The organism is Campylobacter sp. CH246 (genome assembly GCF_004378835.1).
Lineage (GTDB): Bacteria > Campylobacterota > Campylobacteria > Campylobacterales > Campylobacteraceae > Campylobacter_D > Campylobacter_D jejuni.
Genome location: NZ_RYYA01000002.1, coordinates 172,711 through 230,381 on the forward strand (window position 1 = coordinate 172,711; position 57,671 = coordinate 230,381).

The 57,671-nt window shown below is 30.8% G+C and carries 55 protein-coding genes, 1 other RNA gene and 2 pseudogenes (2 of these 58 only partly in view); 11 read left to right on the forward strand and 47 right to left on the reverse strand.

What is annotated here, in order from left to right:
• From ELQ06_RS02525 to efp, 5 genes are all read right to left on the reverse strand, one after another.
• Window positions 1-1,283 carry the 5' portion of an SLC13 family permease gene (locus ELQ06_RS02525; RefSeq protein WP_079263919.1) on the reverse strand. Its footprint begins 10 nt before the window's first position, so only the first 1,283 of its 1,293 coding nucleotides appear in the window; its start codon is at window positions 1,281-1,283; the stop codon falls past the left edge of the window.
• A gap of 117 nt (window positions 1,284-1,400) precedes the next feature.
• Window positions 1,401-2,405, reverse strand: a complete 1,005-nt coding sequence (locus tag ELQ06_RS02530; protein ID WP_002877604.1) for a DUF2891 domain-containing protein — start codon at window positions 2,403-2,405, stop codon at window positions 1,401-1,403.
• Between the two features lie 9 nt (window positions 2,406-2,414).
• Entirely contained in the window at window positions 2,415-3,368 is a 954-nt protein-coding gene (locus ELQ06_RS02535; protein WP_002858607.1) for a DUF979 domain-containing protein, read from the reverse strand.
• The gene (locus tag ELQ06_RS02540) at window positions 3,355-4,047 is read right to left on the reverse strand and encodes a DUF969 domain-containing protein (RefSeq protein WP_002877610.1); all 693 of its coding nucleotides are present in this window, start codon (window positions 4,045-4,047) and stop codon (window positions 3,355-3,357) included. Before ELQ06_RS02540 ends, ELQ06_RS02535 begins: the two co-directional genes overlap by 14 nt.
• 160 nt (window positions 4,048-4,207) lie before the next feature.
• The gene (gene efp, locus ELQ06_RS02545) at window positions 4,208-4,777 is read right to left on the reverse strand and encodes an elongation factor P (protein ID WP_002855210.1); all 570 of its coding nucleotides are present in this window, start codon (window positions 4,775-4,777) and stop codon (window positions 4,208-4,210) included.
• Window positions 4,778-4,890: 113 nt separating this feature from the next.
• Here efp and rnpB point away from each other — a divergent pair.
• Window positions 4,891-5,211: RNase P RNA component class A (gene rnpB, locus ELQ06_RS02550), an RNA gene on the forward strand.
• Here rnpB and ELQ06_RS02555 read toward each other — a convergent pair.
• The 21 genes from ELQ06_RS02555 to ELQ06_RS02655 form a co-directional block, all read right to left on the reverse strand.
• Window positions 5,209-5,484: a hypothetical protein gene (locus ELQ06_RS02555; RefSeq protein WP_002854794.1), complete on the reverse strand. Its 276-nt coding sequence runs from the start codon at window positions 5,482-5,484 to the stop codon at window positions 5,209-5,211. The genes rnpB and ELQ06_RS02555 overlap by 3 nt on opposite strands.
• The gene (gene fliS / locus ELQ06_RS02560) at window positions 5,465-5,851 is read right to left on the reverse strand and encodes a flagellar export chaperone FliS (protein WP_002776169.1); all 387 of its coding nucleotides are present in this window, start codon (window positions 5,849-5,851) and stop codon (window positions 5,465-5,467) included. Before fliS ends, ELQ06_RS02555 begins: the two co-directional genes overlap by 20 nt.
• Window positions 5,852-5,863: 12 nt before the next feature.
• Complete coding sequence (gene fliD, locus ELQ06_RS02565) at window positions 5,864-7,795, reverse strand: flagellar filament capping protein FliD (RefSeq protein WP_052797800.1); 1,932 nt, start codon at window positions 7,793-7,795, stop codon at window positions 5,864-5,866.
• 2 nt (window positions 7,796-7,797) lie between these two features.
• Window positions 7,798-8,163 (reverse strand): FlaG family protein, encoded by a 366-nt coding sequence (locus tag ELQ06_RS02570; protein WP_002858519.1) that lies wholly within the window; start codon window positions 8,161-8,163, stop codon window positions 7,798-7,800.
• A 156-nt stretch (window positions 8,164-8,319) separates the two neighbouring features.
• On the reverse strand, window positions 8,320-10,122 hold the full coding sequence (locus tag ELQ06_RS02575; RefSeq protein ID WP_052781948.1) for a menaquinone biosynthesis decarboxylase: 1,803 nt from the start codon (window positions 10,120-10,122) through the stop codon (window positions 8,320-8,322).
• Complete coding sequence (gene hemC, locus ELQ06_RS02580) at window positions 10,119-11,042, reverse strand: hydroxymethylbilane synthase (protein WP_052797801.1); 924 nt, start codon at window positions 11,040-11,042, stop codon at window positions 10,119-10,121. The genes ELQ06_RS02575 and hemC overlap by 4 nt, the downstream gene beginning before the upstream one ends.
• Window positions 11,039-11,428: an FxsA family membrane protein gene (gene fxsA, locus ELQ06_RS02585; RefSeq protein ID WP_052797802.1), complete on the reverse strand. Its 390-nt coding sequence runs from the start codon at window positions 11,426-11,428 to the stop codon at window positions 11,039-11,041. The genes hemC and fxsA overlap by 4 nt, the downstream gene beginning before the upstream one ends.
• Window positions 11,425-13,134 carry a proline--tRNA ligase gene (locus ELQ06_RS02590; protein ID WP_079460100.1) on the reverse strand — a complete coding sequence of 570 codons (1,710 nt, stop codon included), beginning with the start codon at window positions 13,132-13,134 and terminating at the stop codon, window positions 11,425-11,427. Before ELQ06_RS02590 ends, fxsA begins: the two co-directional genes overlap by 4 nt.
• Window positions 13,118-14,416, reverse strand: coding sequence for a glutamyl-tRNA reductase (gene hemA / locus ELQ06_RS02595; RefSeq protein WP_052797803.1), 1,299 nt, complete (start codon window positions 14,414-14,416; stop codon window positions 13,118-13,120). The genes ELQ06_RS02590 and hemA overlap by 17 nt, the downstream gene beginning before the upstream one ends.
• Window positions 14,416-15,309, reverse strand: coding sequence for a hexaprenyl-diphosphate synthase (locus ELQ06_RS02600; protein WP_052776077.1), 894 nt, complete (start codon window positions 15,307-15,309; stop codon window positions 14,416-14,418). Before ELQ06_RS02600 ends, hemA begins: the two co-directional genes overlap by 1 nt.
• Before the next feature lie 13 nt (window positions 15,310-15,322).
• A complete protein-coding gene (locus tag ELQ06_RS02605; RefSeq protein WP_052797804.1) occupies window positions 15,323-15,859 on the reverse strand; it encodes an exporting protein in 537 nt (178 codons plus the stop codon).
• Window positions 15,860-15,861: 2 nt separating this feature from the next.
• A complete protein-coding gene (locus ELQ06_RS02610) occupies window positions 15,862-16,125 on the reverse strand; it encodes a DUF2018 family protein (protein ID WP_002854834.1) in 264 nt (87 codons plus the stop codon).
• 138 nt (window positions 16,126-16,263) lie between these two features.
• Window positions 16,264-16,821 carry a 2-oxoacid:acceptor oxidoreductase family protein gene (locus tag ELQ06_RS02615; protein ID WP_002812564.1) on the reverse strand — a complete coding sequence of 186 codons (558 nt, stop codon included), beginning with the start codon at window positions 16,819-16,821 and terminating at the stop codon, window positions 16,264-16,266.
• Complete coding sequence (locus ELQ06_RS02620; RefSeq protein ID WP_002854895.1) at window positions 16,818-17,663, reverse strand: 2-oxoglutarate ferredoxin oxidoreductase subunit beta; 846 nt, start codon at window positions 17,661-17,663, stop codon at window positions 16,818-16,820. The genes ELQ06_RS02615 and ELQ06_RS02620 overlap by 4 nt, the downstream gene beginning before the upstream one ends.
• Entirely contained in the window at window positions 17,664-18,788 is a 1,125-nt protein-coding gene (locus tag ELQ06_RS02625; protein WP_002858560.1) for a 2-oxoglutarate synthase subunit alpha, read from the reverse strand.
• 8 nt (window positions 18,789-18,796) lie between these two features.
• The gene (locus ELQ06_RS02630; RefSeq protein WP_052797805.1) at window positions 18,797-19,108 is read right to left on the reverse strand and encodes a 4Fe-4S binding protein; all 312 of its coding nucleotides are present in this window, start codon (window positions 19,106-19,108) and stop codon (window positions 18,797-18,799) included.
• Window positions 19,109-19,121: 13 nt separating this feature from the next.
• Window positions 19,122-19,991, reverse strand: a complete 870-nt coding sequence (sucD, locus tag ELQ06_RS02635) for a succinate--CoA ligase subunit alpha (protein ID WP_002855278.1) — start codon at window positions 19,989-19,991, stop codon at window positions 19,122-19,124.
• A 9-nt stretch (window positions 19,992-20,000) separates the two neighbouring features.
• A complete protein-coding gene (gene sucC, locus ELQ06_RS02640; RefSeq protein WP_052794097.1) occupies window positions 20,001-21,164 on the reverse strand; it encodes an ADP-forming succinate--CoA ligase subunit beta in 1,164 nt (387 codons plus the stop codon).
• Window positions 21,165-22,067: a malate dehydrogenase gene (locus tag ELQ06_RS02645; protein WP_044261288.1), complete on the reverse strand. Its 903-nt coding sequence runs from the start codon at window positions 22,065-22,067 to the stop codon at window positions 21,165-21,167.
• Entirely contained in the window at window positions 22,064-24,268 is a 2,205-nt protein-coding gene (locus tag ELQ06_RS02650) for an NADP-dependent isocitrate dehydrogenase (RefSeq protein WP_052782035.1), read from the reverse strand. Before ELQ06_RS02650 ends, ELQ06_RS02645 begins: the two co-directional genes overlap by 4 nt.
• 116 nt (window positions 24,269-24,384) lie before the next feature.
• Window positions 24,385-26,955 (reverse strand): DUF3971 domain-containing protein, encoded by a 2,571-nt coding sequence (locus ELQ06_RS02655; RefSeq protein ID WP_052781945.1) that lies wholly within the window; start codon window positions 26,953-26,955, stop codon window positions 24,385-24,387.
• On the opposite strand from ELQ06_RS02655, the gene mltG reads away from it, so the two are divergent.
• The 5 genes from mltG (at window position 26,870) to ELQ06_RS02680 (ending at window position 31,005) form a co-directional block, all read left to right on the forward strand.
• Complete coding sequence (gene mltG, locus ELQ06_RS02660) at window positions 26,870-27,871, forward strand: endolytic transglycosylase MltG (RefSeq protein ID WP_002859067.1); 1,002 nt, start codon at window positions 26,870-26,872, stop codon at window positions 27,869-27,871. The two genes, ELQ06_RS02655 and mltG, sit on opposite strands and share 86 nt — an antisense overlap.
• 80 nt (window positions 27,872-27,951) lie before the next feature.
• Window positions 27,952-28,383 (forward strand): flagellar basal body rod protein FlgB, encoded by a 432-nt coding sequence (gene flgB / locus ELQ06_RS02665; RefSeq protein ID WP_002859066.1) that lies wholly within the window; start codon window positions 27,952-27,954, stop codon window positions 28,381-28,383.
• Window positions 28,384-28,392: 9 nt separating this feature from the next.
• A complete protein-coding gene (flgC, locus tag ELQ06_RS02670; protein WP_052781944.1) occupies window positions 28,393-28,887 on the forward strand; it encodes a flagellar basal body rod protein FlgC in 495 nt (164 codons plus the stop codon).
• Window positions 28,888-28,893: 6 nt separating this feature from the next.
• Window positions 28,894-29,190, forward strand: a complete 297-nt coding sequence (fliE, locus tag ELQ06_RS02675) for a flagellar hook-basal body complex protein FliE (RefSeq protein WP_002856884.1) — start codon at window positions 28,894-28,896, stop codon at window positions 29,188-29,190.
• Window positions 29,191-29,196: 6 nt separating this feature from the next.
• Window positions 29,197-31,005 (forward strand): penicillin-binding protein 2, encoded by a 1,809-nt coding sequence (locus ELQ06_RS02680; protein ID WP_052781943.1) that lies wholly within the window; start codon window positions 29,197-29,199, stop codon window positions 31,003-31,005.
• Here the strand turns inward: ELQ06_RS02680 and ELQ06_RS02685 are convergent.
• From ELQ06_RS02685 to ELQ06_RS02735, 11 genes and pseudogenes are all read right to left on the reverse strand, one after another.
• Window positions 31,002-32,721, reverse strand: a pseudogene (locus tag ELQ06_RS02685) (Na/Pi cotransporter family protein). The gene ELQ06_RS02680 and the pseudogene ELQ06_RS02685 sit on opposite strands and share 4 nt — an antisense overlap.
• A gap of 54 nt (window positions 32,722-32,775) precedes the next feature.
• Window positions 32,776-33,210: a hypothetical protein gene (locus ELQ06_RS02690; protein ID WP_002858595.1), complete on the reverse strand. Its 435-nt coding sequence runs from the start codon at window positions 33,208-33,210 to the stop codon at window positions 32,776-32,778.
• Window positions 33,210-33,527, reverse strand: coding sequence for a rhodanese-like domain-containing protein (locus ELQ06_RS02695; RefSeq protein WP_052797806.1), 318 nt, complete (start codon window positions 33,525-33,527; stop codon window positions 33,210-33,212). Before ELQ06_RS02695 ends, ELQ06_RS02690 begins: the two co-directional genes overlap by 1 nt.
• Entirely contained in the window at window positions 33,524-35,350 is a 1,827-nt protein-coding gene (gene htpG / locus ELQ06_RS02700; protein ID WP_052797807.1) for a molecular chaperone HtpG, read from the reverse strand. The genes ELQ06_RS02695 and htpG overlap by 4 nt, the downstream gene beginning before the upstream one ends.
• A 71-nt stretch (window positions 35,351-35,421) precedes the next feature.
• Window positions 35,422-35,790, reverse strand: coding sequence for a fluoride efflux transporter CrcB (crcB, locus tag ELQ06_RS02705; protein WP_002872635.1), 369 nt, complete (start codon window positions 35,788-35,790; stop codon window positions 35,422-35,424).
• Window positions 35,784-36,476 (reverse strand): lysophospholipid acyltransferase family protein, encoded by a 693-nt coding sequence (locus ELQ06_RS02710; RefSeq protein ID WP_002872634.1) that lies wholly within the window; start codon window positions 36,474-36,476, stop codon window positions 35,784-35,786. Before ELQ06_RS02710 ends, crcB begins: the two co-directional genes overlap by 7 nt.
• Window positions 36,457-37,653: an SH3 domain-containing protein gene (locus tag ELQ06_RS02715; RefSeq protein WP_052797808.1), complete on the reverse strand. Its 1,197-nt coding sequence runs from the start codon at window positions 37,651-37,653 to the stop codon at window positions 36,457-36,459. The genes ELQ06_RS02710 and ELQ06_RS02715 overlap by 20 nt, the downstream gene beginning before the upstream one ends.
• Window positions 37,625-38,297 (reverse strand): annotated as a pseudogene (purQ, locus tag ELQ06_RS02720) (phosphoribosylformylglycinamidine synthase I). The gene ELQ06_RS02715 and the pseudogene purQ overlap by 29 nt, the downstream one beginning before the upstream one ends.
• A gap of 1 nt (window position 38,298) precedes the next feature.
• Entirely contained in the window at window positions 38,299-38,544 is a 246-nt protein-coding gene (gene purS, locus ELQ06_RS02725) for a phosphoribosylformylglycinamidine synthase subunit PurS (protein WP_002872631.1), read from the reverse strand.
• An 8-nt stretch (window positions 38,545-38,552) separates the two neighbouring features.
• Window positions 38,553-39,263, reverse strand: a complete 711-nt coding sequence (purC, locus tag ELQ06_RS02730) for a phosphoribosylaminoimidazolesuccinocarboxamide synthase (RefSeq protein ID WP_052797809.1) — start codon at window positions 39,261-39,263, stop codon at window positions 38,553-38,555.
• Window position 39,264: 1 nt separating this feature from the next.
• Window positions 39,265-40,599, reverse strand: coding sequence for a S41 family peptidase (locus ELQ06_RS02735; protein ID WP_002892332.1), 1,335 nt, complete (start codon window positions 40,597-40,599; stop codon window positions 39,265-39,267).
• Between the two features lie 117 nt (window positions 40,600-40,716).
• Here ELQ06_RS02735 and ELQ06_RS02740 point away from each other — a divergent pair, with 117 nt between their 5' ends.
• Window positions 40,717-41,007: a metal-sensing transcriptional repressor gene (locus tag ELQ06_RS02740; RefSeq protein ID WP_002892330.1), complete on the forward strand. Its 291-nt coding sequence runs from the start codon at window positions 40,717-40,719 to the stop codon at window positions 41,005-41,007.
• Window positions 41,008-41,117: 110 nt separating this feature from the next.
• Entirely contained in the window at window positions 41,118-43,691 is a 2,574-nt protein-coding gene (locus ELQ06_RS02745) for an AAA family ATPase (protein WP_052797810.1), read from the forward strand.
• 28 nt (window positions 43,692-43,719) lie between these two features.
• Here the strand turns inward: ELQ06_RS02745 and ELQ06_RS02750 are convergent, their stop codons facing one another.
• Genes ELQ06_RS02750 through alaS form a run of 3 tightly spaced genes read right to left on the reverse strand, consistent with a single transcriptional unit; the run spans window position 43,720 to window position 48,727 of the window.
• Window positions 43,720-45,651 (reverse strand): penicillin-binding protein 1A, encoded by a 1,932-nt coding sequence (locus tag ELQ06_RS02750; RefSeq protein WP_052794102.1) that lies wholly within the window; start codon window positions 45,649-45,651, stop codon window positions 43,720-43,722.
• Window positions 45,648-46,199, reverse strand: coding sequence for a septum formation inhibitor Maf (maf, locus tag ELQ06_RS02755; protein WP_052794103.1), 552 nt, complete (start codon window positions 46,197-46,199; stop codon window positions 45,648-45,650). The genes ELQ06_RS02750 and maf overlap by 4 nt, the downstream gene beginning before the upstream one ends.
• On the reverse strand, window positions 46,199-48,727 hold the full coding sequence (alaS, locus tag ELQ06_RS02760; protein WP_052794104.1) for an alanine--tRNA ligase: 2,529 nt from the start codon (window positions 48,725-48,727) through the stop codon (window positions 46,199-46,201). The genes maf and alaS overlap by 1 nt, the downstream gene beginning before the upstream one ends.
• 114 nt (window positions 48,728-48,841) lie before the next feature.
• On the opposite strand from alaS, the gene ELQ06_RS02765 reads away from it, so the two are divergent.
• Genes ELQ06_RS02765 through hemH form a run of 3 tightly spaced genes read left to right on the forward strand, consistent with a single transcriptional unit; the run spans window position 48,842 to window position 51,694 of the window.
• Window positions 48,842-49,915: a DegT/DnrJ/EryC1/StrS aminotransferase family protein gene (locus tag ELQ06_RS02765; RefSeq protein ID WP_052797811.1), complete on the forward strand. Its 1,074-nt coding sequence runs from the start codon at window positions 48,842-48,844 to the stop codon at window positions 49,913-49,915.
• A 4-nt stretch (window positions 49,916-49,919) separates the two neighbouring features.
• A complete protein-coding gene (locus tag ELQ06_RS02770) occupies window positions 49,920-50,786 on the forward strand; it encodes a Gfo/Idh/MocA family oxidoreductase (protein WP_002859910.1) in 867 nt (288 codons plus the stop codon).
• Complete coding sequence (hemH, locus tag ELQ06_RS02775; protein ID WP_002859048.1) at window positions 50,783-51,694, forward strand: ferrochelatase; 912 nt, start codon at window positions 50,783-50,785, stop codon at window positions 51,692-51,694. The genes ELQ06_RS02770 and hemH overlap by 4 nt, the downstream gene beginning before the upstream one ends.
• Before the next feature lie 59 nt (window positions 51,695-51,753).
• Here the strand turns inward: hemH and ELQ06_RS02780 are convergent, their stop codons facing one another.
• From ELQ06_RS02780 to ELQ06_RS02810, 7 genes are all read right to left on the reverse strand, one after another.
• Window positions 51,754-52,989, reverse strand: coding sequence for an ammonium transporter (locus tag ELQ06_RS02780; RefSeq protein WP_052797812.1), 1,236 nt, complete (start codon window positions 52,987-52,989; stop codon window positions 51,754-51,756).
• 286 nt (window positions 52,990-53,275) lie between these two features.
• Window positions 53,276-54,274, reverse strand: a complete 999-nt coding sequence (gene mnmH, locus ELQ06_RS02785; protein WP_052794119.1) for a tRNA 2-selenouridine(34) synthase MnmH — start codon at window positions 54,272-54,274, stop codon at window positions 53,276-53,278.
• Window positions 54,264-54,749 carry an HIT domain-containing protein gene (locus ELQ06_RS02790; protein WP_052781931.1) on the reverse strand — a complete coding sequence of 162 codons (486 nt, stop codon included), beginning with the start codon at window positions 54,747-54,749 and terminating at the stop codon, window positions 54,264-54,266. Before ELQ06_RS02790 ends, mnmH begins: the two co-directional genes overlap by 11 nt.
• A 9-nt stretch (window positions 54,750-54,758) precedes the next feature.
• Window positions 54,759-55,535: an indole-3-glycerol phosphate synthase TrpC gene (gene trpC, locus ELQ06_RS02795; RefSeq protein ID WP_002937967.1), complete on the reverse strand. Its 777-nt coding sequence runs from the start codon at window positions 55,533-55,535 to the stop codon at window positions 54,759-54,761.
• Window positions 55,532-56,809 carry a hypothetical protein gene (locus tag ELQ06_RS02800; protein ID WP_052794106.1) on the reverse strand — a complete coding sequence of 426 codons (1,278 nt, stop codon included), beginning with the start codon at window positions 56,807-56,809 and terminating at the stop codon, window positions 55,532-55,534. The genes trpC and ELQ06_RS02800 overlap by 4 nt, the downstream gene beginning before the upstream one ends.
• Window positions 56,782-57,156 carry a YkgJ family cysteine cluster protein gene (locus ELQ06_RS02805; RefSeq protein ID WP_044261306.1) on the reverse strand — a complete coding sequence of 125 codons (375 nt, stop codon included), beginning with the start codon at window positions 57,154-57,156 and terminating at the stop codon, window positions 56,782-56,784. The genes ELQ06_RS02800 and ELQ06_RS02805 overlap by 28 nt, the downstream gene beginning before the upstream one ends.
• Window positions 57,146-57,671, reverse strand: partial view of a tRNA1(Val) (adenine(37)-N6)-methyltransferase gene (locus ELQ06_RS02810; RefSeq protein ID WP_052781929.1) — the 3' portion only. 176 nt of this gene lie beyond the right edge of the window; 526 of the gene's 702 nt are visible here — the last part of the coding sequence; its start codon lies off the right edge, out of view; its stop codon occupies window positions 57,146-57,148. The genes ELQ06_RS02805 and ELQ06_RS02810 overlap by 11 nt, the downstream gene beginning before the upstream one ends.

The following is a 57,671-nucleotide window of genomic DNA, read 5'->3' on the forward strand; positions in this document are numbered from 1 at the left end:
AAACTCATTATAATAGTAGCTAAAATCGCCGCTATAAATCCTATAGGCACAGCTTTAATAAGCAAATCTTTAAATAATTTTTCCTTATATTTATCAGGACAAGATCCTAAAATTAAACTTCCTCCAGAAGAAAAAGGAGAAATAGCAGAAGCTTGAGCCCCTACAACAATACAAGAAAAAAGCAATACCTCGCTTAATCCACTACTTGCAGCAATGCTTGGAACTATAGGAAAAAGCGCTGGAGTAACCACGCCCAAAGTGCTTGAAAAAAGCGACATAAAAGCTGCAATAGCACACATTATTAACGGAATAAAAATCACATTGATCTCATTTTCTACAAGATCTGAAAATAATTTTATAGCCCCTGCTTCAACCGCTATGCTAATTAACATCCCTACTCCACAAATCATTATCAAGGTTCCCCAAGGAATTAAAGCAACAACTTGTTTCTCATCAGCTAATTTTAAAAATAAAGCAATGGCAACAAAAATCATGGCTATCATAGCTATATCTATTTTTTTATTAAAATAACTAATTGTCTCATTATGTGGAAAAATAATATTTAGCACAGGAAAGATTAAAACAACAACAATCATCATAAACATAAGAATTAAAGTAGTTTTTTGTTTATAATCAAATGAATCAGGTTTTGAAATAACACTGATTTTTATATTATTTTTAAAAGCATTAAACACAAAAAAAGATAATATCACAATAGGCAAAATTATAGTAAAAGCAAAAATAATACTAGAATTTACAAAAGCTTCATTTGCTTCAATGCCTGAATTTTCCATCAATCCTCGAAAAATAATCCCACTTTGAGAAGTCATAAAATTTGCTCCTCCCAAAGCACCATAGTTTATAGCCATAGCTCCAGCAATTTTGCTTAAACCGATTTTATCGCAAAGTAAAAAAGTAAGTGGTGCCATAAAAGCTAAAACCGTATAAAAACCTGCTCCTAAAGCAGCTATAATAGCACTAACCACAAAAATAACAAAAGGAAGCAAATAAGGATGATTAGCAAAACGATACATCAAATGTCCAGCTAATTTTTCAAGAGTTCCATTTACGGTTGCAAAATTATAAAACAATGAAACAGCAAAAATAACAAAAAATATAGAAATAGGCCAAAAAGCTATGATTTTTTTAGGAGCTAAATCCATAAAAAAAGCTCCTATAATATAAGCAAAAATCATAGCAAAAATTCCAACATTATGTCTAGTAATATAGCCCAAAATAATAGCCACTATAATACTAGAGATGATTAAAAAAACCATTATCATCCTTTAAAATATTATAGGGCTTATAATATCAAAAAATATATTTTTCAAAGCATAAAAACAAAATCTAAATTTAAAAAATATCTATTTAGTAACAAATTTACTCATCTTATGAAATTTTTATAAAATATCCACATCCATAGCAAGCAAAGCAAAGCTTCCTAGCCAATGCGACCCAAGATAATCATCTTCTATATGAGCTATGGCTTTATCAAAATGCTCTGTAGCATTGTTTCTTAAAAGAATTTTTAAATTTTCATCGCAAAAATTTGAAAGTATTTTAAAACACCAAGCACGACTTAAATTTAGCCCATCTAGATGTGCTATTTTACCATCGCTCCTATCACTCACACTCACAGGGGTAAATAAAGTTGCAGGCTCTTTTGCTTCTAAATTTGGCAAATATGCTTTAAAAAATTTTACAAAATCATTTTTAGGTAAAACAGCACTTAAAAGCACCGCTTCCATCAAAACAGGAGATAAAAACTCATCTCCACAAGGCTCTAAGGCTTGCATATTTTTATCATTTAAAAACCACTTTTTAGCACTTTGGATGATGCAATACTCCAATTCTTGATCTTTTTTAAATCTTGCATATTCTAAAGCAAAATACAAAGCAAAAGAGCTATTAAAATGAGTTCCAACTCGTATAGGATAATCCATCTTAGGCAAAAACTCCTTAAATTCTTTAACAAAAAAATCAGCTATGCCTTCTAAATTTTTAGCCCAAATTTCAGCTTTGTAATTTTCTTTGGCAAGTAAATTTATCTCCAAAGCCAGTTTTAAAAACCATCCCCATCCATAAGGTCTTTCAAAACCTTTGTGTGCAGGGTTTTGAAGATACTTAAGCTCTCCTTCTGCTTTTTCTTTGCTAAATTGAGAATCTAAGGCTTTGATGATTTCATCCTTTGGGGCAAAATGAGAAAAATCTTTTAAAATTTTCACCAAAAGCCAGTGAGAATGCACGCTAGAATGCCAATCATAAGAACCATAAAATATAGGATACATAAGTTTTGGCGGTTTAATATCATTGATATCATTAAAAGAATGTGTGATTTTATTTGGCAATTCTCTAAAAATATTTTCTAGTGCAATAAAGCTAAATTGTTTTATAAATTTTTCCATTGTTTCTCCTTAAAATCTAAAAGCTAAAAAATACATTAAAAAGATATTAGCTACAAGCAAAACAAGTCCTGACATAAACTGGGCTTTAATTACGCCATTTTTATCATCTAAATTTAAAAGTGCCGCAGGAACTATATTAAAATTTGCAGCCATAGGCGTCATTAAAGTTCCGCAAAATCCACTAAGCATTCCAATCGCTCCTATAATAGCAGGATTTGCATGCATTTGTATGATTAAAATCGGCAAAGCAATAGCAGCAGTAATCACAGGAAAAGCTGCAAAAGCATTACCCATTACTATAGTAAAAAGCGCCATAGCAATACAATACACAGCTACTGCAATAAAAGCATTATCTAAACTAATATAACTAGATAAAAGTTTAGATACTTGATCGCCCATTCCCGTAGAAACAAAAACTACTCCAAGTGTAGCCAAAATTTGCGGTAAAAGCGCCGCCCAACTAATGTGATCCATAGTATGTGCTGCATCCTTAACGGCTCTTTTAGGAGAAGCCTTAAACATAAAACAAGCAACCACTGAAGAAATAATTATACCTATAATCAAAGCCATCAATGTAGCATTTTTATTTTCAAAAAAACTCAAATAGGGAAATAAAAAAGTCCCAATAAGTGTAATCAAAGGAACCATTAAAGCAGGAATAAAAAGTTTATTTTTATAAATATTTGCATGTTTTATCTCGTATTCTTTTTCTTCTTTACTAACTTCAATCTTTGCTGGTTTTAATAAATTAAATCCTGCTATAAGTGCTAGTAAAATCACTATACAACCCATCACAAAATGAGGCAAAACTCCTGCTAGTAAAAAAGTAAAACTATAACTTATCCAAAATACCCCGCCGCTTATTCTTGATTTTATATCTTTAGCTTGATTAGAAAAACTTAAAATTCCAAAAACTAAAAATAAAATTCCTACAATATAATAAAGCAAATCAAGACTTATCATCACTCAACCCTTTATAAGTTTTTTCTAATCTTTTATCAAATAAATAAAGTCTAGAACAATGGATAATTAAAGCCAAAATTCCAGTTGGTATAGCCCAAACTGATAAATGCAATGGCTCAACAATAATACCATTGCTCTCATAAAAAGCTTTAATAAATAAAATAGAATGCACGGCTATAAAAATATCCTCTCCAAAAAATACAGCAACATTATCCGTTCCCGCAGAAAAAGCTTTGATTTTTTGACTATCTTTATGTGTTAAGTTTTTAAATTTAAGCTTAGCTGCAGCTTCTGCCATAGGGGCTATTAAAGGTCTTATCATCTGTGCATGTCCGCCTAAAGATAAAAGCCCTAAAGCTGCAGTAACTTGTCTAAAAACAAAATAACACATTAAAATTCGTCCTGTACTGGCAACTTTTATTTTGGATATTAAATTTTTAGCCTGCTCTCTTAAGCCTTTGCGTTCCAAAACAGCAAGTAAAGGTAAAATAAGCCAAATTATAGCAACATAGCGATTATCTACAAAAGATTTTCCTATATCACTAACAACCTTAACAAAATCAAAACCTGAAACAAGTCCAGTATAAATTCCAACTGAAGTTACCACTAAAAAGGGGTTAATCTTTAAAGCAAAACCTAAAACAATCAAAGGTATAGAAGCAAGAAGTAACCATTCCATCAACCATCTCCACAATATGAATTAGAAATATTATAGAAATTTTAAATTAAAGAAAAGTTTAAAAAAATATTTTTAAGAATGGAATGAGAAATTAAGTAACAAAATAAATTTTATATAAATTTAAAAAAGCCTTGGAATAGTCCAAAAGCTTTTTTTTGTATTATTTGTTCGCTCTTTCTATATACTCACCACGCACAGTATCAACGCGTATAACTTCACCTTCTAACACATGAAAAGGAATTTGCACTACTGCGCCTGTTTCCAATGTAGCCGGTTTTTTATTTGATCCTTGAGTATCACCCTTAAAATTTGGAGCTGTTTCGATGATTTTGAGTTCAACAACTTGTGGAACTTCTACGCCGATAGCTTTACCATTATGGAAAAGCACATCTACCATCATACCATCAAGCATCCATTTTTTCGCCTCACCTACATCATCATCACTAATAGCTACTTGTTCATATGTTTGTGTATCCATAAATTGGCAATTTTCACCATCATCATAAAGATACTGCATAGTTTTATCTTCTAAATTTGGAGCTTCACATTTATCACCTGCATGGAAAGTTTTTTCAAGTACTTTACCATCAATAAAAGATTTGATTTTAATACGCACAAAAGCAGGACCTTTGCCTGGTTTTACATGCTGATACTCAACTATTTTAAAAGGAATTCCATCGATTTCTATTTTAAGTCCCTTTTTTAAATCACCCATTGAATAAGATGCCATAAATTTCCTTTGTTAAAAAATAAAAAATAATTTTATCAAATTTTGATTGATATCACAATAAAATTATTTTATTTGATGAAAAAATAAGTAAAATTACGTTAAAATCCAAATTTAAAGCATAGTAAATGCTCGCTTCTTTTTAGGAGAGGAAAGTCCGAGCTGCTAAAGACAAACATTCCATCTAACAGATGGCTAGGGTAACCTAAGGGATAGTGCAACAGAAAGAAAACTACCACGCAAGTGGAAAAGGTGAAACGGCGGGGTAAAAGCCCACCAGCGATTTTGGTAACAATTTCGGCTATGTAAACCCAATGTGCAGCAAGAAGGGATGGTTAGCGTCTTTGTTTTAACCCTTCGCTTGATTTTGTTTGCAAAAACAAAACTAGATAAATGAGCATTCAAGACAGAACTCGGCTTATCGCTATGCTTTTTTAAGATTTAAAATATGTCAACGCTTTTTGAAATTTTTGAATTTCAACAGCTTTTGTTTTTTTCTTTTGTTCAATCAGTATAACAGCTTCTTGCAAAAGAGCTTGAACTTGATAGAATACATCATTTGCATTTTCTTTTAAAAAATCTTCTGAAGGCGATTCTTTGGCTAAATTTTTAATAAAAGTTTTCATATCAAGTTCATCAAGTAAATTTTCAAGTTTATTGACATCTTCTTGGATTAATGCAAGTTTAAAATCACTGAGCCACTGTTTCATTGTTATGCACTTCTCTCCAAGCTTCTAGCAAACCTTTGGTTACATTTATAACTTCATTGATTCTATCTTCGTTATTTTCTAAATTTGCCAAAGATAAAAGTTGAATTTCTCTTGTATAAAGCCCGCTTAAATAATGTGCCACTTCTCCGCCTTTTTCATAGTTTAAAGTATTAATAAGCTCTATAAAAATAGCCGTGGTTCTTTTTACAAAATACACTCTTTGTTCTATATCTTCATTTCTTATGGCTACTTTAGCTCTTGCACAAAAACGCAAAATTCCCTCATAAAGCATTTCAATAAGTTTTTGCGGAGACTCTATCCCCACTTGATTTTGAGAATAAGCATTATAGGCTAAATTATTTTGCATCTTTTTTTATCCTTAATTATTAGAATTGTTTGCCGCATTAATCATATTAGTTACAGTATTTAGCTGTTGATTGAGTTTATTTAAAATACTCTCATATTGCAACCATTGATTCGCCATTGTATCATATCTTGTATCAATCATAGCCTGAGTTGAGTCTTTAGAGGTATTTAATGATTTAATATCATTTGTCAAACTCTCATCATATTTTGTAATTGAACCATCTTTTCCAGTCATCTCTTGCAACGTGGCTTTTAATTTTGAAAAAATACCTTTACCTTCTATAGGCTTAGAGGTTATATTTACATCAGACAAACCTAATTCCTTGAGAATGCTAGCATTTCCTTTGATTGAAAAATCCGAACTACCATCTCCACTAAAATTCAACCTAAACCCTGTAACATTGTTTTGATTATAGGATTCAACCTTAACTTTTAAGCCTTCAATACCTTTACTGTTTATATGATTAGCTAAATTTTGAAGCAATTCTTCCTCTGTTTTCCCTGTTAATTTAAAATTAGTACCATCAGAATTTTTAGATAAATCATATGTTTGATTATTAAAAACTATAGTAAAATCTCCTGGTTTAAATTCTAAACCATTAGTATTACCTCCATTGGAATTAAGATATTTACTTAAACTTCCTGTCTTAATTACCTCTCCTGTGTGATTAATGTCTTCGTATTTAGTAATATTTGAAAAAAAACTTTCAGTAGAGTCTGGATCTTCTTTAACTTTTTGTTCAAATTTAGAAGAATCAAAACTCAAAGTGCCTGCATCATTTAAACTTAAGCCAAAATCCTGCATAGAAAGCATAACCTTAGTGTTTACTTTATTACCATTTGCATCTTCAGTAGTTCCATCAACAACTTGAGAATCAAACAAATCAGCAAGAATGCTTGAGCGTATTGAATTTACTTCACTGATGCCTTGTAAAGTTCCTTTTGTTCCAGTTTCACTATTATAGTCAGTTGCAGCATTAAGATTGGTTACTAAATCATTATAAGCATCCACCAAATCTTGCATGGCTTTTGTCACACCTTCAAAATCTTGCTGTACATCAAAATTAATTTCACCTGTTTTATTTAAAGTTAAAGTCATTCCTACACCAAGATCGGTAACAGTATTACTTGATCTAAACATCTTAATACCATCAAGTGTGAATTCTGCATTTTGCGCAGTTTGGATATGCAAAGAAGCATCCTTAATGCCATAACCTTTTTTATCCTTAGCTGGATCAATAGTCTGAGTCGTTTTATCTAATTCCCATCCAAGATTTGAAAATATGTTTTCTGCCTCTGGATCACTTTGATACTGACCCTGCGCATCTTTTTTTCCAGCATAGAAACTTATCGCACTGTCTTCGCCTGTTTCTTTACTGGTTAAAGTTAAGCGGTAAGGAGTGCCTTTCTCTCCTGTGTTTACAATCTTAGCGACAATCTCTCCTCCACTAGCTTCATTAATTTTATCAGCTAAATCTCTATAGGTTGTGTTTTTATCTACCGTAACAGTATATTCTTTGCCATTTGAAAAAAAAGTAAGATCGGTGGTTCCAGTTAAATTTGCATTAACAAAACCGCTGTCATTTGCTAATCCTTTGCTTTGATACACATCTTTTTGTGCAAGTTGAGTAACATTGATATTCATGCTTTGTAAAGCAACGCCCGAATTAACTGTAAGACTTGCTGGAGGATTATCGCTAATACTTCCTACAACTTTTCTTTTCGCAAAAACCGTAGCATCGGCTAATGATGAAACAGCCGTCTGAAAACTTAGTAATTTAGTTTTGATTTCTGTTAAATCTTTTTGTTTGGTTGTATTTTCTTCAATTTTTTTAGTATAAGGATCAATACGAGCTTTTTGCTCTGCTTCTTTTAATTTATCTATAGTATCTTGAGTTAAAACCCCAGAACCAAATCCTAAACTAGATAGACTACCAAATGCCATTTTTAACTCTCCTTATCAAATATCATTCCTATCACATCCCTAAAATACTCAGCTAATCTCATAGCTTCTTCGCTAGGAATTTGACGGATTTCCCTTCCAGTACTTTTTTCAGTCACGCTAATATACATAGAACCGATTTTATCACTATAACCAAAACGAACATTGGTATCTAGAGAATCCATTTGCTCATTTAACTTTTTTGTAATATCAGCCAACTTTTCACTCACACCTCGTTGCTGTCCATCATCGCCTCCTTGGCTTTGACTTCTATCGGTTTGAATGTTTAAACTAGCCTGTGTCTCACTTGTTCTTTGGCTAATGTTTGCCAAAGCTGTATCCATTTGCCCATTTGCCTTCGATATTTCCATTTTAAAATCCTTTTTAAAATTTCCTATTGCTAGTTAAAAGCTTATATCGACAAATTTATAAATTTATGAACACCTATAAAGAAAATTTTATTTTTCAATAATAAAAAAATAATAAGCAAAAACTGTGCCAAAATTTTAAAATAAATCTCAATTATCTTAAAAAATTTCAAATTTATTAAAAAGATCTGGATTATTTTCTAAAATATTACGCAAGATCAAATCTTCTATGACGCTTTTAGTGCAATCTGTTTGCTTAGGCCAAGCTCTTAAATAACCCTCAGCCTCACCTTTAGCACTTGCATCTACTCCAAGTCTTTCTTCTTTGATAAAAATATCTCTTTTAGCATCTATATTATTTACCACACGCCAAACAAGCATATAAGAATTTTCAAGCTTATTTTCAGCATCTAAAAACACTAAAATCCTAAAATGTTTTTTAAATTCTAAAAGTTTGTCAAAACTTTGTTCGATTTTTTCTTTTTTATCAAGTAAAATACAAACTATAGGACTTTTACTTTCTTTATAAAATTGCTTTAAATTTAAAAGTTCTACCTTAGTTTTAAAAAGTTCTAGTAATTTTTCATCTTCTAAAATTTCAAGCTCTTCAACTTGTATTTCTTCGCAAGCATCAAGTCCTGCTTTACCCCCAAAACAAGAATTAGGTGAAGCATGATCTAATTGATCACAAATTCCTTCTGAAATTAAAATTTTCTTTGTATTAAAACGATCTAACATATAAGGAATTAAAGCATCATAATCTTTCAAAGAAGGTGCATTTTTATCCACAAAAATTGCATGCTTAACAAAACTCATTTGCCCTACTCCCCAAAATGCATGCATAATTTGTTGCGCATGAGCGGGATATTTTGCATCGATTTTTGCTAAGATAAGATTATGAAAGACCCCATTTTCAGGCATATTATAATCAATTAAATCAGGTACTGAAGTTTGAAGCAAAGGTAAAAAAATTCTTTCAGTACCAAGTCCCATGATCTTATCTTCTAAAGGAGGCTTTCCTACAACCGTTGCTTGATAGATCGCATCTTTTTTAGCATAAATTTTTTCTACTTTCATCACAGGAAAAAGTTCAGCAGGAGTGTAAAAACCCGTATGATCTCCAAAAGGACCTTCGATTTTAAACTCTTCTAAATCCACATAACCTTCAATAACCACATCACTATCATAAGGTACAAAAATACCATTTTCACAAGGAGTAATTTTTGCAGGAGTTTTTTTAATAAAACCATAAAGTAAAAGTTCAAAAATTCCCTTAGGTAAAGGTGCTTGAGAACACCAAATATAAAGCGGATCTCCACCTATGGCTATACTTACAGGCATTTTTTTAAAACCAGCATTTTTGTATTCGTGATAAAAATTTGCCCCATCTTTATGAATTTGCCAATGCATTAAAAGTTCATTTTTATCACTCATTTGCAAACGATACATTCCAAGATTATTTTGAGTTTTATCTAAATTTTGTGTATAAACTTGCCCCATGGTAATAAATTTACCCGCATCATCTTCCCAAGTTTTTAGTATGGGAAGTTCTTCAAGTGAGTTTAAAATTTCATAATCATACAAGGCTTTATTTTTTTTCAGTCTTTTAGGAGGAATATTTTTAAAACTTAACAAATTCATAAAAAAATCCATTTTTGCTTTAAAACTCGTAGGAATATGAAGCTTGATGAGTTTTGAAATTTCTTCAGCCACCTCTTCATAATCACGTCCAAAAGCTAAATTTAAAGCCTTTTCATTGCAAAAAGTATTCATCAAAACAGGAAATTTATATTGTTTATTTAATTTTTTATCTATAGGATTTTTAAATAATAAAGCCTTCCCTTTTTCTCCTTTTTTAGCTTCTATATAGGCTAAATGAGCGATTTCAAGATCTACATCTATAGGTTCTTCAATTACCCTTAAAAGATCATTTTCTTTTAAAATTTGAATAAATTCTTTCATATCATACTCTCAGCTTTTTTTAAAAGTTCTTTAGCACCTTTAGCAATAAACTCCTTAGCCAAACTCTCTCCAAAACCTTTAAAATCATTCTTTTTAATCATTCTTTTATCTTTTAAAATTTCACTTCCATCGGGTAGTCCAAGTACCGCACGCACACAAATTTCATCTCCTAAAAGCTCTGCGTTAATACCTATAGGAACTTGACAACCCCCTTCTAAAGTAGCAATAAATTCCCTTTCAATGCTTGTTTCAATCAAAGCATTTTCATCATTTAAACATTTTAAAAGTTTTAAAATTTTTTCATCATTTATACTTTCTATACCTAAAGCTCCTTGAGAAGCCGCAGGAATAAGCTCATCCTTGCTAAATTCATAAACAAAATTCACTTGCTTATCTAAATTTAAGCGTTTAATTCCCGCCATTGCCAAAATAATCGCATCAAATTCATTATTTTTTAATTTCTCTATACGAGAATTAACATTACCACGCAAAGAAATAATCTCTAAATCAGGTCTTAATAATAAAAGCTGCATCTTGCGTCTAAGACTAGTAGTGCCGATTTTTGCACCTTTTGGCAAAGAAAGAAAATCTTTATAATTTTGACTTAGCATAGCATCATTGCTTTGCTCTCTTTTACTTACCGCTGCCAAAACTAAACCTTGAGGAAAAAAACTAGGCACATCTTTTAAACTATGCACTGCTAAATGTGCTTCTTTTCTTAACATACTTTCTTCAAGTTCTTTTGTAAAAAGTCCTTTACCACCAATTTTTGCCAAAGGAGAATCAAGCAAAACATCACCTTTTGTTTTAAAACCTTCTAAAAGCACTTCAATAGAATGAGTATTTTTTAAAATTTGGGCTACATGCTCACTTTGCCAAAGAGCTAATTGACTTTTTCTTGTTGCGATAATAAGCTTCATTTTCTATCCTCTATAATTTCAACATCAATAATTTCTTCATTAGAATTTTGATACTCTTGCTTAGTGTATTGATATTTTGATTTAGTTATTAATTTCAAAGCAATACCAAAGAAAAATACAAAAATTCCAAAAACACTTGTAATAATCCCTGGAAAAATAAGCAAAAACCCTGCGATAACAAAAGAAAATTGTGTTAACATATCCTTTAAGCCACCCATTTGAAATTCAAGCATATTTTTCCAAAAAATTCCCAATAAAACCGCACCAAAAATCATACTCAAAAGTATGAAAAATAAAAAATTACCAAAACCAAAAAACACTATAAAAAATATACTTGCAATAATTTCAAGTACAAATAAAGGACTTAAACTTAATTTATAATTCATAACACTTTCTTTTTAAGAATTTCCATAAGTTCATCAATTTTTATAAGTTCTTTTATCAAACCTTCTCTTTGGATAAGCTCTATTTCATTATTTTCTAATCCTTTACCAATAACTAACGCATAAGGAAAACCCATAAGTTCAAAATCATTCATTTTAACCCCAAAACGCTCATTTCTATCATCAAGCAAGACTTCTAATCCAAGATTAGTTAAATCCTCATAAAGCTTATTGGCAAATTCTAAAGCCTTTTCATCTTTGATATTGGAAACAATAATTTCAAGCACAAAAGGAGCTAAAGTTTTATTCCAAATACATCCTTTTTCATCATGGTTTGCTTCAATAGCTACAGCCAACAAGCGTGAAACACCTATGCCGTAACATCCCATATAAAAAGGCTGACTTTTGCCATTTTCATCTAAAAAATTTGCATTCATCGCTTTGGAATATTTTTGTCCGAGTTTAAAAATATGCCCTACTTCTATACCTTTGCTTTGTTTTAATTTTGCTCCACATTTAGCACAACAATCCCCTTCTTTAACTTCAATCAAATCTTTAAAACGATCTTTGTTTAAATTTACAACATCAATACCGATTAAATGATAATCTTTTTCATTCGCACCCATAATCATTTGTTTTTCGTTTTCAAGCTCAAAATCTATATAAAAATCTATATCTTTTAATCCTACAAAGCCTATAAAACCAGCTACTAAGCCAGCTTTTTCTAATTCATCTTCACTTGCATCGACTAATTCAAGAGCATTACAAGCATTTTGAGCCTTAACCTCTTGTAAATCATCACTTCCTCTTATAAAAAATACAACTAATTTGCTTTCATTCTCATAAATAGCTTTTTTTACTACTGCTTTAATTGTATAAAAAGCATTAATTTTAAAAAATTGTGCCAAAGAGTCTATGGTTTTTATATTTGGAGTGTGAAATTTACTTGCATAATTTGCCTCAGGACGCTCATCTTGGCAAGTCTTTTTAACTCTTTTTGCTGCTTCAACATTAGCCGCATAGTCACAATTTTCGCAAATTAAAATATCATCTTCCCCATTTTTTGCTAAAACCATAAATTCCTTAGAACCACTTCCACCAATAGCCCCACTATCAGCTTCAACTGCTCTAAAATCAAGCCCCATTCTTTGCAAAATTTGAGAATAAGTTTTATACATAAGCTCGAACTCACGCCCTAAATCCTCTTCATTGGCATGAAAACTATATCCATCTTTCATTAAAAATTCACGACATCTTAAAAGCCCAAATCTAGGCCTTGCTTCATCACGAAATTTAAGTCCAATTTGATATAAATGCAAAGGAAGTTGTTTATAGCTTGTGATTTTGTTTTTTACCAAAGAAAGCATAGCTTCTTCATGTGTTGGACCTAAAACAAATTCATTTTCTTTTCTGTCTTTAAAACGCAAAAGTTCTTTTCCAAAAACATTATAACGCCCACTTTCTTGCCACAAACTTGCAGGAGTGATAAAACTAAGATTTACTTCTTGTGCTCCAGCCTTATCCATTTCTTCTTTAACTATATTTTTAATCTTGTCTAAAACTCTTTTTCCCAAAGGCAAAAAATTATAAAGTCCGCTACCAATTTGTTCTACAAAACCCGCACGCGTTAAAAAAATATGGCTAGGTAAGCTCGCATCTTTTGGCGCTTCTTTTAAACTTGGTGCATAAAATTTAGTAAATCTCATCATTATTCTCCATATCAAATTCACATTTATATTGATTTAAACCTTCAAGATTATTTTGCAAATCAAAAACATAACGCATAGCATTAATCACTGTATCGCTTTGCATTTTACCTTGTAAATGTTTCAAATTCACAGTAGGCGTGTGTAAAAAAGCCTTAAAAACTTGATGAATCAACTTTCTAGCCTCTTCTTTATCAGATTTTTTCAAATATCCTTTTTTTAACGCAATTTCTAGTTGTTTATCTGCATATTCTTTAGCTTGCAAGCGTATAGCTTTGATAATAGGCATCAAAGCCAAATCGTTTAAATACCTAAAAAATTCACTTGTTTCACGACCTATTATCCCATAAGCCATACGAGCTTCTTGTTCTCTTAGTGCTAAATTTTTTTGAACCACAATTTCAAGATCATCTACAGCAAAAACAGATATATTTTCATTTTCATTGATATCAATATCCCTTGGAACTGCAATATCAAAAAAATACCTTTTATAAGAAAGTTCTTCTATTAAAGAATTTGTAATAATAGCATTTGGTGCATTGGTAGCTGAGAAAAAAAACTCGTATTGATTTAAATATTTTTTTAAATTTTCTAAACTATCATATTCGCTTAAAACACCAAGTCTCTCACACAAATCTTTAGCTTTTTGTAAATCACGATTTAAAATAATCACCTTAGCACCCGCAGCAATTAAATGTTTTGCCGCAAGCTCTCCCATCTCTCCAGCTCCAATAACAACAGCTTTTTTTTGCGTTAAATCTGCAAGTTCTTTTGCTTTTGCCACGGCAACGCTAGCTATAGAAATAGAATTTTTAGAAATTTGAGTTTCATTGCGTACCTTAGCAGCACATTTAAAAGCACTATGTACCGCTCTTGAAAGATGTACTCCACAAAAATTATTTTTTACAGCAAAAGCAAAGGCATCTTTTAATTGTCCTGCTATCTGAGTTTCTCCAACCACCAAACTATCCAAAGAACTTGCTACAGAAAAAAGATGGTGGATTGCTCCACTATCTTCAAAAATATCAGCTTTTTCAAGTAAAATATCTTTATCAACATCACAAAGTAAAGCCAAAGATTTAACAATAAACTCCGCACAGGCCATTTTTACAAAAGCAACAATTTCAACACGATTGCAAGTACTTATAACCAAACATTCTTCAATATTTTCATGAGTGCTAATGATTTTTAAAAACTCACTTTTTTTAGTTTCATTGGAAAAGCTTAACTTTTCCCTTAAGGCAATATCTGTATTTTTATGAGTAAAAGATATACAATAATACATTAAAATTCCCTATCTATCATAGCTTTAATAATATCATTAAGCTTGTTATTATCATATTTTTCAATTGCTTTTCTAGCCTTTTTTGCATAAGTTTTAGCTTCTAAAATAGCTTTTTCTAAAGCTTTTTGTTCTTCAAATTTAGTTTTTAGCCATTCTTTTTCATTTTCATTTAAATCTTTTTTAAATAAAGTCTGCAAATATATCCTATCTTGTTCTTGTAAATTTTCATAAAGATAAATATAAGGCAAGGTAGTTTTACCCTCTTTAAAATCATTCATAGCAGGTTTTCCAAGAATTTTTTCATCACTCTTAATATCTAAAATATCATCAATCATCTGAAAAGCAAGTCCTAAATTTTTACCATATTCTGCAAAATCTTTTTCATATAATCCAGCCAAAATAGCTCCGCATCTAGCACTTGCTTCAATCAAAACAGCTGTTTTATTATAGATCATTTTCAAATAAGCTTCTTTATTGATATTAAATTTCTCTCCCAAATCAACATCCATAAGTTCGCCTATAGCAAGCTTTACAACAGCATCTGAAATAATACTTGCAAATCTAGCATCCATTTTGCTTAATTCATAAAAGGCTTTTGAATACAAAATATCGCCCAACATAAGAGCATTTTTTGTGCCAAATTCAGCATTAACAGATCTTGCTCCACGCCTTAATTCACTCTCATCGATAATATCATCATGTAATAAACTAGCAAGATGTATCAATTCTATAGCTGCGCAAATTTTAAAAGCAATCTCACTCTCATCTGCGATAGCTAATAATAATTTAGAGCGTAATTTCTTTCCTGGTTTTACATTTGAAAGCATATTTAAAATAGGTTCATAGCCAAGCTCTTGTAAAAACTGTTTTATTAATTCATCTATTTTTTGCACTATCTTTTCCTTGTTAATTACTATTATTATTGTCTTTGCTTGTTAATGGCTTTACCTGAGGTTCGTTAAAATTAATCATAGGAACAACCTGATTGTTTTGCGGTGGATTTTGTAAAGCTTTTTTTCTCGGATCTAAAAATTCTACCATTAAACGAGATTCCTTATCTTCTATATAAACTGTAAAAGTTGCCAAACCTTTATTATAACCACTAAATTCTAAAATAAGTCTTGCTCTATCAATATGTGGATTAGTATAATCAGGTATTAAAGTTTGAGTTACCCAATCTAAATTTCTTCTTAAACTCATCACAAATTGACGCGGATATTTGCGAAATTTCGAATGTACGATGATATTAGTATTATCAAACAAAGTCCAATAAAAATCAAAATTTTGCACCTTATCTTCATAGCCTATTTCTTTAATCTGCACACTAGCTCTCTCATCTTTTTTAAGTATAAATTTATAAGTATAATCAAAAGTTGGTTCAGATGCTAAAACATTACTAAAAATAAAAAAAATACAAATTAAACAAGGGCTTATTTTAAACAATTTTAGCCTTCGTGTCCTAAAATTTTTGCGCCCAATTCTATATAAATATCATTTTGCCTTTCTTCTATAAAATCACCATTTTCTAATATGAAATTTTTTACATCCATTTCTGTTAAACCTTGTTTTTCCAAAAGTTCCACCATGGCAATATGATCAGCAAAAAATTCCTCAAAAACTTTTTCTAAGGCTCCTAAATTTCCATTTTGTATAATTTCTATAAATTTTTCTTTTGGAGTTTTATTAAACATTTCATCAAAAAAATCCATTAATTTTCCTTGAAAATATAAGTTTTTGATTATAAAATTTTAATCGTTAAAAGTAGCTAAATTAAAATAATTAAAATTTAAATTTTATTTGCAATGTGTAAAATTTTAGAAGTTAAATTCCGCATGATGCGGAATTTATTATGAATATGGTTTTGCTTGAGTGGCGTATTTTACACCCAGATCAAAAGCTTTAGCATTTGCATCACGAGTTTTTGCAGGAACCATATGAAGCATAGTTTCTTTTAAAACATCTAAATCTATACATTTGCTCATATAAGCAGCAATTGCAAGTGCAACAACTGATTGAGTAGCCACATTTCCTACCTCATCTTTAGCTATGGTAATAATAGGGATTTCAAAAATTTGCCATTTTTTATAATCTTCACTTTCAGGATGTACTAAATTTGGCTCTACAACTATAATACCTCCTTCTTTTACACCCCCACGAAAACCTTTATAACCCTTATCTGCAGTCGAAAGCATAAAATCTACTTCCCCTTCTACGGCATAAGGAAATAAAATTTCTTTATCATCAATGATAATATCCACCTTAGTAGGACCGCCACGCACTTGTGAAGTATAAGTAGAAGCCTTAAAAGCTTGACGACCTTCTTTAATGGCTGCTTCTGCTAAAATTTCTCCTGCGGTGATAACACCTTGTCCGCCTTCACCGCCAAATCTTAATTGATATTTCATTTTAAAGCTCCTAAATCCACCATTCTTTTTTCTTTGGCTGCACGACGTACTTCTTCATAAGCGTGGCAGTATTCTGGCTGAGAATTATCTTCATGTAAAATTCCTGTTGGAAATTTATCTTTTCTTTCTTCAAAATCCATGCTTTCAAATTTAGCTTTATCCACAACGCGATTTTTAATCCAATCAAGCATAGCTACAGCTTCGCCCATTTTGTTTTTTCTACCTAGATTGATATGACAATTTGAAAAAACATCTACAAAACTATAACCCTTATGCGCTAAAGCCTTATAAATTAAATTTTCAAGCTTATTAGCTTCGATCACATTACCCCTTGCCACAAAAGAAGCTCCTGCAGCTTTAGTTAATTCACACGCATCAAAATTAGGGTCAATATTTCCAAATTGAGCTGTTACTGTATAAAAACCTTTTGGAGTAGTTGGGCTTGTTTGGGAATTCGTAAGTCCATAGATGAAATTATTGATTACAATATGTGTTAAATCAATATTTCTGCGACAACCATGTATGGTATGATTTCCACCAATTGCCAAAGTATCCCCATCTCCGCTTACTACAATAACATGTTTACTAGGATTGGCTAGTTTAATGCCTGTTGCATAAGCTATTGCTCTACCATGAGTTGTATGAACTGTATTACAATTTACATAAGAACTCATTCTGCCACTACAACCTATACCCGAAACAAGACAAACATCATCCATATTCCAACCAAGTTTTTCTATCGCGCGGATAATACATTTTAAAACAACACCATCGCCACATCCCCAACACCATTGAGTAGGCATTTTATCTACTCTTAGATATTCATCATAATTAAAAGCCATTTATATATTCTCCTTTACCTTAGCAATAATTTCACTTGGAGTGATAGGACGACCATTTGCACGGTGCAAACTAATAAAATCGCGACGCGAAGTTACTCTTTCAATCTCTTCAAGATATTGTCCCATATTAAGCTCGCTTACCATTACTTTTTTAAATTTGCTTACAACTTCAGCGATTTTTTTCTCAGCCACTGGATAAAGAGTAATCGGACGGAAAAGCCCCACTTTAATCCCTTGCTCTCTTAATCTTTGTATAGCTTCTTTTGCTGAACGACTCACGCTTCCATAAGCAATGATTAAAAACTCAGCATCATCAAGCATATACTCTTCATAAGTACAAATATCTTCTTGATTGTTTTTTATTTTACCTATGAGTCTTTCCATATTTTTTTTCACTATAACTCCATCTTCAGTTGGAAAACCTATATCTCCATGATGAAGTCCTGTAACATGATAACGATAACCTGTAAAGAAAGGATTTAAAGTTGCAGGCTCATTTTCTCCTGCTGCATAAGGTTTATAATCCTTTTTATCGCCTTCAAATTTTTTACGGTTATATACTTTAATATCTTTTAAATCAGGTAAAACCGCTTTACCATTCATGTGCCCTACAGTTTCATCCATAAGTAAAAATACTGGAGTCATATATTTTTCAGCTAAATTAAACGCTCTAATGGTTTCTGTATAAGCTTCTTCAAGACTTGCAGGAGCAATAGCAATACTTGCAAAATCCCCATGAGTTGGTGCTTTAGCTTGAAACAAATCTCCTTGTGCTACACGGGTTGGAAGACCTGTCGAAGGACCACCTCTCATAACATTTACAATCACAAGTGGAATTTCAGCAATAAATGCAAGTCCTATTTGCTCTGCTTTTAAAGAAATTCCTGGACCGCTACTTGCAGTCATGGATTTTACTCCACTCATTGCCGCACCAATAGCCACGCTAATACCTGAAATTTCATCTTCCATTTGTATAAAAGTTCCATCATTTGCAGGAAGCATATGGCTTAATTCATGAGCTATCTCACTACTAGGAGTAATAGGATAACCTCCAAAAAATTTACATCCACAATCAATCGCAGCTTTGGCGATTAAAACATTACCTGTTGCTATAACTTCTCTCATTATTTTTCCTATGCTAATTTTTTGTATTTGTTATTTTTTACGGCTGCAGCTCTATCTTTAGCCTCAGCAGTAAGTTTGGCAAATTTAAATTCATCTCTTTTTGCCACCATAATAGCAAAATCAGGGCAATGTGTCTCACACTCGGTACAGCCTATACAGGATTCAGGGTGTACCACCTCTATCATTTGTCCTAAAACCGCATGCACATCATCGCGCATAGCTAAAACCCCAGCGGGGCAATAGCTAACACAAATATTGCATGCTTTACATCTATGCTCATCTACCCAAACAGGGGTATCTTTTGGAGCTATCATACTCATGTTTTTTCCTTTATTAACCTAATATTTTTTGAATTTCTTCACCAATTAAAGCCGGAGAATCCACCACATGAATTCCATAGCTTTTTAAAGCTTCTTTTTTAGCTGCAGCGCTTTCATCAGCACTTCCTACTATGGCACCTGCATGCCCCATTCTTTTACCTTTTGGAGCAGTTGCACCTGCAATGAATGCTACCACAGGTTTACTAATATTTTCTTTAATAAATTTAGCCGCTTCCACTTCCAAACTACCACCAATTTCACCTATCATTACAATAGCCTTAGTTTCATCATCTTTTTGGAATTCACTTAAAAGTTCTTTATAAGCAAGACCTATAATAGGATCACCGCCAATTCCTACTGCAGTAGAAATTCCATAACCACCTTGAACTACCTGATTAGCAGCTTCATAAGTTAAAGTTCCACTTTTTGAAATAAGCCCCACGCAACCTTTTTTAAAAATAAAACCTGGCATAATACCTAACTTACATTCTTCAGAAGTAATAATACCTGGACAATTTGGTCCAATGATTTTCATACCCTTTTTATTAGCATATTGCTTAGCAAACATCATATCCTTTACAGGCGTATGCTCGGTGATTACAACTGCAAGCTTAATACCCGCATCAGCTGCTTCAATCACGCTATCACCCACAGCAAAAGCAGGTACAAAGATCAAGCTTACATCAGCCTTTGTTGCTTTAACCGCATCTGCAACGGTATCAAAAACTGGTTTACCTAAATGAGTTTGTCCGCCTTTATGAGGGGTGACACCTCCAACTATATTTGTACCATAAGCCATGCATTGCTCAGCATGAAAAGTTGCTTCTTTGCCTGTAAAACCTTGAACTATTACTTTTGTATTTTTATTAACTAATATACTCATTTTCCATCCTTACCCTATTAAACTTTTTACAAGCTCTGCACCGTTTTTAAGATTGGTTGCTGCTTTGATATTTTTAAGATTTGAATTATCTAAAATTGTCTTTGCTTCTGCTGCGTTAGTGCCATCAAGACGCACTACAATTGGAATATTTACCTCAACATTCTTAGTAGCTTCTAAAATTCCATTTGCTATCCTATCACAACGAACAATACCACCAAAGATATTGATAAATATAACTTTTACATTCTTATCTCTTAAAATGATTTCAAAAGCCTTTGCAACAGTTTCAGGAGAAGCTCCCCCACCTACATCTAAGAAATTTGCAGGTTTTGCACCACTATAATTAATAATATCCATAGTTGCCATTGCTAAACCCGCACCATTTACCATACAAGCTACATCTCCATCTAATTTCACATAGCTTAAGCCAAATTCAGCCGCTTCTCTTTCAGCAGGATTTTCTTCGGTAATATCTCTAAGTTCAGCAATTTCAGGATGACGATAAAGCGCACTATCATCAAAACTGCATTTTGCATCAAGGGCATAAAAATCCCCTTCTGCAGTTTTAATTAAAGGATTGATTTCAAGCATATTCATATCTTTATCCATGTAAAGCTTGTAAAGTTTAGCTATCATGGAAATGAGTTTTTTACCTTCATCTTTATCAAGTCCTAAAACTCTTACTACTTCAAGTCCATGAAACATTTTAAATCCAATTTGTGGATCAATACCTACCTTTGCAATTTTCTCAGGGCTTTCTTTGGCTACTTTTTCTATATCCATCCCCCCTTCACTTGAAGCAATAATGGTAATTTGCTCTGCCATTCTATTAAATAAAATAGCCAAATAATATTCTTTTACTATATTAGCACCACTTTCTATATAAAGCTTTTGCACGAGTTTACCTTCAGGTCCTGTTTGATGAGTTACTAAATTCATTCCTAAAATTTTACTTGCGTAATCTTTTACCTCATCTAAATTCTTAGCGATTTTAACACCACCACCAAGACCACGGCCTCCTGCGTGAATTTGAGCTTTAACCGCCCAAACACTACCACCTAATTCTTTAGCATTAGCCACAGCTTCATCTACGCTAAATGCGACTTTTCCCTTTAAAATAGGGATACCATTGTCCGCAAAAATTGCTTTTGCTTGATACTCATGTATATTCATTTATTCTCCTTTATATTGATATTTGATTAAAGATTTTTCTAATTTGTCTTTTTCTTGTGAACTAAGATCCATTTTCATGATTTCAATCACACCTTCAAGTCCTAATCTTGCCATAACTCCTAAGGCTTTGTTTTGCACTCCAAATTCTCCATGTAAAATCACACTCATAGGTAAAAATTCGCCACTTCTTATAGACTCAAGCATTCTTATACAAGCACTAGCAGGGGCTAAATAAGCTGAAGTTTTAAGATGTTTGATTACTTTAGCTCCACCTGTTTTAACTTCATTTTCTAAATCCTCAAATTCCTCTTCATTTAAAAATTCGCTTATATTTTTATTTTTAACACTTGCGTAAGATTTTACCAAAACCATATCATCATTATGAAAACCAATAAGTCTTGTATCCACGCTTGACATTTTGACATTAAGTTTTTTGGCAAGTTCATACTTAAATCTTGCATTGTCTAAAACTCCTGCCATGGCTATAATTTTCTTTGATGAAAAAATCCCGCTTTCATAAAGAGTATTAAGTAGAAAATCCACAGGATTAGTTAAAATAATAAAAAGCGGATCTTCTGTAAAATCTTTAATTTTTTTAGCACAATCAAGCATAATGCTTGTATTTAACTGAAGCAATTCTTCTCTACTTTGCCCATCTTTTCTAGCAAAACCTGCACTAAAAAGCACTATATCTGAATTTTTGGTATGAGTATAATCTTTAGTGCAAAGTAAATCTATATTTAAATTTAAAGCGGCTATGCTTTGAGTAAGCTCCAGTTCTTTTGCGTAAAGCAAATCCTCATTGATATCTACTAAAACAATTTCATTTGCTATTTCTCTTAAAATCAAAGCATAAGCTACGCTTGAACCTACATTGCCAGCCCCTATAACAGTGATTTTCATCTTTGTCCTATTTTTTCTAAAATAGCGTTAAAAGTTGCACTTGGACGCATGATTTTATTTGCTTTTTCATCATCAAATTTATAATACCCACCCAAATCCACTTTCACACCTTGTGCATCGTTAAATTCGGCTCTGATTTTTTCTTCATTAGAAGAAAGCTCTAGGGCAATATCTTTAAAAAAGCTTTGAAGCTCCATATCACTTGCCTGTCTTGCTAAATGATTTGCAAAATACATTGCTAAATAAAAATGACTTGTTCTATTATCATCTTCTTTGACTTTTCTTGATGGAGCTTTATTATTTTCAAGCCATTCGCCTATAGCCTCATCAAGACATTCTGCTAAAACCTTAGCTTTATGATTGCCACACTTATTTGCATAAAATTCCAAACTTGCTTGCAAAGCCAAAAATTCACCCAAACTATCCCAACGCAGATGATTTTCTTCGACTAATTGTTCTACTTGTTTAGGTGCTGAACCCCCTGCTCCTGTTTCAAACATAGCTCCACCATTTAACATAGGCACAACAGAAAGCATTTTTGCACTTGTTCCAAGCTCTAAAATAGGAAAAAGATCGGTTAAATAATCCCTTAAAACATTACCCGTGATAGAAATAACATCTTTACCTTCTCGGATTAACTCTAAACTTCTTAAACAAGCTTCTTTTGGAGTTAAAATGGCTACATTTTTACCCTTTTCTTTTAAACGATTTTGTACCAAAGTTATCATGATTTTATTACTAGCTCTTTTGCTATCTAACCAAAAAATAGCTTCGGCTCCACTAAGTTCTGATCTTTCTATACCTAAATCAATCCAATTTAACACTGCATCAAATTTAGCCTGATTAGCTCTATAAATATCACCTTTTCTAACCTTATGTTCTAATAAAACTTTACCGTTAGAAACTATTTTAAAAGTTCCTTCTTCTTTAGCCACAAAGGTTTTATCGTGCGATCCATATTCTTGAGCCTTTTTAGCCATTAAACCTACATTAGATACACTGCCAAGTTTTGAAGGATTTAAAGTACCATTTTTATGCAAATCTTCAATAACCGCCTCATAAATAGTTGCGTAAGTTTGATCAGGAATTACGGCATTTGTGTCCTTTTCCTTACCTTCCTTATCCCACAATCTTGCGCCATTTTTAAGCATTGCAGGCATAGAAGCATCAACGATAACATCGCTTGGAACATGAAGATTTGTAATGCCTTTATCTGAATTTACCATAGAAATATCTGCAGATTTAGCTAAAATTTCATTGTATTTTTTTAAAATTTCATCTTTTTTGCTTGAATTTTCGATCTTACTTAAAAGCTCACTTAAACCATTATTTGGATTAATGCCTAATTTTTCAAATTCATCTTGAAATTCGATAAATAATTCTTTAAAAAATACTTTTACCGCATAACCAAAAAGTATAGGATCACTTACTTTCATCATTGTAGCTTTTAAATGCAAAGAAAAAAGCACATCATCATCTTTGCTTGCTTTAATTTCTTTTGCATAAAATTCCTGAAGTTTTTGCACATCCATAAAAGTAGCGTCTAAAATTTCATTTTTTTCAAGTTCTAATCCCTCTTTTAAAATTTCATTTTTACCATCAATGCTTGTAAATTCTATATTAGCCACACAATCTTGATCGATTAAAACCGCTTTTTCATTAGAGAAAAAATCCCCTTCTTTCATGTAAGAAACACGAGTTTTTGAGTTTGGGTTAAACTCAACCACATGATAAGGATTGTTTTTTGCATAATCTTTTACCGCTTTTGTTGAACGACGATCTGAATTTCCTTGTCTTAATACAGGATTAACCGCTGAACCTAAAACTTTTTGATATTTTGTTTTAATTTGCAATTCTTCATCATTTTTTGGCTCATCTGGGTAATTTGGTAACATGTAACCCTTATCTTGCAATTCTTTAATCGCCGCCTTAAGCTGAGGAATAGAAGCTGAAATATTTGGGGTTTTAATAAGATTTGCATCCGATCTTTTTACAAGCTCACCTAAAAGTTCTAAAGCATCTTCACATCTTTGCTCCTCTTTTAAATACTCACTAAAAGCAGCTAAAATCCTTCCAGATAAAGAAATATCCGAGGTTTTTACTCCTATATGTGCCCTACTTAAAAAAGCTTTCACTATAGGCAAAAACGAATAAGTCGCAAGAGCTGGCGACTCATCTGTTAAGGTATAAGTAATTTGCATTTTTAGTCCTTTAAAATACTTATTTTTATTTTCATTTTTAAGTATATTACAAATAAAAAAAAATGCAAGAGTAAGTTTAAAGTTTGTTTTAGTTTTCAAACAAACTTTAAATATTTTTAATTAAGTAAATTAGCAGGAAGTTGTATGATATTTTTAATAAGATTAAAAGGGGTTTTTAGGGTATCTGTTAAAATTTCGGTATGAAATTTAGGGTCATCTATGCTTCCATCTATTTTTAAGTTTGTGCTAATTTCTTGATTTTTACCTAAAATTACATAATTTAAAATTGGAACCTTGGATATAGCTTCTGAAGCTGATTTTAAAGTTTTAAGCTCTAAACTAAAATCCACTGTATTTAATCTTAAATTTGCTGATCCTAAACCATATATATCTACACTATCACCATTTAAATTAATAGCCGAAACACTTAAAAGATCTTTTTTTCTATTAAAAATAATCTTTCCATCATGTAAGCTTAAACCTTTTTGATTAAAGGTTGGAGATTTAAACATCAATAAACTTGGTACAGTATCGATAAAGGAAATAAGCTGATTTATACCTTTTAAATCCTTCACATAAGTATTTTTAAAATCGATCTGTCCATCAAAATACTCCAATCCACTTCCTTTTATACTTAAGTTAAACACTCCATCTTGAACAGCTTGTTTTTGTAAAAACTCATTTAAATAATTATCATCAATATTGCTAACGTTTAAATTTAAATCATTAGAAGAATAATAAAGATCAAATTTTGCATTTCCTCTAGAACCTTTAAGATCTAAAGCATTGCCTTTTAAATCAGCCTCTACTCTATCAAAAGCCAAAGTTTTATTAGAATCTGCCAAAATTAAAGCTACATTTGCTCCACCAAAACTAATATTTTGGGTATTAGTAGCAATATCAAATGTTGAATTTGAAGAGTTGGAATGTTTTCTATAAATATAACTTAAATTTTTTAAATGAATTTCTTTATTATCAGAACTTATTTTAGCACTTGCTGTATCACTTTGAGTATGAATTTCCATAATGCCCTTATTTTTTACAATATCAAAACTATCATTTTCATAAGGAGTTTGACCGTTGATAAGTAAATTATTTTTAAAATAAGCATCATTAACGCTTGCATTAAAATCTTCAAAATTTAAAGTTTTATAATAAACATTTTTAGCATCGATAAACCCAAGCTTTTTAAGTAATGGAGAAAATGAAAATAAAATCTTAGGATTATTAAGATTAGCCTCAAGTCCATCTTTAAAATTTAAAATCAAATTCCACTGAGGAATGCTAATGTTAACATTTTGCGAATAATCTAATTTTACTTCTACATTTTGATTTTTTAAATCTAAAAGCTCTCCATTGTCAAAATAAAGCCTTGAAATCTGAGTATTGAAATTTCCTTGCTGTTTTTGTAAGTCAAATTTAGCATTAAAATCAGCTTCTAAAAAGCCATTTTTAACACTGGCATTTTCTATATTTAAATCATTTTGATTTAATTTTATAAATGCTTTTGTAATATTAAAATCAGCCAAAGAAATACTAGCATTCTCTAAAGCTAAAATACCACTATAAGAAATTTCACCCTTATCATGAAAATCAATTTTAAGCTCCAAATCACTTTTAATTTTTCCGCTTTTTTGATAAAAAGGTAGTGAAAAATGATAATCCTCTAAAGCTTTAGCAAGTTTTTCGTCAAATTTTAGATTATCAGACTTAATGCGCAAATAAATCCCAACTTTTTTTTCATCAAACAAATCATATAGATAAACCTTACTAGAACTTAAATCAGCACCATTATAGAAAGCTTTATTAAAGACAAAATCAAGCTTTTGTTTGTTTAAATTTAAATCGAGTTTTGGAATTTCAATAGCATTCATTTTATCATCCAAGCGAACTTTGACATTATTAACATAACCTGATGCACTAATATTGTCTAAATAATAATTATCTTTAGTAAAATCTATAAAGCCCTGCAAATAATCTAAATGATAAAATTCTCCCTTAGCCCTATATGCTACCCAAAGATTTAAACTCTGCGGAAGTTCTATTCTTTTATTAACTCTTTTAAAAATTTCCGTAATATTTCTAATATTTAAATCTTCTATTTTATAAGCTAAATTTTTATCTTTGTAAGAGATGCTTGCGTTAAAGTCAAGCAATTCTCCACTTGCTCTACCTTGAAAATAATAAAACTCGCTCTTAGTATTGATACTTAAATTTCCATCAATACTTAAATCATAATCTTTTAATAAAAGTTTTTTAATATCAGCTATAAGTTCTTTATTTTGACGCTGTAATGTTAATTTTAAAAACAATAAATCATTATCTATAAAAAATTCATTATCTTTAAATAAAATACGCACATGATTATCTTTTATATTTAAATTTTGTATATCAATCTCTTTAACAAAAGTATATAGATATTTTAAATTTTTTGTTATTTTTAAAATCTCTGTTGAAGCATTATCAGAAGAGTGGGTTTGTGATGAAATTTCGGAATTTTGAGTCTCATTTATAGTGATATTTTTTGCTCGTACAATTAATTTTTTATCTAATTTAATATATAATTGTTCCAATTTTAAAAAATCAAATTGGATACTAGAGATGACAATTCCATTTTTAAGCACTATAAACAAAGCTAATATAAGCACAACAAAAAATACAACAATATATAAAATTTTCTTTTTCATACGCAACTTCTTTTTGATATTTATTTTGGGGATTTTTTATTATCTAACTCAGCCTTTAAAAAGCAATTCTGTGGTATTTATTCCCCAAGGTTCAATTTCTCAAATTATAACATATTTAAAGCAAAATAAATATCAGATGAGTAATATTGATAAATATATTTTATTTTTTTTAGGACACCCTCAATCAGGCTGGATCAACATAGGTACAAAAGATTTAAATAGAGCTGAATTTCTACATAAACTCACTATTGCTAAAGCAGCACTGCAAACCATTACTCTTATCCCAGGAGAAACAAGCGTAATCTTTCTAGAACAAGCAGCCAAACAACTTGGACTTGATAAAGATATACTTTTAAAAGAATTTCAAGCTCAAGCTCCTTATGATGAAGGAGTTTTTTTGCCAGAAACTTATAAAATCCCAAAAGGCATTACAGAAAATCTACTCATTCAAATGCTTTTAAACCATGCTGAAATTTCCAATAAAAAAACTTCTGAGAAAATTTTTGGTGATTATAATCCAAAAAAATGGCACCAATATATCATCATCGCTTCTGTAATACAAAAAGAAGCTGCTAATGACAATGAAATGCCTATAGTTGCAAGCGTAATCTACAATCGACTTAAAAAAGGTATGAAACTTCAAATGGATGGAACTTTAAATTATGGAATTTATTCCCATGTAAAAGTTACCCCACAAAGAATAAGACAAGATAATAGCTCTTATAATACCTATAAATTTACAGGATTGCCTAAAGAAGCAGTTTGTAATGTTTCTTTAGCTGCTATTCGTGCAGCTATTTTTCCTTTAAAGACAGATTATTTATATTTTGTGCGTGATAAAAATACTGGAGTTCATATTTTTAGCACAAATATAGATGATCACAATAAAGCCATAAATTTACAAAAAGGAAAATAATTTTTGATATTTTTATACAAAATAGTTAAATTGGAACAGTATTTGCTTGTTAATATTAAAAATTATAAAAAGGATAAAAAATGATTAACCCATTTAAATCAAAAGAACTAGTCACTGGTGCTTTAGCGGGTAGAAATCTAAGAAATCAACTCATCAATGCCAATCTTGCAAATGTTGATACTCCTTTTTATAAAGCAAGAGATATTGAATTTGAAACAGCTTTGGTAAATCGTGCAAATGAAATTTTCAAAAAAAATGACAAAAAAGAATTAGAATTGGCAGTAACCGAAGAAGGGCATCAAAAACCTTGGAAATTTCCTGATCCTAGTAAATCTACTATTTACTTAAGAGATGGTCATTTAGCAAGAAATGATGCAAATACTGTTGATCTAGATGTAGAAACTACAGAAATGAGTAAAAATACAGTTATGATAACAGCTCTTGATGGAGTTTTAAGAAGACAAAGCAATATCTTTAGCTCTATACTTGATGCAAGCTCTAAATTAAGTTAAAGGTAAATTATGGCATACTTAAGTGATTTTGATATTAGTGGTTATGGTTTAAGCGCTCAACGTTTTAGAATGAATGTTATTAGCTCTAATATAGCTAATGCAAACACTACAAGAACAGCTGAAGGTGGACCTTATAGAAGACGCGAAGTGATCTTTAAAGCAACAGATTTTGATAAGCTTTTAAATGAGCAAATTAACAAAGATAATAATTTTTTAAAATATGAAAATCCTTTAAATGATCCAAGCTCGCCAGAAGAAGCTAAACCTGCTATTCAAAGTGTTGTAGTGGATAAAGTGGTCAGAGATGACAAAGATTTTCGTATGAAGTATGATCCAAGCCATCCTGATGCGAATGCTGAAGGTTATGTAGCGTATCCAAATGTAAACCCTGTTATTGAAATGGCAGATTTGATTGAAGCTACAAGGTCTTATCAAGCGAATGTAAGTGCTTTTACAAGTGCAAAAACTATAGCTCAAAGTGCGATTGATTTATTAAGAGGATAATAAAAAATGAACAATATTAATGATTTAAGATTAAATAATAATATTTCAAATACCAACAAAAGTCAAAATTCCACAGGAATTGGTGATGAATTTGCTAAGATGCTTAAAAATGAAATTGATGATTTAAACAAAGCACAAGAAAGCGGAGAAGCTGCAATGACAGACATTGCCACAGGACAAGTAAAAGATTTGCATCAAGCAGCTATAGCTATCACTAAAGCTGAAAGCAGTATGAAATTTATGCTAGAAGTAAGAAATAAAGCGATCAGTGCTTATAAAGAAATCACAAGAACTCAAATTTAAACCCTAATGCAAGAATATAAAAAAAATAGGGTTTCAAAAGTTGCCTTTGCCTACTGCATGGCACTTTTGTTTATGATTATTTTTATCAGCTCTACTTTTTTTCTTACATCAAAACGTCATATACCTAACACTGAAAAAGATCAATACGCTCTTGCTCTAAGAGGATCAATTATAACTAAAGATAATTTTACTATCACAAGTTCTAAACAAATTTATCGTGCTGAAATTGATCTTAGAAGTATTAACAAAGATAAATTTGATCTATTTTTAAAGCTTTTTCAAATTTATAGTGGGATAAGTAACGATCAAGTAGCAGATATTAAAAAAAGAATGCAAAATCAAAAAAAACGCTCTTATAATTTTGTTCTTTTGCAAAACTTAGATTCCAAGCAAGCAAGCTATCTTAAAGACCTTGCTAAAAAACTTTATATACAAGGTTTTTTCAAAGCTTTTACAAATAACTCTGGAAGAGTTGAAACAAGAGGATTAAATATCATCGAACATGAAGAAGATAGAATTTACATGTCAAAAGATTCTTTTACTCCTATTATCGGTTATACTAAAATGATATTAGATCCAGAAAGTGGAATTTTAAAAAATATAGGAGTTAAAGGTTTAGAAAAATACTACGATAAATGTCTAAGTCCTGTTCAAAATGAAAAAATTCAAGGACTTAAAGATATAGGTGGAAATATTATTTTAAATCTAAATTCACTGCAACAAAAAAAGATCAATGGTTGTGATTTATATTTAAATCTTTCTTTAAAACTGCAAAAAAGTATAGAGAAAGCTATAGATCAAAGAAATGAGGATTTAAAAGCCAATGAAATCATAGTTGGGGTAATGGAAAGCAAAACAGGAAGAATTTTAGCTTTAGCAAGCTCAAGGCGCTATGACCCGCAAAATCGCGGAAAAGATCTATCAGTTCTTAATGCAAGCGCTATAGAATACGGCTATGAAGCAGGTTCTGTTATCAAACCTTTTATCTTTACAACAGCCTTAAGACTTGGTAAAATAAAAATAGATGAAGTGATTAATACTTATGGCGGTTCTTATAAGCTAGGACGTTTCACTATCAAAGACGATCACAAAATGGACAAAATGACCATGGAAGAAATTATAAGATATTCTTCAAATATAGGCATGATACAAATTGCTAAAAGGCTTAACAATATAGAAATCGTATCAGGACTTAAAATATTTAAATTTGGCGAAAAAAGTGGTATTGATCTACCCTATGAACAAAAAGGAGAAATTCCAAATCCTAAGCGCTTAAGAGATATAGAAAAATCTGTTTTAAGTTATGGTTATGGACTTAAAACAACCTTTATACAACTCCTTGCAGCTTATAATGTTTTCAACAATGATGGATTTTATATCACACCGCGTTTAGCTGAAAAATTCTACCAAAATGGACGCTTTACAAATCTTGATGATGATGTAAAAAAAGAAAAAATTCTTTCTAGCGAAGCTGCTAAAACGATGCAAAATATTCTTATAAATGTTATAGAAAAAGGAACAGGAAAAAAGGCAATTACACAAGGTATTATTGCAGGAGGTAAAACAGGAACAGCAAGAATAGCCGAAAGACAAGGTTACACCTCAAATCGCTACAATGCTTCCTTTTTTGGTTTTGCAAATGATTTAAATCACGCCTATACCATAGGAGTTCTCGTAAGACATCCTACTAAACCTTATAGTTATTATGCTGCACAAAGTGCTTTGCCTATGTTTAAAGATGTTGTTGATATTTTAATCAATGAAGAATTTCTAACGCCTATACAAGACAATAACCAAACTAGCACAAACAACTAGTTTGATATATCTTTAGAAAATATCACCTCAACAGCACCTATAAGTTCTTCAGCAATCTTAGCAGCAAAAGTTATATCATTAAGTATTGAAATTCCTTCAACTGTTGTGATTTTTCTTACTGAAATAAGATGTTCAATATTGCTTAAGGTTAAAGTATCAATTTCTTTTAAAATTTCTTTTCCTTTTTGAAGATTTTTAATGATCAAATAAAGCTTTTCACGATCTTCAACCACTCTAAGCTCTTCGATACTTCTTAAAAGCTCTCCTAAATTCGATCTAATTTTATTGTACTCTAAAGCCAAAAATTCATTAGAAGAACTAGAATATTTCTTAATATTTGCTTGAATAATTTTTAAATTTTTAGTTGTTTCGGCTAAATTTTTAGCTGCTATCTTAAAGGTAAAAATTTTATGATTCTTTGTTTCATCGTTAATATAAACTTGTGCTTTAGTTGAAAAATCGATAATAGCTTCAAAAAGAACCTTTATCCTAGTTTGATACAAATAGTCCAAATCCACATTTTTACTAAACCACTTTTTATTTTCTAAAATTTCTTTAAAACTTTTATCACTTTGTATATCTTTACGACTAAAACCTATAGCATGAGCAACAATTGCATAGGTATTGTTATAAAGATGCTCACTTTCTTTTCTTAAAGCTTCGATGGCTGTGTCACTAAATTTAACCAAACTACTATCAAGATATAAAGGCTTGTCTTTATTCTTATCTTTAGGAGCTTTTACTATCTTATTTAAAAAAAGAACAATTTGAGGAGTAAAAAATGAAAAAAGCGCAACGCCAATTAAATTAAACAAAGTGTGAAATAATGCCACTTTCAAAGCTATATCTTCTATGTTTAATGCAATGGATAAAAAATTAAGAAAATATATAAAATAAGGAAAGATAAGCACTATTAAAAAAGCTATACCAAAATTAAAAATACAATTTGCAAACGCTAATTTCTTTCCTTCAATATTAGTACTTAAAGAAGCTAAAACAGCCGTTACAACTCCTCCAACACTAGTGCCTAAAGTTGCTGCTAAGGAATTTTCCAAACTGATTTGTCCTGCAAGTAAAGCAGCAACAATAATAGCCATTGTAGCTGTGCTTGATTGTATAACTCCTGTAAGCAAAGCACCTAATCCTAAAAAAACAAAAACTCCTTTAAAACCAGCAAAATCAAAACGAGAAAGATCAATTATATGTTTAAAATTTTCAAAACCACTTTTAATATAATCCACACCCAAAAAGAAAAAACCTATACCAATAAAAATATTACCCAAACCTTTTAAAATACTATCTTTTTGAAAGAAAAATAATACTCCAATAATCAAAAGCGGGATAGCCAACATTGAAATTTTAATATTTGTCAAACCAACAATCAGCCAAGAACTTGCCGTATTTCCTAAATTTGCTCCAAAAATAATCCCTATGCCCGCACCCAAAGAAATAAGCCCTGCACTCAAAAAAGAAATCGTAACAATAGAAACTAAAATTGAAGATTGCATAATTAAAGTACTTAAAGTACCAAAAAGTATACTTTTTATCTTTGTATCAGTTGACTTTGCTAAAATTTTTTCAAGCAAATCACCACTAAAAACTTTAAAACCTATACCTAAATTAGTCATTCCAATAAAGAAATATTGCCACTCCTGCTAAAAGATTAGCAAGCTCGTCATAACGAATTAAAATAAAAATCAGAACTAAAGTAAAAATACTTCATGAAATAAATTTAAAATATTTTAAAGAATTTCCTTCTTCTTGTAATGCCTAACCTTTTAGTTTTTCAAATTCATCCATCAGAAATTCTCTTAAATTTTCAGCTTCTTCTTCGCCTTTTTCTAGATACTCAAGCAATAAATTTTCTAATTCTTTTAAAAAAGAAAAAAGTTCATTTTGCCAGATACTATCGTTTTTATTGCTCAAATTCATGGTTTGTATGAAAGTCAACTCTCTGCTTAAATCCCCAAGTTTTTCTAAAAATTCATCTTTTTGATTAGAATTTTTTAATGTTAAATTAGCATTTTGGATATTTTCTTTAAATTCTCTGATTTTTTCATCGATTAAATCACAAAATTTTGGATAAATATCCATTTTAATAGGCTCTAAAAGAGTTCGCTCATCTATATTTAAAGTAAGCTTTTTAACAGCAAAATAAAGAGCTAAAAAAGACAAAGCTGCTATAAGTAAATAAATTCCTAGCATTAATAACCCTTAAGGGCTAGCATTCCGCCATCTAAATTGATGCTTTCAAGTCCCAATTTTTCAGCTATAAATTCAGCTGCAACCATGCTTCTATGGCCACTACGACAAATAAAAGCAAGTTTTTTACTTTCATCTCTTTTGCTTTGAAATTCATCTAAAAATTTAGCATTTAAAAGCCCTTGATTATCATATAAAGCCACACATTGCGCATTAGGTAAAATACCTTCTTCCCATTCTAAAGGAGTACGCACATCAAAAATTTGATATGCGTTCAAATCTTGCTTTGTCCAAAGACTTGCAGAGATATTTTCTATCATGAAAAAGCCTTGTTGATGATTTTTGTAAGGCTTGCATTAAATTCAGCAGGATTATCCACTCCCATACCTTCGCTTAATTTTGCCATATTTAAAACTAAGGTTGCTATATCTGCACTAAAGCTTTCGTTGTTTTTAAGACCTATAAAAATAGCGTGTTTTGGATTGATTTCTAAAATAGGTTTGAAATTTTGTTCTTGACCCATTTGTTTTAAGAGTTGTTGCATAGCAAAATCAGGTTTATTTTTATCATAAACTATACAACTTGGGCTATCTTTTAAACGACTGGTTAGTCTTACATCTTCAACTTGATCTTTTAGAAGTTCTTTAAATTTAGCTACAAGTGGAGCAAAAGTATTTTTTTCTTCATCGCTTAGTTCATTTTTATCTTCTACTTGATTAATGGCTACAAATTTCAAACCTTCAAATTCTAGCATAGGAGTTACCAAAGAATCAATCTCATCATCCATGAGTAAAACTTCTATGTTTTTTTGTTTATACTCTTCAAGCAAAGGAGAGGTTCTTAATAAACTTTCATTATTTCCTGCTATATAAAAAATTTCTTTTTGATCGCCTTGAAGGTCATTTTTATACTCTTCTAAAGAGCGTAAATTTTCACCTTTGGTGCTTTTATAAAGCATGAGTTTTAAAAGACTATCTTTTTCTCCGCCAAAACCATAAAGTCCTTCTTTTAATACCTTGCCAAAGGTTTTAAAGAAAGATAAATATTTTTCTTTATCATTATTTTTGAGTTTTTCAAGTTCACCTAAAATCTTTTTAACACTAGCTTCTTTAACACCTTTTAAAATTTGATTTTCTTGTAAAATTTCACGGCTTACATTAAGTGGTAAATCTTCTACATCGATAATCCCACGTACAAAACGCAAATAAGTTGGTAAAAGTTCTTTATCATCATCGCTGATAAATACGCGTTTTACATAAAGTTTTAAGCCACTTTGATAATCCACACGGAATAAATCAAAAGGTGCATTTTGCGGTATGAAAAATAAAGAATTATATTCTAATTTTCCTTCACTTTTAGTGTGAAGATAAAGTAAAGGTTTGTTTGAATCATGAAAATTTTGCTCATAAAATCTTTCATAATCTTCTGCTTTAAGGCTTGATTTTTGCATTCTCCATAAAGCATTGGCTTTATTGATTTGAGACATTTTAAGTTCAGTTTTCCCTTCTTCTTCGCCTTCTTTAGCAGGAGTAAATTCTTCTTTTTCCATGAAAATTGGAAATTGAATATGATTAGAGTATTTTTCTATAATGCTTTCGATTTTATAAGCATTAGCAAACTCATCATCTTTTAAATATAAAGTAATGCTTGTGCCTTGTTCTTCTTTGCTTGCGTCATTAATCTCATAACCATTTGCATCAGAACTCCAAAGATAAGCTTTATCATCTAAAGCTTTTTTACTTAAAACTTCGATTTTACTAGCCACCATAAAAGCAGAATAAAAACCTACTCCAAATTGTCCTATGAGTTGAGAATCTTTTTTAGCATCACCGCTTAAATTTTCTAAAAAGCTTTTAGTACCGCTTTTTGCTATGGTTCCAAGGTTGTTAATAAGATCATCTTTATCCATACCTATGCCATTATCACTAATACTTAAAGTTTTTTTATCTTTGTCAATTTTGATTTCAATTTTAGGTTCGAATTTTAAGCTTTTATATTTATCATCACTTACGCTTAAAAAATTAAGCTTGTCTAAAGCATCACTTGCGTTTGAAATAAGTTCTCTTAAAAAAATTTCTTTATTAGAATATAAAGAGTGTATCATAAGCTGTAAAAGCTGATTAACTTCAGTTTGAAATTGCATTTTGATTCCTTTGTAATTTTTTAAAGTGGTATTTTAGCAAAAAATACAAATTCTAAAGTAAATTTAAAGATTTATTTGAAAATTAAAAAGCCAAGCCATGCGGCAAATAAGCAAAGAAAGACATTTAAGATAATATTTAACGCAAAATTAAAATAATTTCCACTTTGCAAAAGAAGTAAATTTTGATAAGAAAAAGTAGAAAAAGTTGTAAAAGCTCCTAAAAAACCTGTACTTATAAAGCTTTTAAGTAAAGGAGATAAACCTTTATTTTGTGCATAAGAAAACAAAAGTCCTATAATAAAAGAACCCAAAACATTTACAAAAAGAGTTCCAAAGCTGATAGAATAAGGAAAAAATTTATTCACTAAATTTATAGAAAGCATTCTTAAGATTGCTCCTATAAATCCCCCAAAACCAACTACTAGAAGAGTATTTAGCAAAGCTTGACTCTTTCTTGATCGAGTAATTCTTGCATTTTTTTTCTGGTGTTTTCAAGCCATTTTTCATCATTTGTATCGACTAAATCCATACAAATGATTTTAAGTACTCCGCTGCTTGCGCTAAAACTTTTTGTGTCTAAAATTTTTGCAGAATCCACAATTAAAATAGGTTGAACTTTAAGATTTAATTTTTCACTTAAAATTTTTGCTCCACTTTGAAATTTAAGCATTTTTTCATTTTTAGATCTAGTTCCTTCTGGAAAAATAGCCAAAACCCTATCTTCACTAATTCTTTCTTTTGCTTCTTTTAAAACTCGTACCAAATCACGTGGATTTTTTCTATCTATACAAAGAAGTTTTGGTTTTTTCATAGCAACTTTGAAAATAGGAATTTCTCCTAATTCTTTTTTGGCAATCCAGCATAAATTTTTAGGATATAATTCTTCTAAAGCGATGATATCTAAAGCACTTTGATGATTCATTAAAATCATCTGAGCTTGTGGATTAAAAGTACCAATGATTTCTTGTTTATAAGAGATGGTATATCTTTGAAATTTAGCCCAAATTTTGCGGATTTTCCAAAGTGTGTTTTGAGATTTTGTAAAGCAAAAACAAAAAATCACCAAAGCAACACTTAAAACAAAAAAAATCCAAAAATAAAGAGCTTTAATTTTTTTGTAAATCATCTTTATTAACCCAACCTATTTTTCCATCAGAAAACAGTACTTTAATATAATTTTGTCGTTTGCCTAAAACTTCTACTTTTTCATCTGCATTTGCCGTATAAAAATAAGTTGAAGGCTCTGTAGGTAAAATTTTAGCCCTAGAACCAGCCTTGATAATTGCATTTTGAGTATTGGTATCTACAAGAAAACTAAGTGCAAAACAAACAACTGCCAAAGCTAGAATAATGTAATTTTTTCTCCATACAAATAAAGCTCCAAATAAAACCGCTAAAAACCATAAGGTATATTGTTTATAAATATTTAAGTCTTTATTTACAGGATTTAAATCACTCTGAGTGCTGATCTCATCGTCACTAATTTTTAGTTTTAAATTTATATTTTCAAGCTTTTTACTGTCCTTATTGAAATAAGAAAATTCAAAATTTGTTTTACTTAATGGCAAAATAGCATAATAAAAAGCACTAGAAGCATTAAAGTCTCCTTTTAAATTTTCAATACCTTGCTTTTGAATTCCCTCTATAAAAAAGCTTTTAAGATTTGTATTGGTTGCGTTTAGTTCTACCATCATAATGATATTAGCATCATCAAAATAACTCGCTTTAACTTTTTTAATTTCCAAAGAACTTGCCACAAGGTGTGAAAAATCCTTATTGGATAAAGTATTTTCAAATTTGATAGGATTAAGATTGATATCAGCCTCTTGAAAAGCTTCATTATTTCTAAGAAGTTTGATAGAAATTTTACTCAAACTAGCATTTGAATTTTTGGCTTCAAACCATAAAGTTGTTTTATATTCATTGTTGATAAATTCCCATTTTGCATCTGGATTTAAAAAAGATAAATTAGTTTTTTCTACGCTTATGTTAAAATCAAATTTTATATTTTCCGTAGTGCGAGCATAGATCGTAATAGGAAAAACTTCTCCAACATATACTCTACTTGGATATTCATCATTTGTAAGAACCAAACTCCCTTTGGCTACAAAAGGATCATCTACATTGCTTTCAAAGTCATTGTTTTCATCACTTGGCGGAATATTTTGATAAATTTTTTGTTCTTCTTGGGGTAATTTTTGTAATTCTTTTTGCATATTTTCATCTTGGCCGCTAAATACAGAAATTTCACCCCTGCCAAACAATACAACAACACTAAAAATTAAAGTTAATAAAATTTTCAAAATAAAAAGCCTTTAAGCATTTTTAAACCTACATCATTGCCTAGAATTTTTTCACAAGCACGCTCAGGATGTGGCATAAGTCCAAAGATTTTTTTGTTTTCATCACAAATTCCTGCGATATCAAATACAGAACCATTTGGATTTGGCTCGTATTTTAAAGTAATAAGATCTTTATCTTGCAATTCTTTTAAAGTAGCCTCATCAGCATAATAATTTCCCTCTCCATGAGCAATTGGCAAATTAATAATTTCATCTTTTTTGAAATTATTTAAAAAGGCATTATCATTAGAAACCACTCTTAAATTTTGGTTTTTTGAGATAAAACTAAGATTGTTATTATGCTTCATTGCACCTTTTAAAAGACCGCTTTCAAGTAAAATTTGAAAACCATTACAAATACCTAAGATATATCCTCCCTTTTTTGCATGATTAAAAACACCTTGCATAGCAGGAGCAAGTTTTGCAATAGCTGCACATCTTAGATAATCTCCATAAGAAAATCCGCCTGGCAAAACAACTAAATCTGCATCAAATTCTTTTTCTTCATGCCAAACAATCTGCGTTTTTACTCCAAGTTTTTCAAAGGCATAAGCTGTATCAAATTCACAATTTGTCCCTGGAAATCTAATAATAGCAACTTTCATTTTACTCTTTCTCGATTATAAGCTCATAATCTTCAATAACACCATTTACCAACAATTCTTCGCACATTTTTTTTACTTGTTCTTTGGCTAGTTTTTCATCTTTCTCATCAAGAGAAATTTTAATTTGTTTTGCTATTTTTACTTCTTTAACGCTATTAAAATTTAAAGAGTGCAAAGCTTTTTCCACTGCTTTGCCTTGTGGATCTAAAACTCCATTTTTTAAAGAAATATTTACAATAACTTCCATATTTTCCCTTAATTTAATATTCTTTTTAAAACTTCTTCATAAGCCATTTTTACATTACCTAGATCTTGACGAAATCTATCTTTATCTAATTTTTCATTACTAAATTTATCCCAAAATCTACAACTATCAGGGCTTATTTCATCAGCTAAAACAAGCTCATTATCTTTAGTTAAACCCAGTTCGATTTTAAAGTCAATCAACCTTAAATTCTTATTATCAAAAAATGGAGTTAAAATAGAGTTGATTTTCCTAGCCATATTTTTAATTTCACTAATTTGAACTTCATTTTGCACTAAATTTAAAATCAAACAATGCTCATCATTGATAAAAGGATCGCCTAAAGCATCATCTTTAAGACAAAATTCCACCAAAGCAAAAGGTAGCACAGTGCCGTCTTTAATACCCAGTCTTTTTGTAAGAGAACCTGTTGCAACATTGCGTACTATAACTTCAATAGGAACAATTTTACATTTTTTAACCACTTGTTCTGTATCGCTTATAGTTTCTACTAAATGGGTTTTAATCCCATTTTTTTCGAGTAAATGAAAAATTTCAGTACTGATTTTACAGTTTAATGCGCCTTTTCCACTTTCATTACCTCTTTTTTCTGCATTAAAAGCAGTTAAATCATCTTTAAACTCACTAATTAGCAAATTTTCATTATCGGTTTTGAAAAGTTTTTTACCTTTTCCTTCGTAGAGCATTTCTTTTTTTGTCATTTTATTGTCCTTGTTTGATATTTAAAATCTTAATAGTATCAATAGCTGATTTTAATTGTGCGTCATCATTGATTTGTTTTTGACTAATTAGATTTTTATTGTCTTTATTTTCTTGTTTATCTTCTTTTTTATTTTTATCTATTTTTTCAAGCTCACTTTCTAAATGTTGTTTTAAGTCGCTTTCTTTTATAGAAAAACCATCTTCTTGAGTATTTACTTTACCTGGAAAAACTTCAATATCAGGTTTTACACCCACTGCTTGAATAGTACGTCCGCTTGGAAGATAATATCTTGCGATAGTAAGCCTTAAAGCTTCAGTTTTATTAATAGGTATGATTTGTTGAACACTACCTTTTCCAAAAGTATTTTCACCCACAATAACACCGCGTTTAAGATCTTGTAAAGCTCCACTTACGATTTCACTTGCACTAGCACTTCCACCATTTACAAGCACAACCAAAGAAACATCAGAAATTTTGTTTTTAGGATCGGCTTTATATTCTTGATTTTCACTTGCGATGCGTCCTTTTTGAGAAACAATAACACCTTTATCTACAAATAAATTTACAAGTCCTATAGCTTGATTTAAAAGTCCACCAGGATTATTTCTAAGATCTAAAATAACTCCTTTAACATTAGGATATTTTTTAAGTTCTTTACTTGCCACATCTACAACATTTTTATCAAAATTTGTAACTCTAAGATAAAGAATGTTTTCATTTTCTATCATTTTTGCATAAACACTTTCTATCTTAATAATTTCTCTTGTAAGTGTAACATCAAAAGGTTTTGTTGCACCTTTTCTAAAGATGGTTAAAGTGATTTGAGTTTTTGGCTTACCACGCATTTTATCTACAGCATCATTGAGATTAATTCCCAAAGTGGCTTCATCATTAATTTTTAAAATAATATCTCCCGATTTTATCCCTGCTTTATCTGCTGGTGTTCCTTCTATAGGAGAAACAACTGTTAAAGCGCCATCTTTCATACCTACGGTTATACCAAGGCCACCAAATTCACCATTGGTTTGAATTTTCATATCATTAAAATCTTTTTCATTTAAAAAAGAAGAATGCGCATCAAGATTGCTTAAAAGCCCCGATAAAGATTTATCCACCAAATCGCTGATATTTTGATCATCCACATAGTATTGCTCTACTATAGCAAGAGTTTTTGTAAGCTTATCTAAAGCTTCTAGGCGTTTTTGAACCTGCTCTTCTTTTTGATCAACTTTAGCTTGTAAATGACTTGTTAAAAATAGACATAAAATAAAAGTAGTGGCAAAGCCTGCAAGACCCGCAAAAAATCGTTTTGTTTTCAAAATAAGCTCCATCATTGAGTTTTAGTTTAAAGAGTAAATTTTAATAAAAATTGCTTAAAACTTCGTAAATAAATTTAAATTCTTAAAAATATGTTAAAATAGACTAAAAATTCCAAAAAGAAAGTTAATACAATGTGCCAAGAAAAATATACTCATACACATTCTCAAAAACATCTTAAAGCAGTTTGCAATCGTCTAAGTAGAACCATAGGGCATTTAAGCGCTATTAAAAGAATGGTTGAAAATGACAAAGACTGTAGTGAAATTTTAGTCCAGCTTGCTGCCGTAAAAGCCGAAGTTAACAATACCGCAAAAGTAGTTTTAAAAGAACATTTAGCTCATTGCATGGTACATGCTGTAGAAGAAAATGATATTCAAAGCATAGAAGAATTAAACAAGGCTATAGATATGTTTATGAAATAATTCAAAATTAGTCATTTGTCCTATTATTTAAAAAATTTTACTCAATTAACTTGACATTATATGACTAAAGTTATATAATGTCAAGTATATAAACTAAATAAAGGATAAACATGGCAAATATACAAGATTTTTTAACTGATAATATGCTTTCAAACCTTGAAAGTGCAGCATCTTTAGCTATACATTCTAAAAATACTGAAGTCGTACCTTTACACCTTTTATGGGCTTTAAGCGTAGATAGCACAAGTATTTTAAATCAAATTTTAAATAAATTAAATATTTCTAAAGAAGCCTTAGAACTTGAAATTAAAAGCAGAATTTCAAAACTTGCAACAAGTTCAAATGTAAGCCGTGAAAATATACGCTTTTCCAATGAACTTATAAATTCATTAGAAAATGCCAAAGGATTAATGAGTGCTAATGGAGATAGTTATTTAAGTGTGGATACTTGGCTTATAAGTGAAAGTCAAAAAAGCTCTATTAAAGAAATTTTGGCGCAATTTTTAGATTTAAGAGAATTTCAAAAAGAGCTTGAAAGTCTAAGAGCAGGACGCAAAATCGATAGCAAAACAAGCGATGAAACCTTAGATAGTTTAAATAAATTTGGTATAGATTTAACCTTAAAAGCAAGTGAGGGTAAACTTGATCCTGTTATAGGCAGAGAAGAAGAAATCGAGCGTTTGATGCAAATTTTAATACGCAAAACCAAAAACAACCCTATACTTTTAGGTGAACCAGGCGTAGGAAAAACAGCTATAGTGGAAGCTTTAGCACAAAGAATTATTAAAAAAGATGTTCCAAAATCTTTGCAAAATAAAAAAGTTATCGCTCTTGATATGAGTGCTTTAATTGCAGGTGCAAAATACAGAGGAGAATTTGAAGATAGGTTAAAAGCTGTGGTTAATGAAGTAATAAAAAGTGAAAATATCATTCTTTTTATTGATGAAATTCATACTATAGTAGGAGCTGGAGCGAGTGAAGGCAGTATGGATGCGGCAAATATTTTAAAACCCGCTCTTGCAAGAGGTGAACTCCATACCATAGGCGCAACTACTTTAAAAGAATATCGTAAATATTTTGAAAAAGATGCAGCCTTGCAACGCCGTTTTCAACCTGTAAATGTGGGCGAACCAAGTGTTAATGAGGCTTTGGCTATGTTAAGGGGTATAAAAGAAAAGCTTGAAATTCATCATAATGTAACCATAAATGATAGTGCTTTAGTAGCCGCAGCTAAACTTTCAAAGCGTTATATAGCGGATCGTTTTTTACCTGATAAGGCTATTGATTTAATCGATGAAGCTGCAGCTGAACTAAAAATGCAAATTGAAAGCGAACCAAGTTCTTTAAGAAAAGTACGCAAAGATATAGAAACTTTAGAAGTTGAAAATGAAGCTTTAAAAATGGAAAATGATGAGAAAAATCAAAAAAGACTCGATGAAATCGCAAAAGAACTAGCCAATTTAAAAGAAAAACAAAATGCCCTAAATTCACAGTTTGAAAATGAAAAAAGTGTTTTTGATGGTATAAGCACCAAGAAAAAAGAAATTGATCTGCTTAAAAATGAAGCTTCTTTGGCTAAAGCTAGAGGTGAATTTCAAAAAGCAGCCGAGCTAGAGTATGGAAAAATTCCAAGTCTTGAAAAAGAAGTAGAAATCTTAGAAGATAAATGGAAAAAAATGAGCGAAAACGGAGTTTTACTTAAAAATCAAGTGGATGAGGATTTGGTTGCTGGAATTTTAAGCAAATGGACGGGTATTAGCGTGCAAAAAATGCTAACTTCCGAAAAACAAAAATTCTTAGAAGTGGAAAAACATTTAAAAGAAAGTGTCATAGGACAAGATAAGGCCTTAAGTGCTTTAGCTAGAGCTATTAAACGCAACAAAGCAGGACTTAATGCGGACAATAAACCTATAGGAAGCTTTTTATTTTTAGGGCCAACAGGGGTAGGAAAAACACAATCAGCTAAAGCTTTGGCGAAATTTTTATTTGATGATGAAAAAGCAATGATTCGCTTTGATATGAGTGAATTTATGGAAAAACATAGTGTTTCAAGACTCTTAGGTGCGCCTCCAGGATACATAGGACATGAAGAAGGTGGAGAGCTTACTGAAGCTGTACGAAGAAAACCTTATAGCGTGCTTTTGTTTGATGAAGTTGAAAAAGCACATAAAGATGTATTTAATGTGCTTTTAGGGATTTTAGATGATGGTAGAGCAACCGATAGTAAAGGTGTAACAGTGGATTTTAAAAATACCATTATCATTTTAACTTCTAATATCGCCTCAAGTGCCATTATGAATTTAAGTGGAAAAGAACAAGAAGATGCGGTAAAAGATGAGTTAAAAAATTTCTTTAAACCTGAGTTTTTAAACCGCTTAGATGATATTATCACCTTTAATCCACTTGGAAAAGATGAAGCTTATGAAATAGTCAAGCTTTTATTTAAAGATTTACAAATGAGCTTAGAAAACAAGGGGATAAAAGCAAGTTTAAGCGAAAATGCAGCCCTTTTAATCGCTAAAGATGGTTTTGACCCTGATTTTGGTGCTAGACCTTTAAGAAGAGCTATTTATGATCTTATAGAAGATAAATTAAGCGATATGATACTTGCTGATGAACTCCATGAAAATGATAATATTATCATTGATGCAAAAGATGATGAAATAATCATCAAAAAAGCTTAATCATTTTGAAAGTAGAAAGGAACTACTTTCAAAATATAATCTCGCTTTCATTAAATTTCATATTTGCTTTTGGCAATGGTGACTTGGTGGTATAATAAGCACTTTCTCCTTTATAATTTCCACGATAAACTCCATTAGGAATGCTAAATTTTCTAGTTGTATCAGGGAATTTTTCTATATATTGAGTTAAAAATTCCCTAAACACAGGAGCAGCCGTTCTAGCACCACCTTCTGTATAACGCATAGGCTTGTTGTTATCATTTCCATACCAAATGATTGCTTCTATTTCAGGCGTAAGTCCACAAAACCAAGCATCAACACTTTTATTCGTTGTTCCTGTTTTTCCTGCTATTTCTATATCTTTTACTCTTGCATTACGCCCTGTGCCTTTTTCAACAACATTTCTCATCATATCTAAAACCAGAAAACTTTGCGCTTCATTGCTGACTTTACGCTCATTTGAGTTAAATTCCATGATGGTTTTACCGGTTTTATCTTGAACTTGTCTGATAATTTGAGGATCTTTAATCGTGCCATAGTTCCCAAACATGGTATAAAATTTCGAATACTCCAAAGGAGAAATACCAAAACTTCCCAATACGATTGATAAATTAGGCGGTATATCTTTAAATCCAAATTCCATTAGTTTAGAGTAAAGAACATCAAGCCCCATATCAAGTGCGAGATTAATGGTAGCTAAATTTCTTGATCTTGTTAAAGCTTCTTTTAAGGTAATTAAACCTAAAAATTTACCCCCTTCATTTTTAGGTTTCCAATCCTCATTATTACCCGCTCCACCTTCAAAAATTCTAGAAATATCAGCAATTTCACTCATAGGCGAATATCCTAAATTAATCGCCACTTGATACACAAAAGGTTTAAAAGAGCTTCCAGGTTGACGCATACTTTGAGTAGCACGATTATAATTACTTTTTTCATAATCAACCCCACCTACCAAAGCTAAAACATCGCCACTTTGATGATTTACCACAACCATAGCTCCGTTTAAAGTGCTTAAATTTGCATCTTTATCGCGTTTTACTATCTCATCATAACCAAATTTTAAAGCATTTTGCGCCATATTTTGAACATCTAAGTCTATATTTAAAATAATTTTATATCCACCTGTTTTTAAGTCTTTAATGCTAGGACTTAATTGTTTAATCACTTCATCTACGACATAAGGAGCAGCATTTTGAGTAAGCGTATCATCATAAACTTGCGGAATTTCTTTGATGGCTGTATCATAATCTGTTTTTGAAATCCAGCCTAGATTATACATTCTTGAAATAACATTATTTGCTCTTGAGATGGAAAGATCTAAATGCTTTGTAGGATCATAACTGCTAGGTGCTTTTGGCATACCCACTAGCATAGCAATCTCTTTAAGGCTTAGTTCATTTAAATTTTTATGAAAATACCCCAAAGATGCGGTTTTTACTCCATAATACCCATGTCCAAAAAAGATAAAATTTAAATACCTTTCTAAAATTTGCTCTTTAGTTAAAATGGTTTCCATTTTATAAGCAAGCAAAGCTTCTCGAATTTTACGCGTAATCGTTCTTTCGGGGGTTAATTCTGTGTTTTTAATAAATTGCTGAGTAAGAGTGGAAGCTCCTTCCATGGTTTTTCCACCGCTTTTTATGATTTTTACAGCAGCTCTAAAAATGGCATCGATATTAACTCCATTATGTTCAAAAAAGCTTGTATCTTCTATAGCAACCAAAGCTTCTATAAGGCGTGGGGGAAGCTCTTCATAAGGAGCGTAAAAACGATGCTGTTCAAAAATATTAGCCACAAGCTTACCATTTCTATCGTAAATTTGTGTTGTAAGAGGAGGTTTGTATTCTTTAAAAGTATAACCCTCAGTATCAGCACTTGTGAAAAGATAAGCCACATAAATAAATCCAGCTATAAACAAAAGAGTAAAAAATGAAAAAATATATTTTAATATTTTCATAAATAAGCCTTTAAAGTTTGAATATCAAGCCCTAAAGCAGTGCTTAGATTTCCTACTTGTTGAGTGATGAAATTTCGATGAAAACCCTCACACATGATACAACCCGCCTTGCCTTTATAAAGATCATTTTCTACATAATCTCTTAAAGCATTTTCATCAAAATTTTTAAAATAAAGCGTAGTTTTAGAAAGAGAAAAAACTCTTTTTTCAGGTTTTACAAGCAAAAAGGCCGATAAAATACTTGCATACTTGCCATTTTGCAAGGCAAGCATTTCATAAGCTTCTTTTTTATCTTTTGCTTTAGTAAGAATTTTTTCATCTATGCAAACTATACTATCTGCAAAAAGCAAATTTTGGTTTTGAAAATCTTTGCCTAAAGCACTTAAAAATTGTTTTTCTTTTTCAAGAACTATTTTTTGAACATATAAAAAAGGTGAAATATTTTTATTTAAATTTTCATCATAATCAAAACCAACTTGTTTAAAATCAATCTTTGCGGTTTTAAGCAAGTTAGCCCTTGAAATGGAACTTGAAGCAAGAATTAACATTAAAGTGCTTTTTCTATCGTTTCTAAGCTTTGTTTTAAAGCTTCATCAATTTTGCTTAAATCTTTTCCACCTGCAGTAGCAAAATCATCTCTTCCGCCACCATTTCCACCTAAAATTTGCGCCGCTTCTTTAACCAAAGCTCCTGCTTTTAAAGGCGCATCTTTAACACCAGCTGCTAAAGTGATTTTTTCATCTTTTACTTGGATAAGCAAAATCACCGCTTTAATAAATTTGTTTTTAAAATCATCAATCATAGCTTTAATATCGCCATTATCTACGCGTTTTACGCAAATTTCAACACCTTGGATATTTTTAGAATCAAACTCTGTTTTACTTGAGTTTTTAAGCTCATTTTTTAAACTTAAAATTTCATTTTTAAGCTTTTTAACCCCGCTTAAAATATCATTATTTTTAAGCTCATCTTTGGCTTTAGAAAGTTCTTCAAGTTGATTTTTTACAAATTCTAAAGCCGCTTTAGAAACTACAGCTTCAATGCGTCTAACCCCAGCACTCACACCACTTTCTTTAACTATGTAAAAACTTCCTATTTGAGCAGTATTTTTAACATGAGTTCCCCCGCAAAGTTCTTTGCTTTCACCTAAAGTTAAAACACGCACATTGCCTTGGTATTTTTCATTAAACAATGCTATAGCACCGCTTTTTTTAGCTTCTTCTAAAGGCATATTTTCTAAGATAGCTTCGCTTGAGTTTATAATCATTTCATTGACTCTTTTTTCAATGCTTTCTAGCTCTTCTTTGCTTAAAGCTTTATGATGAGTAAAATCAAATCTTAGTTTATTGCTTTCAACTAAAGATCCTGCTTGGCTTACATGAGAACCTAAAATTTCTCTTAAAACATGGTGTAAAAGATGAGTGGCTGAGTGGTGGCGTGCGATTTGCTCTCTTTTTTCTGTATCGATTCTTGCATGAACTATATCGCCAACTTTTAGTTCTTCGCCTGCTTTTATAAAGCTAAGATTGAGATTAAAAAACTTTTGCGTATCTAAAACTTCACGCTTAGTTATAAACCCACTATCAGCACTTTGTCCCCCACTTGTTGCATAAAAAGGTGTGTTTTCAAGCATCACCCAACCCGCATCTTTAAGGGTGGAAACTTCTTTAAAATCTTCATCTAAAAGGGCTAAAATTTTACTTTCGCATTCTGCTTTTTCATAACCTACAAAATGATTTTCTCCAAATTTTTCAAGCAAGTTTTTAAAATCTCCACTTGCAGTTTTATCTCCACTTCCTTTCCAAGAAGCTTTAGCGCGTGCTTTTTGCTCGTTCATTAAAAGTTCAAATTTTTCTTCATCAACTTTAAGGTTTTTTTCCCTTAGCATATCAGCCGTTAAATCAAGCGGAAAACCATAAGTATCATAAAGTTTAAAGGCTACTTCTCCGCTAAAAATTTCTTTAGTGTTTTTAAGCTCTTCATTAAAAATTTCAATCCCATTTTCTATAGTACTTAAAAATCTTTCTTCTTCAAGGCGAATTTGTTCTTTTATAAAGTCTTTTTTCTCATTAAGATAGGTATAATGTCCGCCCATTAAATCGCACACAACATCAACTAGTTTATACATAAAAGCTTGTTTAAAACCTAGCAAATATCCATGCCTTAAAGCACGACGCAAAATACGACGCAAAACATAACCTCTACCTTCTTTATCAAAACTTACCCCTTGCGCAAGTAAAAATACACTTGATCTTATATGATCAGCTATGACTCTAAAACTTGCTCCACTTTCATAAACATAAGTTTTGTTACAAAGTTTTGAAATTTCATTGATGATTGGCATAAAAAGCGAGCTATCAAAATTGCTAAATTTACCTTCTTTAATCGCTGTTACCCTTTCAAGCCCCATTCCTGTATCAATACTTGGCTTTGGCAGTGGGCTAAGCACTCCATTAGCACTTCTTTCATATTGCATAAAAACAAGATTCCAGATTTCTAAAAATCTATCTCCATCTCCACCCATATAATCTTCGCTTGAGTTAAAATGCTCTTGTCCTTGGTCATAAAAAATCTCACTGCAAGGACCACAAGGACCAGTATCGCCCATTTGCCAGAAGTTATCTTTATCACCAAATTTGTAAATTCTTTCTTTTTGAATGTGTTTTTGCCATAGATTAAAAGCTTCATCATCGTTTTCATGCACGGTTACATAAAGTCTATCTTTAGGTAGTTTTAAAACTTCAGTTACAAATTCCCAAGCATAAGCTATGGCTTGTTCTTTAAAATAATCTCCAAAACTAAAATTCCCAAGCATTTCAAAAAAAGTATGATGGCGTGCGGTATAGCCAACATTATCTAAGTCATTGTGCTTTCCACCTGCTCTTATACAAGTTTGACAGCTTGTTTTGCGTGGAGGATTTGGGCGTGGAATTTCTCCTGTAAATATACTTTTAAAAGGCACCATACCCGCATTGGTAAAAAGTAAAGTTGCATCATCAGGAACTAAAGGACTTGACGGGGTTATCTCATGTCCTTTTGATGCAAAAAAATCCAAATAAGCTTTTCTGATATCCATAAATTTTCCTAAAGAAATTTTTATAAAAACATATCATACCAAAATTACTTTAAATTAAGTAAAACTAAAATACAATAAACATTTTTATTTAATTTTATTTCTCTAAGGTTTTTTATGAATTTTATCAATCTTCAAGCCCAATATCTCGCATACAAAGATGAAATCAATGCTGAAATTGAAAGCGTTTTATCAAGTTCTTCTTTCATAGGCGGTGCAAAGCTTAACGAATTTGAGCAAAATTTAGCTCATTTCTTAGGTGTTAAACACGCTATAGGTTGCTCAAGTGGAACTAGTGCTTTATACCTTGCCTTAAGAGCCTTAGATATTGGCAAAGATGATGAAGTTATAGTGCCTAGTTTTACTTTCATAGCAACAGCTGAAGTTGTGGCCTTGGTAGGTGCAAAACCTGTTTTTGTAGATATAAATTTATCAAATTACAATCTTGATTTTAAAGCAGTGCAAAAAGCAATAACTCCAAAAACTAAAGCTGTTATAGCAGTGAGTATGTTTGGACAAATGAGTGATTTAAGGGCTTTAGAAGAAATTTTAAAAGATAAAAATATCACTTTGATCGAAGATGGTGCACAAAGTTTTGGCGCAAGTTTCAAAGGAGAAAAATCCTGCTCTATAGCTAAAATTTCATGCACAAGCTTTTTTCCTTCGAAGCCTTTGGGAGCTTATGGCGATGGCGGGGCTATTTTTTGCCATGATGATGAAATTGCTAAAAAAATAAGAATTTTACTCAATCACGGACAAACTCAGCGTTATAAACATGAATTTATAGGTATAAATGGACGCCTTGACACCTTACAAGCAGCGATTTTAAATGTTAAGTTAAAATACCTAGAAAAAGAATTAGACAAAAGACAAAAATTAGCACAAATTTATAATGCAAATTTAAAAAACTGTCAAATTCCACAAATTAATCCAAATGCTTTTAGCGCTTATGCACAATACAGTGTTTTAGTTGAAGATAGAGCTAGTGTATTGCAAAAATTTGAAAAAGCTAATATACCTTATGCTATACACTATCCAACCCCTTTGCATAAACAACCTTGCTTTAGTGAGTTTTCAAATTTAGAACTTAAAAATTCAGAATACGCAAGCGAACACATCTTATCTTTGCCTTTTTCACCTTTTTTAAGTGAAGAAGAGCAAGAGCAAGTTATTTGTATTTTTAAAGATTGATTCCATGAAAATAGGTATCATAGGCCTTGGAAAAATGGGGCAAAACCACTTAAATGAACTTAGTAAAAATTCTCATTTTAAACTTAATGCACTTTTTGATCTTTGCAAAAATCCAAACCTAAATATTTTTGATGATATTTTTTATGATGATCTGGATAAATTTTTAAATCAAAATAATGATATTATCATCATAGCAACACCTACAAATTCACATTTAACAATAGCAAAAAAAGTTTTTAAACAATGCAAATGCGTTTTAATCGAAAAGCCTTTAGCTCTAAATTTAAAAGAAATAGACGAAATTTCAAATTTAGCTAAAGAATACAGCATAAAAGTAGGTGTAGGTTTTTGCGAAAGATTTAATCCTGCGGTTTTAGCCCTAAAAAAAGAGCTTGAAAATGAAGAAATTATCAGCATTAACATACAAAGATTTTCACCCTACCCACAAAGAATCAGCGATGTAGGGATTTTGCAAGATTTGGCTGTGCATGATCTTGATTTGCTTTGTTTTTTAAGCAAACAAGAAATAACAAAAACCAATTTGCTTAAAAAATACACCCAAGATCAAACAAGAGAAAGTGAAAGCATTATTCTATGTGAGCTTGAAAAATGTATTGCTAGCATACATCAAAGTTGGAATAGCACACAAAAACTAAGAAAAATTCATCTTATTACTAAAAATCATTTTTATGAAGCCAATTTAAATGACTTTTCTTTATTAAAAGATGGAAATTTTATAGAACTTACTCAACAAAGTCCACTTTTTTCAGAACACGAAGCTTTGTTAAAACTTATCGATAATCAACCCAATCATTTAGCCAGCACGAGCGATGCTTACAAAGTTCAAGAAATTTTAGAAAGGTTTGCGTGAAATTAGTTTTATTTTTAAATATGGGCGGAGCTACGAATTTACAAGATTGTGAAGTTTTTTTAAAAAATATGTTTAATGATCCTTATATTTTAGGAATCAAAAATCGATTTTTAAGAAAATTTGTAGCATGGATCATAACAAAGGCTCGCGTTAAAGCCATGCAAGAAAACTATAAAAAAATGGGCGGAAAATCCCCTTTAAACGAACTTACTCAAAGCCTGTGTGACAAGCTTAATTTAAAACAAGATGAATTTAAATTTGACTTTGTAAATCTTTATGTTCCTCCTTTTGCCACAGAAATTTTGCAAAAATACACTTTAAATGCAAGTGATGAAATCATTCTTTTTCCACTTTATCCGCACCATTCTTGCACCACAGTAACTTCATCTTTAGAAGTTCTGCAAAATGAAATTTCAAAGCAAAAAATTCAAGCAAAAGTAAAAACTATAGATATTTTTTACAAAAATGAGCTTTATAACGAGATGATAGTTTCGCACATTTTGGCTAAAAAAAGTAAATTTGATGCCAAAATTTTGATTTTTTCAGCGCATTCTTTACCACAAAGCATTATTGATAAAGGTGATTTATATGAAAAGCATGTAAATGATCATGTAGAAATTTTAAAAGAAAAGCTAAAAGATCATTTTGATGAATTTATTTTAGCTTATCAGTCTAAACTAGGCCCTGTAAAATGGCTTGAACCAAATACAAGCGATGTTTTGGCAAATTTAAACGATAAAGCTCTGATTTACCCTATTTCTTTTTGCATTGATTGTTCTGAAACGATTTTTGAGCTAGGTATGGAGTATAAACATTTAGCAAAGTGCGATTATGATTTAATCACTTGCCCAAATGATAGTGATGAATTTATCCACTTTATTTTAAAGTATTTGTCTGATTTTAATTAAGAATGATTTTGAAGTCCTTGTTTATGATTACAAGGACTTTTTGGTAAAAATTTAGCCAACTAAGCTAAAGTATAAGCTTTTTCTCCGTGCAAACTCACATCTAAGCCTTTTTGCTCTACTTCTTCTTTTACTCTTAAGTCTGTAAAACAAGAGATAATCTTAAAAATAACAAAGCTTATAAGAGCTGACAAAACCACACAAATCACAATAGCAAAAATTTGCTCTTTTAAAAGTTCCAAACTTCCGCTGATAAAAAATCCCTCGCCAAGTGCATTTTGGGCAATCACATTAGGATTTACTTTAGCACTTGCAAAAAGCCCTGTGGCAATTCCTCCCCAAATACCTCCGATTCCATGTAAAGAAAAGGCATCTAAAGAATCATCCCATTTGAGTTTGTATTTAATAAAACTTAAACCAAAATAACAAAACACAGAAGACAAAGTCCCTATAACAAGAGAAGCATAAATATCTACATAACCGCAAGCTGGAGTAATTCCCACAAGCCCTGCTACAAGCCCACTAAGTCCACCTAAAATAGTCGGTTTTTTATGGATGAGCCACTCAAGCACTACCCAAGATAAAAAGCCACAAGCTGCTGATATAATACTTACTATAAAAGCATTGATAGCAACATCATTCATTTCGCCAGCACTTCCAGCATTAAAACCTAACCATCCTATAAAAAGCAAAATCGCACCTAAGAAAGCATAAGGAATAGAATGCGCGTTTTTATCCTCATCATCACTTTTTCTAGCGCCTACCATCAAAGCTCCTACAAGTCCAGCAACCCCAGAGCTAATATGCACAACACCGCCCCCAGCAAAATCAAGACTTCCTCTTTTAAGCAAAAATCCCTCACTGCTCCAAATCATATGTGCTAACACATCATAAACTAAAGTACTCCAAAAAAGTAGAAATATCACCAAAACACCCAGTTTAATTCTTCCCACCAAAGAGCCTGTTATGATGGCAGATGCAATAAGTGCAAACATCATTTGAAAAATCACAAAAAGAATATTTGGAACGCCTGAAGCGTTGTATCCGCTAATACCCTCTAAGAGGAAATTCTCGAAATTTCCTACAAGCCCAAGTCCTTCATCTTTACCAAAAGAAAGACTAAATCCAAGCACTACCCATTGTACAGTAATAACACCAAAAACAATAAAGCAATTCATTATAGTATTAAGAGTATTTTTACTTCTTACCATACCTGAATAAAACATTGCCAAAGCTGGAGTCATAAGCAAAACTAGCAAAGTACACAACACAATAAAACTTGAATTTATCGCATTCATTTACCTGTCCTTTCTTACAAAAATTTAATTGCGAGATAATTATATTTAAAATGATTTAAAAAAATATAAATTTAAGAAATATTTTATATATTTTTTTTATCAAAATTTATTTTTTTATCTTAAATTACTATAAATAGGTATTTTAAAAAATATTTTACTTCTCTATAATTCAAAATTACTAGCATTAAAATAAAAATTTGAGCCAAGTTAAAAAACAACAAAGATAAAAAGGATTATTACAAGATAATGAAGAAAAAATTTGATTATTTAATAAAATTATCTGATATTAAAAAAGTAATTGTGCTTTAAAATGATCTAAAAGCTCTTCTTTAGCTTTTAAAATATCATCAGTATTTAACTCAAGATCAATCTTATCTGGTTTTTTATAAGTTTTATCATAATACTCCAAAAGCATAACAATAAGCTTTTGCCATTCTTTTCTCTCATAACTTTGAAGCAAATCTTGGCGTAAATTTAAGCTGATATAAGGACTGATTTTTTGCACACATTGTTGAAATTTCAAAGGAGTTATTTTTTCTTGATAAATTTTTTGTATTCTTCTAACGCGATTTTCTAAAGAACAAAAACAATAAATTTTAAAAGCCTTTTGCATTTTTTCATAAAATTTCAAAGGTAAGATAATATCCCCTATTTTGCGACTTTCGCTTTCTATGAAAGCAAAATTTTCTAAATTTTGAATATTGTGAAAAAGTTCTGCTTCAAAAGCTTTTTGCGTAGGTTGTTTTCCTAAAATATCACCAAAAGACGAGCCTAAATGATTTGCCATTTTTTCTAAATTTATAGCTTGTGGGAGTTGTTCTAAAAGCTCTGTTTTTCCACAACCTGTATTACCACAAAGAGCAAAAAAATCAAAATTTATTTCATTTTCGAAATAATGCGTTACAAAAGTTCTATAAGCTTTAAACCCACCTTTTAAACGCACCACCCTAAAGCCAAGCTCACTTAAAATCACTGCGATAGACTTTGAACGCAAACCCCCACGAGAACAATAAATCCCCACCTTTTCTCCTATGCGAAAATTTTGAGTGATTTCTAATATATGCTTAGCGGTATTTTGACAAATATAACTCGCACCCATAGCCTTAGCTAAAGCTTGATTTTTCTTATAAATTGTTCCTATTTCTTGATATTCTTCATCATTGAGTGCATAAAAATTTAAAGCTCCTATCAAGTGAGAATGAAAAAATTCTCTAGGGCTTCTTGCATCGATTAAAAGAGAGAAATTTTCTTTTTGAAACTCTACAAATTCAACTTCACTGAGCATTTTTAAAAGCCAAAACAAGTTTTTGATAAACTTGCTCTATATTAGTGCCACAAACCCTAGTTTCTCCTATGGTTGTGATAAAATTTGTATCTCCTGACCAGCGTGGCACTAGATGATAATGACAATGAAAAGCTATGCCAGCTCCTGCATCCTTGCTTAAATTCATACCGATATTCACTCCATTTGCATGAATTTGCTCTTTTAAAATTTGTACCCCCAAACGCACAAAATAACTCATTTCTTGCCAAATTTCATCACTTAAATTTTCTATATGCTCTTCATGTATATAAGGAATCACCATAAAATGCCCTGCAGAATAAGGATAGCGGTTCATCACTCCAAAACAATGCTTTGCTCTAAAAATCACACCTAATTCTTCATCGCTTTTGATCTTATTAGCACAATCACAAAATGGACAAATGCTTTTTTCTTTTTCAAAATACTCACTCCGCCATGGTGCATACAAATACTGCATTTTCCCTCCTTAAAGCAAAGCTTTTAAAGCCTTTCCTTCATCTTTTTCGCGCATAAAATATTCGCCGATTAAAAAAGCATCAACGCCTAAATTTTGCAAATGCTCTAAAAATTCTTTATTTTCTAAACCACTTTCTGCGATGATGATTTTTGAATTTGGGATTTGTGGGATAAGTTTTTCGCACAAACTCATATCCATAGTAAAATCCTCTAAATTACGATGATTGATACCAATGATATCCGCTCCAGCAAAAATAGCCTTACTCAAATCCTCTTTATCATGAATTTCAACCAAAGCCTCAAGACCTAAATGTCTTGCAAACTCAAGCAGTTTTTTAAGCTCTTTCATGCTTAGCATTTTAGCGATTAATAATACAAAATCCGCCCCATAAACCAAAGCTTCTAAAATTTGATACTCATCAAAGATAAAATCTTTTCTAAGTAAAGGAATTTGCGTATAACGGCGTATAAGACTTAAGTATTCTAAAGAACCTTTAAAAAAATGCGGCTCAGTTAAAACAGAAATCGCCACAGCTTTGTTCTTCTCATAATTTAAAGCGATACTCAAAGGATCAAAGTCTTCTCTAATGACTCCCTTGCTAGGGCTTGCTTTTTTTACTTCTGCTATGATTTTAACTTCTTTTTCTACTCTTTTCAAAGCCTTAATCACATCTTTTGGAAAGAAAGGATTTGAAGCTAAAGAACGCCCTAACATATCATAAGGAAGTTTTAGTTTGCGTTCTTTTAAATCTTCTTTTGTTTTTTCAAAAATTTTATCCAATATCATGGTTTTATACACGCCTTTATCGCTTTTATATGAGCTTTGCTCTCATCAGAATTTGCAAATTCTTTATCATCTAATGTTTGTTTTAAAATTTCCCATGCTTGCTTACAATCGCCTAGTTTATAATACCCCCAAGCTAAAGAATCTAAATAATACAAATTCTGTGGATCTTTTTCTAAGGCAAGTTTCACAAGCTCTATACCTTTTTTAACATCTAAATCATAATCTATAAGCAAATATCCATAGTAGTTTAAATACAAAGCATTGCTATCTTTATCGATAGCCTGTTCGAATTTTTCTTTTACAGAATCAATTACTTTTGGAGTGATTTTTTTAGCTTCATTTGCAGCTTCAAATTCAAAAACTGCCGCTCGTAGAAGATATTCTTTATTTTTTGTTTTATGATAAAGAGCTAAACTCATTTTTTTAGCATCATCAAAGCGTTTTAAATTCTGATACAAAGCGAGTTTAATGTCATCATCTAAATCATACTGCAAAGAAATTTTTAAAGCTTCTTCTGTTTTGCCTTGAGAATTTAAAAGCTCAACCAAAGCCAATACAAAACTTTTATTTTTGGTAAGTTGATAAAGCTCTTTATATATACTTTTTAAAGCTTCGATATTTTTTTCATCAAAATAAATTTTAGCAAGCAAGACGCAAGTTTTGAGAGTGCAACCATTGGTTTTTCTTGAAAATTCTAAAACATTTTTAATATTTAAAGTATCATTCAAAATCGCATAAATTCCTATGAGTTTAAATAAAATTTCTTCATTTTGCACTTGATTATAAGCAGATCTATAGTACTTTGTAGCATTTTTTAAATCATTTTTTTTAACTAAAATATCCCCGTAAAGCTCTAAATTTCTAGGATCACTATCCTTTTTTGCCAAAAGTTCTTTCATAAGTTTTTGAGCATTGTTGATATCATTTGAATTTAAAGCATAAAGAGCACTAAGTCGCTTAAGGTTATTATTTTCATTTAAATAAGGTTTTGCTAGATTATTTAACTCTACTTGCTTGTCAAGATTGTTTGCTAAAGTAAGCAAAAATGCATTTTCTAAAAAATTAGTATTATTATAATCTTGATAAAGACTTAAAAATTCATCTCTAGCCTCTTTGTATTGTTTATAATACTCATAATTATAAGCTTTCATAACCCTTAAATCAAGATCATTGCTTTTATATTTTGTATAATCAGGATAAACAACATTGATTTTTGAACTTCCACAAGCTGCCAAAAAAAAGGCTGCTAAGACAAATAACAAATACCTATACATTCTTTTTCTAATTCCTTTTGATGTGTTTTAAAATATTCCCAAAATGGAAAAGTTCTGCATTGTTTTGGACGAAAATCGTAGATACTGCAATTTCTTTTTTGAGTATCAAAAAAAATACAAGCAAAGCCATCTTCAAATTCGACTTCCTTAAAACTCATTTTAAAACCTACTTTTCTCAAGTATTTTTCAGCAAATTCTTTGCTTTCTAAATTTAAATACTTTCTTAATGCTTCTAATTCTTCCTTGCTCGCAAAAATATTGCCACTTTCTCCAGTGCAACACTTTCCACCGCATTTCTCACAAGCATTTTCATCAAAAGCATAAGAAAAATTTTTATCAAATATCATAACTTTTTAACCTAAATCTTAAGTGAATTTCTTGCATTTGTTTGCTTAAAATTTCATTTTCATATACAAAAAAAGGAGGCAAAATCTCACAAGGCGATTTTGAACCTTTTTTTACCTGTATCAAAACAAGTCTTGCTTTTTTGTTTTGATGTGTATGTACAAAGCAAAGCTTTGTTATTTTCATTTTCATATCTTTTAAAATAAAACAAATTTCATCTAAAGCTAAAGCTTCATAGCAAAAATATAAAGTACCATTTGGCTTAAGCATAGAATTTGCTTTAGTTAAAAAGCTATGCAAGGGTAAAAATTCCTGAAATTTACTTATAGCTTTATGCTGATCTTCACTCTTGTAGGCTCCTTGTCTATAAAATGGAGGATTACAAACTATAAAGTCAATTTTTTTCACGCTTTGAAATTGATTAAAATCATCATGAAAAATATCACCTTGTATTTGGTTGGATTTTAAATTTTTTTCAATCAATTCTATATTTTCTTTTTGAATATCAATCAAAGAT

Coding starts and splice junctions, on each gene's coding strand:
- ELQ06_RS02530 (WP_002877604.1), bottom strand. CDS start 2,405: ATGGAAAAATTTATAAAACAATTTAGCTTTATTGCACTAGAAAATATT.
- ELQ06_RS02535 (WP_002858607.1), bottom strand. CDS start 3,368: ATGATAAGTCTTGATTTGCTTTATTATATTGTAGGAATTTTATTTTTA.
- ELQ06_RS02540 (WP_002877610.1), bottom strand. CDS start 4,047: ATGGAATGGTTACTTCTTGCTTCTATACCTTTGATTGTTTTAGGTTTT.
- efp (WP_002855210.1), bottom strand. CDS start 4,777: ATGGCATCTTATTCAATGGGTGATTTAAAAAAGGGACTTAAAATAGAA.
- ELQ06_RS02555 (WP_002854794.1), bottom strand. CDS start 5,484: ATGAAACAGTGGCTCAGTGATTTTAAACTTGCATTAATCCAAGAAGAT.
- fliS (WP_002776169.1), bottom strand. CDS start 5,851: ATGCAAAATAATTTAGCCTATAATGCTTATTCTCAAAATCAAGTGGGG.
- fliD (WP_052797800.1), bottom strand. CDS start 7,795: ATGGCATTTGGTAGTCTATCTAGTTTAGGATTTGGTTCTGGGGTTTTA.
- ELQ06_RS02570 (WP_002858519.1), bottom strand. CDS start 8,163: ATGGAAATATCGAAGGCAAATGGGCAAATGGATACAGCTTTGGCAAAC.
- ELQ06_RS02575 (WP_052781948.1), bottom strand. CDS start 10,122: ATGAAAGAATTTATTCAAATTTTAAAAGAAAATGATCTTTTAAGGGTA.
- hemC (WP_052797801.1), bottom strand. CDS start 11,042: ATGAAGCTTATTATCGCAACAAGAAAAAGTCAATTAGCTCTTTGGCAA.
- fxsA (WP_052797802.1), bottom strand. CDS start 11,428: ATGAATTATAAATTAAGTTTAAGTCCTTTATTTGTACTTGAAATTATT.
- ELQ06_RS02590 (WP_079460100.1), bottom strand. CDS start 13,134: ATGATGAGATTTACTAAATTTTATGCACCAAGTTTAAAAGAAGCGCCA.
- hemA (WP_052797803.1), bottom strand. CDS start 14,416: ATGTATTATTGTATATCTTTTACTCATAAAAATACAGATATTGCCTTA.
- ELQ06_RS02610 (WP_002854834.1), bottom strand. CDS start 16,125: ATGGATTTTTTTGATGAAATGTTTAATAAAACTCCAAAAGAAAAATTT.
- ELQ06_RS02615 (WP_002812564.1), bottom strand. CDS start 16,821: ATGAAATATCAATTAAGATTTGGCGGTGAAGGCGGACAAGGTGTTATC.
- ELQ06_RS02620 (WP_002854895.1), bottom strand. CDS start 17,663: ATGGCTTTTAATTATGATGAATATCTAAGAGTAGATAAAATGCCTACT.
- ELQ06_RS02625 (WP_002858560.1), bottom strand. CDS start 18,788: ATGAGAGAAGTTATAGCAACAGGTAATGTTTTAATCGCCAAAGCTGCG.
- ELQ06_RS02630 (WP_052797805.1), bottom strand. CDS start 19,108: ATGAGTATGATAGCTCCAAAAGATACCCCTGTTTGGGTAGATGAGCAT.
- sucD (WP_002855278.1), bottom strand. CDS start 19,991: ATGAGTATATTAGTTAATAAAAATACAAAAGTAATAGTTCAAGGTTTT.
- sucC (WP_052794097.1), bottom strand. CDS start 21,164: ATGAATATACATGAGTATCAAGCAAAAGCAATTTTTGCGGACAATGGT.
- ELQ06_RS02645 (WP_044261288.1), bottom strand. CDS start 22,067: ATGAAAATCACTGTTATAGGGGCTGGCAATGTAGGTTCAAGCGTAGCT.
- ELQ06_RS02650 (WP_052782035.1), bottom strand. CDS start 24,268: ATGCAAATTACTTATACCTTAACAGATGAGTCGCCAGCTCTTGCGACT.
- mltG (WP_002859067.1), top strand. CDS start 26,870: ATGACAATTCCATTTTTAAGCACTATAAACAAAGCTAATATAAGCACA.
- ELQ06_RS02655 (WP_052781945.1), bottom strand. CDS start 26,955: ATGAAAAAGAAAATTTTATATATTGTTGTATTTTTTGTTGTGCTTATA.
- flgB (WP_002859066.1), top strand. CDS start 27,952: ATGATTAACCCATTTAAATCAAAAGAACTAGTCACTGGTGCTTTAGCG.
- flgC (WP_052781944.1), top strand. CDS start 28,393: ATGGCATACTTAAGTGATTTTGATATTAGTGGTTATGGTTTAAGCGCT.
- fliE (WP_002856884.1), top strand. CDS start 28,894: ATGAACAATATTAATGATTTAAGATTAAATAATAATATTTCAAATACC.
- ELQ06_RS02680 (WP_052781943.1), top strand. CDS start 29,197: ATGCAAGAATATAAAAAAAATAGGGTTTCAAAAGTTGCCTTTGCCTAC.
- ELQ06_RS02690 (WP_002858595.1), bottom strand. CDS start 33,210: ATGCTAGGAATTTATTTACTTATAGCAGCTTTGTCTTTTTTAGCTCTT.
- ELQ06_RS02695 (WP_052797806.1), bottom strand. CDS start 33,527: ATGATAGAAAATATCTCTGCAAGTCTTTGGACAAAGCAAGATTTGAAC.
- htpG (WP_052797807.1), bottom strand. CDS start 35,350: ATGCAATTTCAAACTGAAGTTAATCAGCTTTTACAGCTTATGATACAC.
- ELQ06_RS02710 (WP_002872634.1), bottom strand. CDS start 36,476: ATGATTTACAAAAAAATTAAAGCTCTTTATTTTTGGATTTTTTTTGTT.
- purS (WP_002872631.1), bottom strand. CDS start 38,544: ATGGAAGTTATTGTAAATATTTCTTTAAAAAATGGAGTTTTAGATCCA.
- purC (WP_052797809.1), bottom strand. CDS start 39,263: ATGACAAAAAAAGAAATGCTCTACGAAGGAAAAGGTAAAAAACTTTTC.
- ELQ06_RS02735 (WP_002892332.1), bottom strand. CDS start 40,599: ATGATGGAGCTTATTTTGAAAACAAAACGATTTTTTGCGGGTCTTGCA.
- ELQ06_RS02740 (WP_002892330.1), top strand. CDS start 40,717: ATGTGCCAAGAAAAATATACTCATACACATTCTCAAAAACATCTTAAA.
- ELQ06_RS02745 (WP_052797810.1), top strand. CDS start 41,118: ATGGCAAATATACAAGATTTTTTAACTGATAATATGCTTTCAAACCTT.
- ELQ06_RS02750 (WP_052794102.1), bottom strand. CDS start 45,651: ATGAAAATATTAAAATATATTTTTTCATTTTTTACTCTTTTGTTTATA.
- maf (WP_052794103.1), bottom strand. CDS start 46,199: ATGTTAATTCTTGCTTCAAGTTCCATTTCAAGGGCTAACTTGCTTAAA.
- alaS (WP_052794104.1), bottom strand. CDS start 48,727: ATGGATATCAGAAAAGCTTATTTGGATTTTTTTGCATCAAAAGGACAT.
- ELQ06_RS02765 (WP_052797811.1), top strand. CDS start 48,842: ATGAATTTTATCAATCTTCAAGCCCAATATCTCGCATACAAAGATGAA.
- ELQ06_RS02770 (WP_002859910.1), top strand. CDS start 49,920: ATGAAAATAGGTATCATAGGCCTTGGAAAAATGGGGCAAAACCACTTA.
- ELQ06_RS02780 (WP_052797812.1), bottom strand. CDS start 52,989: ATGAATGCGATAAATTCAAGTTTTATTGTGTTGTGTACTTTGCTAGTT.
- mnmH (WP_052794119.1), bottom strand. CDS start 54,274: ATGCTCAGTGAAGTTGAATTTGTAGAGTTTCAAAAAGAAAATTTCTCT.
- ELQ06_RS02790 (WP_052781931.1), bottom strand. CDS start 54,749: ATGCAGTATTTGTATGCACCATGGCGGAGTGAGTATTTTGAAAAAGAA.
- trpC (WP_002937967.1), bottom strand. CDS start 55,535: ATGATATTGGATAAAATTTTTGAAAAAACAAAAGAAGATTTAAAAGAA.
- ELQ06_RS02800 (WP_052794106.1), bottom strand. CDS start 56,809: ATGTATAGGTATTTGTTATTTGTCTTAGCAGCCTTTTTTTTGGCAGCT.
- ELQ06_RS02805 (WP_044261306.1), bottom strand. CDS start 57,156: ATGATATTTGATAAAAATTTTTCTTATGCTTTTGATGAAAATGCTTGT.